The 57,671-nt window shown below is 60.5% G+C and carries 41 protein-coding genes (1 of these 41 running past the window's edge); 16 read left to right on the top strand and 25 right to left on the bottom strand.

The genetic code is table 11. The features are described 5' to 3' along the window. A protein-coding gene (locus VFU66_RS09755; protein WP_326446054.1) for a nucleotidyltransferase domain-containing protein crosses the window boundary here: on the bottom strand, positions 1 to 384 show its 5' portion. Its footprint begins 291 nt before the window's first position; 384 of the gene's 675 nt are visible here — the first part of the coding sequence; the start codon lies at positions 382 to 384; its stop codon lies beyond the left edge, outside the window. Between the two features lie 473 nt (positions 385 to 857). Between VFU66_RS09755 and VFU66_RS09750 the strand changes: the two genes are divergently transcribed. The 7 genes from VFU66_RS09750 (at position 858) to VFU66_RS09720 (ending at position 11,926) form a co-directional block, all read left to right on the top strand. Beyond that, a complete protein-coding gene (locus VFU66_RS09750) occupies positions 858 to 1,307 on the top strand; it encodes an integrase core domain-containing protein (RefSeq protein ID WP_326446056.1) in 450 nt (149 codons plus the stop codon). A 242-nt stretch (positions 1,308 to 1,549) separates the two neighbouring features. Further along, entirely contained in the window at positions 1,550 to 3,730 is a 2,181-nt protein-coding gene (locus VFU66_RS09745) for a glycoside hydrolase family 31 protein (protein ID WP_326446053.1), read from the top strand. A gap of 359 nt (positions 3,731 to 4,089) precedes the next feature. Beyond that, on the top strand, positions 4,090 to 4,995 hold the full coding sequence (locus VFU66_RS09740) for a carboxypeptidase-like regulatory domain-containing protein (RefSeq protein WP_326446052.1): 906 nt from the start codon (positions 4,090 to 4,092) through the stop codon (positions 4,993 to 4,995). Continuing rightward, the gene (locus tag VFU66_RS09735) at positions 4,896 to 7,667 is read left to right on the top strand and encodes an outer membrane beta-barrel protein (RefSeq protein ID WP_524536966.1); all 2,772 of its coding nucleotides are present in this window, start codon (positions 4,896 to 4,898) and stop codon (positions 7,665 to 7,667) included. Before VFU66_RS09740 ends, VFU66_RS09735 begins: the two co-directional genes overlap by 100 nt. Positions 7,668 to 7,775: 108 nt before the next feature. Then, a complete protein-coding gene (locus tag VFU66_RS09730; protein WP_326446050.1) occupies positions 7,776 to 9,293 on the top strand; it encodes a GH39 family glycosyl hydrolase in 1,518 nt (505 codons plus the stop codon). 131 nt (positions 9,294 to 9,424) lie between these two features. Next, on the top strand, positions 9,425 to 10,519 hold the full coding sequence (locus tag VFU66_RS09725) for a LacI family DNA-binding transcriptional regulator (RefSeq protein ID WP_326446049.1): 1,095 nt from the start codon (positions 9,425 to 9,427) through the stop codon (positions 10,517 to 10,519). Positions 10,520 to 10,573: 54 nt separating this feature from the next. Then, positions 10,574 to 11,926, top strand: coding sequence for a glucoamylase family protein (locus VFU66_RS09720; RefSeq protein ID WP_326446048.1), 1,353 nt, complete (start codon positions 10,574 to 10,576; stop codon positions 11,924 to 11,926). Here the strand turns inward: VFU66_RS09720 and VFU66_RS09715 are convergent, their stop codons facing one another. Continuing rightward, positions 11,927 to 12,715 (bottom strand): ABC transporter ATP-binding protein, encoded by a 789-nt coding sequence (locus tag VFU66_RS09715; protein WP_326446047.1) that lies wholly within the window; start codon positions 12,713 to 12,715, stop codon positions 11,927 to 11,929. 110 nt (positions 12,716 to 12,825) lie between these two features. On the opposite strand from VFU66_RS09715, the gene VFU66_RS09710 reads away from it, so the two are divergent. Then, entirely contained in the window at positions 12,826 to 13,590 is a 765-nt protein-coding gene (locus VFU66_RS09710; protein WP_326446046.1) for a bestrophin-like domain, read from the top strand. Positions 13,591 to 13,606: 16 nt separating this feature from the next. Here VFU66_RS09710 and VFU66_RS09705 read toward each other — a convergent pair whose 3' ends face one another. Further along, positions 13,607 to 14,362, bottom strand: a complete 756-nt coding sequence (locus tag VFU66_RS09705; RefSeq protein ID WP_326446045.1) for a TIGR00266 family protein — start codon at positions 14,360 to 14,362, stop codon at positions 13,607 to 13,609. Positions 14,363 to 14,637: 275 nt separating this feature from the next. Here VFU66_RS09705 and VFU66_RS09700 point away from each other — a divergent pair, with 275 nt between their 5' ends. Beyond that, complete coding sequence (locus VFU66_RS09700; RefSeq protein WP_326446044.1) at positions 14,638 to 14,808, top strand: hypothetical protein; 171 nt, start codon at positions 14,638 to 14,640, stop codon at positions 14,806 to 14,808. A 298-nt stretch (positions 14,809 to 15,106) separates the two neighbouring features. On the opposite strand, the gene VFU66_RS09695 is transcribed toward VFU66_RS09700, so the two are convergent. Continuing rightward, positions 15,107 to 15,457 (bottom strand): outer membrane beta-barrel protein, encoded by a 351-nt coding sequence (locus VFU66_RS09695; RefSeq protein WP_524536965.1) that lies wholly within the window; start codon positions 15,455 to 15,457, stop codon positions 15,107 to 15,109. Between the two features lie 59 nt (positions 15,458 to 15,516). On the opposite strand from VFU66_RS09695, the gene VFU66_RS09690 reads away from it, so the two are divergent. After that, complete coding sequence (locus VFU66_RS09690; protein WP_326446042.1) at positions 15,517 to 17,658, top strand: polysaccharide lyase family protein; 2,142 nt, start codon at positions 15,517 to 15,519, stop codon at positions 17,656 to 17,658. Between the two features lie 105 nt (positions 17,659 to 17,763). Here VFU66_RS09690 and VFU66_RS09685 read toward each other — a convergent pair whose 3' ends face one another. Further along, positions 17,764 to 20,103: a glycoside hydrolase family 31 protein gene (locus VFU66_RS09685; RefSeq protein ID WP_414649404.1), complete on the bottom strand. Its 2,340-nt coding sequence runs from the start codon at positions 20,101 to 20,103 to the stop codon at positions 17,764 to 17,766. A 444-nt stretch (positions 20,104 to 20,547) separates the two neighbouring features. Here VFU66_RS09685 and VFU66_RS09680 point away from each other — a divergent pair, with 444 nt between their 5' ends. The 3 genes from VFU66_RS09680 to VFU66_RS09670 are packed head-to-tail and all read left to right on the top strand — an operon-like array spanning position 20,548 to position 27,067. Then, positions 20,548 to 21,501: a YncE family protein gene (locus tag VFU66_RS09680; RefSeq protein WP_326446040.1), complete on the top strand. Its 954-nt coding sequence runs from the start codon at positions 20,548 to 20,550 to the stop codon at positions 21,499 to 21,501. Continuing rightward, positions 21,498 to 26,417 (top strand): FG-GAP-like repeat-containing protein, encoded by a 4,920-nt coding sequence (locus VFU66_RS09675; RefSeq protein WP_326446039.1) that lies wholly within the window; start codon positions 21,498 to 21,500, stop codon positions 26,415 to 26,417. Before VFU66_RS09680 ends, VFU66_RS09675 begins: the two co-directional genes overlap by 4 nt. Beyond that, positions 26,414 to 27,067 carry a hypothetical protein gene (locus VFU66_RS09670; RefSeq protein ID WP_326446038.1) on the top strand — a complete coding sequence of 218 codons (654 nt, stop codon included), beginning with the start codon at positions 26,414 to 26,416 and terminating at the stop codon, positions 27,065 to 27,067. Before VFU66_RS09675 ends, VFU66_RS09670 begins: the two co-directional genes overlap by 4 nt. A 27-nt stretch (positions 27,068 to 27,094) precedes the next feature. Here the strand turns inward: VFU66_RS09670 and VFU66_RS09665 are convergent, their stop codons facing one another. From VFU66_RS09665 to tssB, 17 genes are all read right to left on the bottom strand, one after another. Next, positions 27,095 to 29,230, bottom strand: coding sequence for a tetratricopeptide repeat protein (locus VFU66_RS09665; protein WP_326446037.1), 2,136 nt, complete (start codon positions 29,228 to 29,230; stop codon positions 27,095 to 27,097). A 3-nt stretch (positions 29,231 to 29,233) separates the two neighbouring features. Then, a complete protein-coding gene (locus tag VFU66_RS09660) occupies positions 29,234 to 29,917 on the bottom strand; it encodes a DUF4384 domain-containing protein (protein ID WP_326446036.1) in 684 nt (227 codons plus the stop codon). Between the two features lie 20 nt (positions 29,918 to 29,937). Then, the gene (locus VFU66_RS09655) at positions 29,938 to 30,942 is read right to left on the bottom strand and encodes a DUF4384 domain-containing protein (RefSeq protein ID WP_326446035.1); all 1,005 of its coding nucleotides are present in this window, start codon (positions 30,940 to 30,942) and stop codon (positions 29,938 to 29,940) included. Positions 30,943 to 30,954: 12 nt separating this feature from the next. Continuing rightward, a complete protein-coding gene (locus VFU66_RS09650) occupies positions 30,955 to 32,796 on the bottom strand; it encodes a bifunctional serine/threonine-protein kinase/formylglycine-generating enzyme family protein (protein WP_326446034.1) in 1,842 nt (613 codons plus the stop codon). A 62-nt stretch (positions 32,797 to 32,858) separates the two neighbouring features. Further along, on the bottom strand, positions 32,859 to 33,341 hold the full coding sequence (locus tag VFU66_RS09645; RefSeq protein ID WP_326446033.1) for a hypothetical protein: 483 nt from the start codon (positions 33,339 to 33,341) through the stop codon (positions 32,859 to 32,861). A 16-nt stretch (positions 33,342 to 33,357) separates the two neighbouring features. After that, positions 33,358 to 33,729: a hypothetical protein gene (locus VFU66_RS09640; RefSeq protein WP_326446032.1), complete on the bottom strand. Its 372-nt coding sequence runs from the start codon at positions 33,727 to 33,729 to the stop codon at positions 33,358 to 33,360. A 2-nt stretch (positions 33,730 to 33,731) separates the two neighbouring features. Beyond that, a complete protein-coding gene (locus VFU66_RS09635; RefSeq protein ID WP_326446031.1) occupies positions 33,732 to 34,910 on the bottom strand; it encodes a PAAR domain-containing contractile injection system baseplate protein in 1,179 nt (392 codons plus the stop codon). 51 nt (positions 34,911 to 34,961) lie between these two features. Beyond that, positions 34,962 to 38,006, bottom strand: a complete 3,045-nt coding sequence (gene tssI, locus VFU66_RS09630; protein ID WP_326446030.1) for a type VI secretion system Vgr family protein — start codon at positions 38,004 to 38,006, stop codon at positions 34,962 to 34,964. Positions 38,007 to 38,077: 71 nt separating this feature from the next. Continuing rightward, positions 38,078 to 40,753 carry a type VI secretion system ATPase TssH gene (tssH, locus tag VFU66_RS09625; RefSeq protein ID WP_326446029.1) on the bottom strand — a complete coding sequence of 892 codons (2,676 nt, stop codon included), beginning with the start codon at positions 40,751 to 40,753 and terminating at the stop codon, positions 38,078 to 38,080. A 30-nt stretch (positions 40,754 to 40,783) separates the two neighbouring features. Next, positions 40,784 to 41,827, bottom strand: coding sequence for a type VI secretion system baseplate subunit TssG (gene tssG, locus VFU66_RS09620; RefSeq protein WP_326446028.1), 1,044 nt, complete (start codon positions 41,825 to 41,827; stop codon positions 40,784 to 40,786). Beyond that, entirely contained in the window at positions 41,791 to 43,632 is a 1,842-nt protein-coding gene (tssF, locus tag VFU66_RS09615) for a type VI secretion system baseplate subunit TssF (RefSeq protein ID WP_326446027.1), read from the bottom strand. Before tssF ends, tssG begins: the two co-directional genes overlap by 37 nt. A gap of 4 nt (positions 43,633 to 43,636) precedes the next feature. Then, a complete protein-coding gene (gene tssE, locus VFU66_RS09610) occupies positions 43,637 to 44,101 on the bottom strand; it encodes a type VI secretion system baseplate subunit TssE (protein ID WP_326446026.1) in 465 nt (154 codons plus the stop codon). A gap of 30 nt (positions 44,102 to 44,131) precedes the next feature. Next, a complete protein-coding gene (tssA, locus tag VFU66_RS09605) occupies positions 44,132 to 45,967 on the bottom strand; it encodes a type VI secretion system protein TssA (RefSeq protein ID WP_326446025.1) in 1,836 nt (611 codons plus the stop codon). Continuing rightward, on the bottom strand, positions 45,954 to 46,682 hold the full coding sequence (locus tag VFU66_RS09600) for a type VI secretion system accessory protein TagJ (protein WP_326446024.1): 729 nt from the start codon (positions 46,680 to 46,682) through the stop codon (positions 45,954 to 45,956). The genes tssA and VFU66_RS09600 overlap by 14 nt, the downstream gene beginning before the upstream one ends. A gap of 151 nt (positions 46,683 to 46,833) precedes the next feature. Then, on the bottom strand, positions 46,834 to 47,307 hold the full coding sequence (locus tag VFU66_RS09595) for an Hcp family type VI secretion system effector (protein WP_326446023.1): 474 nt from the start codon (positions 47,305 to 47,307) through the stop codon (positions 46,834 to 46,836). Between the two features lie 67 nt (positions 47,308 to 47,374). Then, positions 47,375 to 48,868, bottom strand: a complete 1,494-nt coding sequence (tssC, locus tag VFU66_RS09590) for a type VI secretion system contractile sheath large subunit (RefSeq protein ID WP_326446022.1) — start codon at positions 48,866 to 48,868, stop codon at positions 47,375 to 47,377. Continuing rightward, positions 48,865 to 49,383: a type VI secretion system contractile sheath small subunit gene (gene tssB / locus VFU66_RS09585; RefSeq protein WP_326446021.1), complete on the bottom strand. Its 519-nt coding sequence runs from the start codon at positions 49,381 to 49,383 to the stop codon at positions 48,865 to 48,867. The genes tssC and tssB overlap by 4 nt, the downstream gene beginning before the upstream one ends. Positions 49,384 to 49,709: 326 nt before the next feature. Between tssB and tssK the strand changes: the two genes are divergently transcribed. The 3 genes from tssK (at position 49,710) to VFU66_RS09570 (ending at position 55,484) form a co-directional block, all read left to right on the top strand. Next, positions 49,710 to 51,065: a type VI secretion system baseplate subunit TssK gene (tssK, locus tag VFU66_RS09580; protein ID WP_326446020.1), complete on the top strand. Its 1,356-nt coding sequence runs from the start codon at positions 49,710 to 49,712 to the stop codon at positions 51,063 to 51,065. Between the two features lie 372 nt (positions 51,066 to 51,437). Continuing rightward, positions 51,438 to 54,356, top strand: a complete 2,919-nt coding sequence (locus VFU66_RS09575; RefSeq protein ID WP_326446019.1) for a glycosyl hydrolase — start codon at positions 51,438 to 51,440, stop codon at positions 54,354 to 54,356. A gap of 372 nt (positions 54,357 to 54,728) precedes the next feature. Continuing rightward, on the top strand, positions 54,729 to 55,484 hold the full coding sequence (locus VFU66_RS09570; RefSeq protein ID WP_326446018.1) for a class I SAM-dependent methyltransferase: 756 nt from the start codon (positions 54,729 to 54,731) through the stop codon (positions 55,482 to 55,484). 309 nt (positions 55,485 to 55,793) lie between these two features. Here VFU66_RS09570 and VFU66_RS09565 read toward each other — a convergent pair whose 3' ends face one another. The 3 genes from VFU66_RS09565 to VFU66_RS09555 form a co-directional block, all read right to left on the bottom strand. After that, on the bottom strand, positions 55,794 to 56,405 hold the full coding sequence (locus VFU66_RS09565) for an SDR family oxidoreductase (protein WP_326446017.1): 612 nt from the start codon (positions 56,403 to 56,405) through the stop codon (positions 55,794 to 55,796). A 38-nt stretch (positions 56,406 to 56,443) separates the two neighbouring features. Continuing rightward, positions 56,444 to 56,557 (bottom strand): NAD-dependent epimerase/dehydratase family protein, encoded by a 114-nt coding sequence (locus VFU66_RS09560; RefSeq protein ID WP_326446016.1) that lies wholly within the window; start codon positions 56,555 to 56,557, stop codon positions 56,444 to 56,446. A gap of 159 nt (positions 56,558 to 56,716) precedes the next feature. Continuing rightward, entirely contained in the window at positions 56,717 to 57,625 is a 909-nt protein-coding gene (locus VFU66_RS09555; protein WP_326446015.1) for a sigma-70 family RNA polymerase sigma factor, read from the bottom strand. Between the last annotated feature and the right edge of the window lie 46 nt (positions 57,626 to 57,671).

Raw genomic sequence — 57,671 nt, 5'->3', positions numbered from 1 at the left:
GGGGGCCAGAGCGGAACGAAGCTGATGAAAGATGCCTGAAGTCTTTGCGATCAACGAACGAACGTCTGCAAATGCCGGGTGGTAACTATTTGCCTGATAGAAGACCTGTCGCCCTATAGTTGTCCGATTGAGCAATCCGACTTCCGACAAGGTTTCCAATTCTCGCTGGACGCTGCCGACGCTTGTTCCGATCTCCCTTGCTATCTGGCGAACAAAGAAAGTCTGGTCTGACTTACCATAAAGCAACGCGAGAACACGGCCTCGGGTCTGCCCAAAAAGCAGATCGCCAAGCGAGTTTGGGCCCGTTCTCATAACGAGAGCAATTGTACTCTTTTTGAGAACAAGTAACCATAGAGGATTTGGGAGGGCAATGAGCCGACCCAACTAAGAGCGCCTCATAAATTTCGCTATCCTCAAGCCCACAGTCACCCCACGATAAGTATGCTCTGCTGCTCCAATACGCTCTTTTTGACTGCCAGCCACTCTGAGCGATGTCTTTTAGTATCAATCAGTTGACACCTCATAACCCAAAGGTCGTAGGTTCAAATCCTACCCCCGCAACCAATCAAATCAGTGGTTTACGAAGAGAATTCGAGTGTCCCTTCCGCCAGATTCACTCCCACTGACTCCCATTCGCAAAAATCATGGTTTTAGGCGCTCGCTTTCACTGGCTTGAGCACTATCTCCACGACCTTGCCGTTTGCTTCTCGCTTGGATGAGGTCATGGCCTGTCCGTAAACCTTCGCCATGTACGCCGGAATCGTTATCTGCCTAGGAGGGCTCATCTTTAACAGGAATCCGGATGATGAGCGGGCGGTTCCAAGACGCTATTCCCGGCCTTTTCGGCGCTCTTTTTGGTGCTGGAGTCCTGGGATGGGGTGCGGGCTGGATCGGAGTTGCCCCCAGACCAACAGGAAGTCGCGCTCAAGGCATGTTTCAAGGAGGTATACAACAACGGAGCGTCGAAGCCAGCGCGTATCCTGCTGGCCGTCCGCTCAGTACCGCCTACGGTGGACAGAAAGAAGGGCAAGGAAGCCGAGATCTCAGAGCAGGCCTACTACCGGTGGCGCAAGGAGTATGGAGGGTTGCAGGTGGACCAGGCACGGCTGTTGAAGGAGTTGGAGTCAGAGAACGCGAAGCTGCGCGACGAGTTCCTCAACGGCGAAATTTTCTACTCGATCCAGGAGATGCGGGTGCTGGCTGAGCGTTGGCGTGTCCACTACGACACTATCCGGCCGCACTCCTCGCTGAGCTATTGCCCATCGGAGCCGGAGACCTGGGTGGCAACTATCTGGACTCAGAGATAGCTGCGCTACACTAACAAGCAATCTGGTTCAATAGATCGGGCAGATCAAGTCGAAGAATGAAGGTAGAGATGTCCCTCCGATATTCGTGTGTTCCAGTATTTTGTATCGCGGCTCTAATTGCGACTGTTCCTCAGGTAAGTTCCGCGCAGATGCCCGGCCAATCGGGCCCGGAGTCGCCAGCAATCATAGTCGCGCAAGCTCCGCGCGGATTGCGCGCGACCGTTGGCCATGAGTCGGTTGACGTGACTGTTTGCACGGATACGGTGATCCACGTCGTGACGACACCTGAAGAACAGGTGGACAATTCTTCGAAGCCCTGGATGCTCGCGCCGTCAGAGTCCTGTCCCGGGGCGGAGTTTCACTACGCGGACGACGGGAAAAGTGCGACGCTGACCACCGCGAAGGTCCGCGTTGTTTTCTCACTAACAGCCGGTAATCTCGTCTTCGAGCGGACCGACGGCAGCTCGCTTCTGCGCGAGGGCGATGCAGTTCCGCGGACCTACGTGCCGGAAATGATCAACGGCGAACGCCTCTATCACGTCACCGACCGTTTCACTCCCGACGCGACCGAGGCTATGTATGGCCTGGGCCAGCACCAGAGCGGTCTTTTCAACTATCGGGGCGCCACGGTCGAGCTTGGCCAGAACAATACCGACGTTGCAATTCCGCTGCTGCTATCAACTAAGGGCTACGCCATTCTCTGGAATACGGCGTCGCTGACATACGTGGACAACCGTTTTCCCCTGCTGCTGTCTTTCCGCTCGCTCGCTGGACGTTCGATTGACTACTACTTCATCTATGGCCCGGAGTTCGACGGCATCCTGCATCAGTACCGCACGATGACTGGCCACACTCCCATGCTTCCGGAATGGGCTTACGGTTATTTTCAATCGAAAGACCGCTACACGTCGCTCGATCAGATTCTTCAAATTGCGGGAAGGTACCACGCCGAGAATATCCCCTTGGACACGATGGTTCAGGACTGGTTTTGGTGGAAACATGAGGGCGATCCCGTTTTCAACTCGAACTACCACGATGTGCCGGGTGACCTTACAAAACTGCATGATGAACACGTTCACGCCATGATTTCCGTCTGGGGTCTCATGGATCCTGTGTCGGAAAACTACAAAATCATGGTCGCGCATCACTGGGATATTCCCGGGACGCATGTCTACGATCCCACCAATCCCGCGGCTCGCGACTTCTACTGGAACAACCTGGTCAAGCCGCTCTTCAAGCAGGGATGGGACGCCTTCTGGCTCGACAGTGCCGAACCGGAGGAGTACTGGCCGCACATGGGCGATGCCATTCTCAAGGACAAGCAACTAACCATCGGAAGCGGCGCCGAGTACACCAACATTTTTCCTTTCGAGCACACGCTTGGCGTCCAACAGCATTGGAAAGCAACAACCGATCGGAAGCGCGTCTTTCTGCTCACCCGCTCGGCTTTCCTTGGTCAGCAGCGCGTCGGCGCCACCGTCTGGTCAGGCGATGTCTACAGCACCTGGTGGGGCCTCAGGCATCAGGTTGCGGCGGGTCTGAACTTTGCTCTCTCCGGTTATCCCTACTGGACAACCGACATCGGCGGCTACTGGCCGGCAGTCGATGGACATATTCAAGAGCCGGATTATCAGGAACTTTACGCGCGCTGGTTTGAGTACGGCGCCTTCTGCCCCATCTTCCGCAGCCACGGTCATCGCCCTGAGAACGAGTTCTGGAGCTACCCGCAGGTCGAACCGATCCTCATCGAATACGACAAGCTCCGCTACCGTCTGATGCCATACCTCTACTCACTCGCCTGGAAGGTGACCAGCGATGACTACACAATCATGCGCCCGCTGGTGATGGACTTCCGCTCCGATCCAAACACCTGGAATCTCGGAGACCAGTTTATGTTTGGCCCAGCGATTCTGGTCAGCCCAGTACTCAAATCCGGTGCGACGAGTCGCAGTGTCTATCTCCCCGGCGCGACCACATGGTATGACTTCTGGACTGGCACTTCCGCGCATGGTGATCAGACAATTCAAACAGACGCGCCCCTCGAACGCCTCCCTCTTTATGTCCGCGCCGGGTCAATCCTACCCATGGGCCCAGAGATCGAATACGCCGAGCAGAGTCCCGAGGGTCCCATCGAACTCCGCGTCTACCGAGGGGCAGACGGCAGCTTCAATATGTATCAGGACTCCGGCGACAGCTACGATTACATGAAGGGTCAGCACACCGTTATCCCGATCCACTGGGACGACAAAGCCAGCGTACTCACCTTTGGTGCACGCCAAGGATCGTACACCGGCATGCAGACGACGATACGTTTCCATATCGTGCTCGTCGGGAAGGCCCATGGCGTAGGCGAGGCCGTCACCTCAACCGTCGATAGCGACTTCAGCTACAGCGGTAGCAAAGCAACTGTAAAGTTGCCATGAGAAGCACTCGTCACGTGATGCACAAAGGGACGACGAAGCACAGTCCCTCTGTGCACATATTGCTAGAGCCCGTAATGACTTTAATTCCGTTCTGTAAGCACTGCGCTGTTTTCTTGTTGAGGTCGCGCAGCATGGAGGGATGGGGAACAAGGGGCAGGTTGGCTATCCGAGTGATGTGAGTGACGATGAGTGGCGGTTTGTGGCGCCCTATCTGGCGTTGTGCCGCTGGGTTTCTGCTTTTATTGACAGCTTTGTGGGCGAAGGAGTACAAATCCACCCGTGAATGCGCAATCGATTGTGCACGAGCAGTCAATGTACTCATAACGCTTTTTATCCACTTTCTTTCCGGAGGCATTTCTATGGACTCAACCCATCCTCTTCCCCTCGTTACTCATACAACCAGAGCCTTTACCCGGGCAGGTTTCGTCAGCATTCTGGCCGTCCTCTGGGCGGTTTTGCTGTTTGTGCCAGCGGCGCAGGCACAGTTTCGCGCATCGATCCAGGGCACGGTCACGGACCCGGATGGCGCTGTCATCCCCGACGCTACCCTCACGCTCAAAAACAACGAGACTGGCAGCTTGTTGACCGCGACCTCAAACGCCGCCGGGGTTTACAACTTCGGTGCTCTGCCGCCGGCACACTTCACCCTCACCGCCTCAGCGACCGGCTTCAAGCAGAAGGTCCTGAATGACCTGTCGATCATTCCCGAGCAGGCTAACGCGGTAAACGTCCAGCTTGAACTGGGCGACACATCCACGATTGTGAATGTATCCGCAGATACCGCCTCTGCGATTGATACGCAGACCTCCAACATCGGCGGAACGGTGACAAGCAATGAAATCCAGCACCTTCCTTCCTTCAATCGGGACGTCTTCACACTGACGCAGTTGGCGCCCGGTGCAGTCAGCGACAACGGTCAGAACGCGGGCGGAGGGGTGCGTTCCAATCCCGGAACCCAGGGTCCCGGCGGCTCAGGGAACGGCGGCCCCGCGCCCACTGAAAACGGTCCTCAGGCCAACGCGAACGGTGGGCAGTATGAGACCAATGGCATCTCCATCGACGGCATCAGCACGGTCAGCGCGGTCTGGGGTGGGACGACCATCATCACACCAACCGAGGACTCCATTGACAACGTGCGTATCCTCACCAACAACTACGACGCCGAATATGGCCGCTTCAGCGGAGCCCAGACGTTGGTCACGTCCAAGAGCGGAACAAACCAGATTCATGGCAGCGCCTTTATCGCGGTCCATCGGCCCGGCTGAACGCTTACAACCGCAGACCTCGGCTCGCGGACGGCACTCCCGTTGGCGCTGCGCTGCGCGACTCACAGCGTTATAACCAGTACGGCGGAAGCCTGGGTGGCCCTCTCTGGAAAAACCGCATCTTCGCCTTCTTCGCCTACGAGTCCACACCGAACAGTTCCACGACCCAGAGCACCGGCTGGTACGAAACCTCTTCGCTGCGTAGCTCGGCTTCCTCATCGAGCATCGCCTCCAAGTTCCTCAACTTCGCTGGCAGCGCCCCCGTTGGAACCATTGTCACTTCCGGTGAAACCTGTACCACGGTTGGCCTGCAGGAGGGCGTCAACTGCCACACCATTGCCGGCCAGGGCCTCGACATCGGCTCGCCTCTAACCAACGGTCTCGGCAAACAGGACCCGACGGAAACGGGAACTGCTGCCAATCCTGGAGTGGGCAATGGCCTGGACGGTATCGCAGATGTTGGGTTCTATCTCACCAGCGTGCCGACCACCCAGTTTTACCGTCAGTACAACGGGCGGCTCGACGCCGACGTTACGAACAAAGACCACGTAGCATTCGCTATCTACTGGGTGCCACAAGGCCGCACCAGCTATAACGGTGGCGCGCGCGCCTACAACCTCTTTCACCACGACCAGATCAACGAGGCTATGTCGGTCATCTGGAATCACACCATCTCGCCGACGTTTCTGAACGAGGCGCGCGCAAACGCAGCGGGTTGGCGCTGGAACGAGATATCCTCGAACCCGCATCAGCCGGTTGGGTTGCCTCAAGACAATGTAACGTTCGCTCCAAGCGCTTCACTGAATCAGTTTGGCACCTCGCTGGGAAGTGATCTCAATCAGTGGACCTACAGTTATAAGGATGTTGCCACCAAGGTACTTGGCGCGCACACAGTCAAGTTCGGCGCGGAGTTTACGCAGCTCCACTACCTCAACAACCCCATCGGCCGGCCCACCTATGGGTTCTATAACATCTGGACATTTCTCAACGACGCACCCTACCAGGAGCAGGGCAACTTCAACACTGTCACTGGCCTGCCTGGCGGAACCCGCAACGACGAACGCGGGAAATTCTTCGGCGCTTTCGTTCAGGACGACTGGAAAACGACTCCCACTCTGACTCTGCACGCCGGATTGCGATACTCCTACTTCGGAGCACTCTATGCGAAACAAAACAATCTGCCGCGCGTTGTCCTGGGCAGCGGAACCTCGTCTTACACCGGCCTCAGCATCGAGGTCGGCGGAGGCGCGTGGAACCCGCAAAAGGCTAATTTCGGACCGCAGGTAGGCTTCAACTGGGCGCCTGTCCAGTTCAACAACAAACTGGTAGTACGTGGCGGATTTGGTCTCGACTTCAACCAGGAAGAGATCGCGATTACAGCGAACACCGGCTTCAACCCGCCTACGGCGGGATTCTATAACTTCCAGTTCGGCAGCCCCACGAATCCCGGCCCGGGTGGTGCCGCCATTATCTATGGCATCTCCAGCACTCCGAATTCTCTGTCCGGATTCGCGTCGAACCCGAACACCATCACCAGCTACAACTCCGCCGGCTTGCCGGTGAAGGGCAACGCGAACATCATTATCCTGGGCGATGGTCACGGCAATCTGCCCACCACCTACATCGAACACTTTTCTCTGGACACTCAATATCAGATCAATCGCCAGCTTGTTGCCTCTGTTGGATACCAGGGCAGCATCGGGCATCATCTCATCAATCACCAGACGCCCAATGCTCCGGCTGTGGTCGCCGGATATACTCTCAACCCGCTCGTCACCAGCGGCGATTTCTGGATTAACGGCGGAAGCTCGAACAACAATGCCCTGCTCGTCGAACTCAAGCACCCCATGGTGCACCACCTGCAATTCGACGCGCAGTTTATGTGGTCCAAGAGCCTCGACACCAACGGCTCCGGCCCTTACTACGAAGACCCCTACTTCCCGCTCCACCCGTCCTACTCCTATGGTCCATCGGACTTTAACGTCGGCAAGTCGTTCAAGCTCTTCGGCCTGTGGCAGCCAGTGATCTTCCACGGCAACAATTTTGCTGAGAAGATCGTCGGCGGCTGGTCACTCAGCGGCATCTGGAACGTTCACACAGGCTTCCCGTTTTCACCCACCTACGGGATCCCGTCGTCCTTATACTGCACGCAATGCGGCTACTTCAACATCCGTCCGCATTACCTCGGAGGCGCCGGCAACGACCACAGCAACAAGGCATTCATCAACGGAAGCAACTTCGCCGGCTTGACCGCCGGAGCTACAACACAAACGGCGACGGTGAACGGGAAAGCAGGAACCACCGTCCAGTACACCAACAAGTACTTCTCCACGCCGAACTACTACACCGCAATTCAGTCGGCCAGCGGCACCGGATTCCCCAGCCCGAACCTCTCTTCGCCGCCGCCGCCCGGACTGGTTCGCAATGCCTTCGTCGGTCCTGGCTATCGAGACGTTGACGCCTCCCTGACCAAAGGCTTCGGCCTCCCGAACAACCGCATCACCGGCGAGAGCGGAACGATCGAGATCCGCGCCGACGTCTTCAATCTCTTCAACATCCTGAACCTCAATCCCGGAAGCGTCAGCAGTAACGTCGCCTCCTCTAACTTCAGCCAGGACACAAGTGCGTTGGGAGGCCGCACTGTTACCCTCCAGGCCCGGTTCAGCTTCTAAGTCCAGTGCCCCACAAAACCAAAGAGGGCGCTCCACACGGTGCGCCCTCTTTCAGCCAGACAAGATTCTCTTGACCGATTTCACCGACAAATCCAGGCCACGAAAACGATGAAAATCTTCGCGAGGGCTATCCTCTTCGCCGCAGCAATCCTTCTCCCCGCCGGCATCCTCTACGCACAGGCTCAAACAGAACAGATCACCATCGACGTCAGCGCGCCCGCGACTCCCTTCCCTCACTTCTGGGAGGAGATGTTCGGCTCCGGCCGTGCCATCCTGACACTCCGCGAGAGCTACCGCAACGACCTTCGCGCCGTAAAGAACGTGACCGACTTCCAGTACGTCCGCTTCCATGCCATCCTGCACGACGAACTCGGCGTCTACAACGAAGACGAACACGGCAACCCCGTCTACAACTTCGACTACATCGACCAGGTCTACGACGGCCTGCTCGCCAACGGCGTCCGGCCCGTAGTCGAGATCAGCTTCATGCCCAAAAAACTCGCCTTCAACCCCGACGACCTGCATCCCTTCTGGTACAAACCCAACGTCTCACCGCCCAAAAGCATGGAGAGGTGGGACGACCTCATGCGCCACCTCGCGCAGCACCTCGTCGATCGCTACGGAATCGATGAAGTATCGAAGTGGTATTTCGAGGTGTGGAACGAACCGAACATCGACTTCTGGGGCGGCATCCCGCGCAAGGAGTCATACTTCAACCTCTATGCCCACACGGCGCGTGATCTGAAGTCCGTCAGCCCTCGCCTGCGAGTCGGGGGCCCGGCGACCGCCGCAGCCGCATGGATTCCCGACTTCCTGCAATTCGCCGCCGAGAACCACGTGCCGGTCGATTTCGTCTCCACTCACGCCTACGCCGACGAGCCGGTGAAGCGGCTGCTCGGTACCGATGAAGCCATCCCGACCGAAGACCGTATGGGCGCGGTTGTGGCCAAGGTGCGAAAACAAATCGACGAATCGCCTCTGCCTCATCTGCCGCTGCTCTGGACCGAGTGGAACGTCACAGCGAAAGACAATGCGAGAGAGACGCCATACGTCGGCCCTGCCGTAGCCAACGTTATCCGCGAGTGCGACGGCGAGGTAGATTACATGTCTTTCTGGACCTTCTCTGAAGTCTTTGAAGAAGGCGGTCCCGCGCACGCACCGTTTCAGCACTTCGGTCTGCGCGCCATGGGCGGCATTAACAAACCCGCCTTTTACGATTTCGCCCTGCTCCACAAACTAGGCAACGAGCGGCTCGCCAACAGTTCGCGCAACACGCTCGTCACCCGCTTGCCGAACGGCTCGCTCTCCATCGCGCTCTGGAACCTGGTCGATCCCGGCGACACACCGCACAACAAAACAATCTCGCTGCATGTCTCTGGCGTTCCAGACGATGCCGCAGTCTCCATTGAGCGCGTAGACGAGACACACGGCAACGTCATGCCCTTCTACAAAGCGATGGGCAGCCCCGACAGCCCAACGGCAAAGCAAGTCGAAGAACTAAACCATGACACCGCCTTCGGCCCACCCGAGCAGAAAAAACTCATCGGCGGCGCGATCACACTCACCCTGGGCGCCAATGCACTCTATCTTCTTCACCTCCCGGCGGATGCCCAACCCAAACAATAAAAACGCAGTGCATCTCCACTCCGACGGGGTACAGCTAAAATGATTGAGGACCATCGGGCCCTCATATGGTGGCAACTCCGTCTTTCATTCTCAGTCCACGCAAAGCATCTTCCTTCGATAAGCGAGACAGCATGACCATCGAGAATCCCGATACGCCAGTTCACGAACCATCTCCCAGATCCAGCCTGAAGGATCTCGCCCTGCATCTGGGCCTCTCACAGACAACCGTCTCCCGAGTCATGAATAACTCGGCCGAGGCTTACCGTATCTCAGCCGATACGAAGGCGCGTGTCCTTGCCGCCGCAGCGAAGGTGAACTACAAGGCCAACCATTTCGCGCGCGGCCTGCGCAACAAACGCAGCCAGACCGTCGGCGTCATCGTGCCCGAGATCAGCGACGGCTACTCGACCTCCGTGCTCGGCGGCATCGAAGACGTGCTGCTGCTGGGCGGCTACTTCTACTTCGTCGTCAGCCACCGTCACCGCGCTGAGCTGCTGCGCGAATACCCTTCCCTGCTCCTCTCACGCGCCGTCGAAGGCATCATCGCCGTAGACTCGGCCATCGACGGAAACCTCCCTGTGCCTGTCGTCGCCGTCTCAGGCCATCTCCACGGACGCTTCACCGTCAATATCGAATTGGACCATCTACTCGCCGCACGCTACGCGCTCGAACACCTGCATCGCCTTGGCCACACCAAAATCGCCTTCATCAAAGGCCAGAGCTTCAGCTCCGACACGCGCGCTCGCTGGCGCGCCATCTGCAAGGTTGCCGACGATCTCGGCATCGCCATCAACCCGCGCCTCACCGTGCAGCTTGAAGGCACGGCGCTGGGCCACGATCCCGGCAGAGTAGCTGCTGTCCGCCTGCTCGAAAGCGGCCAGCCCTTCACTGCAATTTTCGCCTTCAACGACCTCTCAGCCATGGGCGCAATCGTCGCACTGCGCGAAGCCGGAATCCACGTCCCGTCCGATGTCTCCGTCGTCGGCTTCGACGACATTCCGAGCGCCGCCACCAACAATCCTCCACTGACAACCGTGCGCCAACCCTTGCAGGAAATGGGGCGCGTAGCGGCAACCATGCTGCTGGAGCGGATTCGCAGCGAAGAAGCGCGACAGCAGAACCGGCCAACGCTCATTCTGCCTACCTTCATCGAACGGCAGACCACCGCCCGCGCCGCAGGCCTGCGCAAAGCAACCGAACCTGTCCTCCTGCGCACAACCCGCTGACGAGCCTCCTGCAACGTGTACCGGCAGATCATCTAACTGAATCAAGAGATGCCCATGGACAGACACCTCGACTTCGACCACGCAACCAACAGCGTGAACCGCAGACTATTTCTACAGACACTCACCGGCAGCGTGCTCGCAGCAACGTACTCTTCGCCACTGCGTGCCTTCAGCATCGAACCGCAGACTATAGATCCTGGAGTCGCCTACAAACTCCGCCCTGAAGAAGAAGCATTCCTCGACCAGCTCGAACGGCGAGGCTGTTCGTTCTTCTGGGAGCACGGCAGTGCCATCTCCGGCCAGGTGCTCGACCGTGCCCACGCCGCTGGCCCGGAGACCCGGCGCCTCGCCAGCATCGCAGCAACTGGCTTTGGCCTGACTGCGCTCTGCATCGCCGATTGGCGGCACTATCTTCCGCACAACGAAATCCTCAAGCGCGTGCGCACCACCATGCGCTTCCACTGGGAAAAGCTGCCGCACAATCACGGCTTCTTCTACCACTTCTCCGACATCGACACCGGCGTACCCGCCAACCGTACCGAGCTGTCGCCCATCGACACGTCACTGCTGCTCTGCGGCATTCTCACCTGTCGCGCGTACTTCAAGGACGCGGAGATCCACGACCTCGCCAACAAAATCTACGAGCGAGTGGATTGGCCGTGGATGCTCAACGGCGGCAAGACCTTCGCCATGGCCTGGCGCAGAGACCAGGGCTTCGAGACGCATCGCTGGGACACCTACTCCGAAGAGATGATGATGTACCTGCTGGCCATCGGCTCTCCAACGCATCCCATCGATCCGAACTGCTGGGACGCCTTCGCGCGGCCGCAGGTGGACTACGAAGGTCTTCATTACATCAGCAACGCCGCGCCCCTCTTCACACACCAGTACTCGCAAGCCTGGTACGACTTCCGTCACAAGCGCGACGCCTATGCCGACTATTTCGCCAACTCAGTCATCGCAACGCTGGCGCACAAGCGATTCTGCCTGTCCATGCCGAACTACTACAGCGAAGATTACTGGGGCATCACAGCCTCGGACTGGATCGGCAGAGATGGCGCGGGACACGGCTACACCGCGTGGGGTGGTCCGCCCGCGCGTGGACCGATTGACGGCACTGTTGTCCCCGCGGCTGCGGCGGGGTCTCTTCCCTTCCTGCCGAAGGACTGTCTGCATGTACTGATGGCGATGAAGGCGAAGTACGCAGACAAGGCGTGGAGCCGCTACGGCTTCGTGGATGCCTTCAATCCGCGTCTGCCCTGGTACGACACCGACGTGCTCGGCATCGATCAGGGCATCAGCGTCATCATGGCGGAGAACCTGCGCTCGGGCAAAGTATGGAGCATCTTCATGCAGAACCCTGAAGCGCAGGCCGCGATGCAACGCTGCGGCTTCATTGCGGTCTGATTACCAGGCGTGATAAAAGCCGTCGCGTTCGGTGATCTCGACGTTGGTTCTGAAGAGGTCGCTGAGGCGCGCGGCCGTCAGCAACTCCGTCTTCGGGCCGTCGGCGATGATGCGTCCGTCCTTCATCATCAGGATGCGGTCGATCTCGGGCAGAATATCGGCGATGTGGTGAGTGATCAGCAGAATGCCGGTTCCCTGCTGCGCGAGCTTGCGAAGCAGATGGCGCAGCTCAACCTGCGCGGCGAGGTCGAGCGCGTTCGAGGGCTCGTCGAGCAAAAGCATCTGCGACGACGCAACCAGCGCGCGGCCAATCATGATGCGGCGCTGCTGACCGGCGGACATCTCACCAACCAGCTTCGCGGCCAGCGGTACGGCGTCGATCTGCTGCATCACCTGGTCGGCGCGCTCGCGCATGGCGTCCGTCACGGTCAGGTTCGGCCAGAGCGTGCTGCTGGAGAAGAATCCGGTCAGCACCGCGTCGCGTCCCGTCGTCGTGAGCGTGGGTCGGCCAGGCAACTCGGTCGAGACGACGCCGAGGCGCTTCTTCAGCTCGGTCAGGTCCCATCGCTGGCGGCCGAAGATGCTGACCTTCGTCTCGGGCTCGCCTTCGATCGCAACCAGCGGATAGCACTCGCAGGTGATGGTCTTAATCAGCGTGGACTTTCCGCAGCCGTTGGGGCCGAGGATGGCGATGTGCTCGCCTGTGTTGACGGTGAGGTTGACGTCATGCAGGACAACATTGTCGCCGCGGGCCACATTCACATGGGTCAGTTCGAGAAAGGATGGCATGTTGTTTTCTAGGATAGATGCTCGCGCCCAGAAACCGATGCAACCTGCCGGGACAAAAGGTGTTAGAGTTTTGTCGTTCCTTCCATCCAGATCCGACAGGATGCTCCGCGATGCTTGGTGTGCTTGCAGATGTGCTCCTCATTCTTGTAACGGTTGCCTGCTCGCTGGCGACGATGGTGCTGCTGAACCGTTTCTGGCCGTACGAGAAACGGAAGGCTCACAACGACCTCATCGGCTGGCATCTGGGCGTATTGGGCACGACTTACGCGGTGATCCTGGGCTTCATGCTCTACACCGTGTGGACCAACTTTGGCGCTGCGAGCGTGAACTCCGAGGCGGAGGCGAATGCTCTGGTGAACATTCACCGTCTCGCCCGCGGCCTGCCCGACGTTCAGCGGGCACAGATGCGCGAGCTTGCGGTTGAATATGCGGACTCGGTGATCGAACGAGGTTGGCCGGCGATGGCGCGGGGCCAGATCAATCCGGAGAGCAACCAGATCAGCAGGAAGATGTGGCAGACGCTGATGTCGATCCAGTCGCCTTCGTGGACCGAGATCACCGCGGAAGACCACGCGCTCTATGAACTGAGCACGCTGACCGAGCACCGACAGGTTCGGCAACTGGAGGTCACGTCACGGCTGCCCAGCGTGCTGTGGTGCGTGTTGCTGATCGGCGGCGTGCTGACCATCTTCTCCGCGTGCCTCTTCGGGCAGGAGAATGCACTCATCCACGGCATTCAGGTGTTTTCGTTCGCGTTCCTGATTGCGCTGGTGCTGGTTGCGATTGCGGACATCGACCGGCCCTTCCAGGGCTCCGTGCATGTCGACGACTCAGCGTTCACGCGCGCGCAGATCAACATGCAGGGCGAGCCGTAACGGCCAGCCCTCCTGTCTACATTCCTTTGAGCACGGAGCCGATGATGCCGCCGAGTGCGCCGGCCTCCGTGGTCTCGACCGCGCGCTCCTTGGGCAGGTACTCCTGAATCTGGTGCGCGAGTTTGGAGATGGGCAGCGTCTGCAGCCAGACGCGGCCCGGGCCGGTAAGCGCGGCGAGGAAGATGCCGTCTCCTCCGAAGATCATGTTGCGGATGCCAGGCACGCGCTGAATCTGGAAGGCGACGCTGCCCTGAAACGCGCCGACGTGGCCGGGGTGGACGAGGATGGTCTGATTGGGCGCGAGGTCTTTGATGACCAGCTCACCCGAGAGTTCGAGCCAGGCGATTCCCTGCCCGGAGATCTTCTGCAACAGGAAGCCGTCGCCGCCGAAGATGCCTGCGCCGAGCGACTGCTGGAAGCCGACGCCGAGTTCGATGGCAGACGTGGCGCAGAGGAATCCGTGGCGATGGACCATGTACGGCATCCCCTGCGTGACCTCGACCGGGACGATGTGGCCGGGGACGCGCGTCGCAAAGGCGACCTCGCCGACACCCCCGACGGCGCGGTACTCGGTCATAAAGAGCGAGCCGCCCCCCGCAACGCGCTTGATGGCGCCGAAGATGCCGCCGCCGCCGCCGTGCTGGGTGTGGGTTGTCATCTGGACGTTGGCGGACATCCAGGAGAGTTCGCCTGCCTCGGAGATGATGGCATCGTTGGGATCGAGGGCGAACTCGAGGACGGGCATGGTCGTGCCGAGAATGCGATTCTGCATGGCTGCTCCCTGTGCTGCTTGCCGTGACTGGGGAAGTATACCCCTCCCGTATTAAAGTATCCAAAGTCCTTCAAACAAAGGATTTAGGTCCGGACTACCCGCGCACGTTCATGGCCAAAGTAAAAGGCCCGGACGGTGCCCGGGCCTCTTTCTCTTCTGACTTAATGGTAGCAGCCGTGTCAAGCGGTCGAGGTGTGGAAATCGTTGCACTTCATTCGCTGAGACGAGTCGAGACGGATGTATGATGGCTCCCCGGCAGTCGGAAAGGAGCAGCTATGTCGGTTTCCAAACATGATCGTGATGAATACGAAGAGGGTTTAAGCGACCGCAGCAAAGGCGTGTTCGATCAATTCATTAATGACATATCCGGCAATCATCCGGACTCAGGTGCTTACTACAAGGGTCGTCAAGGCGAGCAACTGGACGAAGACAAGGATGACGACTGACGTAGTCGGTGGAAAGAGTGTGTGCATTCCCACCCTTCGCGATAAAACCGCGAAGGATTGGGCATCCGGAGGTTCGTTCGTTGACGATAAAAGCAGAAGCAGATTCCTTCGCTTCGCTACGGAATGGAAATGCAAAAGGGTGACATTTGCACCCAGTTAGAAGCTGACCTTGGCCGACAAGGTGAGCTGGCGGTTGTTATTGGACGTTCCCGAGATGATGCCGAAGCCGTTGAGCGAGGTCTGCGTCACCGACGAGACGTTCGCGCTCGGGTTGCTGAACGAAGGCGTGTTGGTGAGGTTAAAGAAGCCCGGAGCGCGACCAGGTGTAGTTGGCGCCCACGCTTCCGCCGTTCGAGAAGCGGCGTTTCGTCTGAATCTGGAGCGCGTTGTAGTGGCCTGTGCCAAGGGGAATCTCCGACGTAATGCCCGCCGAGATGCCTAGCGACTTATTCAGCGGCTCGCCCGCGACGCCGGGAGGCACTGCATTGATGTTGATGCCGGGAACTTCCCGGATGATCAGGTTGCCAACGTAAGTTGCCTGCACGGTGACGCCGGGAAGCACTTCTCCGTCTCCAGTAAGGCGGACATCGCGATGATGTCTATTGGAAATAATTTCTGTATTGACTGTCGTTATGTTGTGGTCTAGCATTTCGCCCGTACCTCAAACTGCGGTCAGACCACCGCTCTCTTTCTCTGGAGGCACTTCCCATGAACAAGCTACTTCTCTGGGCAATGGCATTTGTGCTGTTGCAAACGGCTGCATCAGCACGGGCGCAGATCACCATCGACACCAGCAATGCGAAGGACTGGAAGGTATCGAACGGCGTCGTTTCGGTGGATTGGCTGCCAGGCAACGGGCGCATCTTCGGCATGCATTGGTCGGCATTTCCGAACGAGCAGATCATCGACCAGACCAACAAAGACCATAACGGCCCCAAGGGCTTCTATATGGACAATGTCGGCCCCGGCAGTGGAACTCCGACTAACGGCTATTTTCTCGATCCGAACGGAAAATACATCGATTGGTGGGTCCAATTCCCTGCCGGCGCGACCAACGCCTTCACCTGGTCGCAGCACGATATTCTCTTCGCGGGCGACCCGGGCATCCATATCTATTTCGTGCTCGACCACGGCCCGGGAGACATTGCAGGCGGCATTGGGCAGATCCAGTGGGTGCTGCGCAGCGACCTGAGCCAGTTCACGAATACCTATTCGGTGAACACGGGGCTCAACAACCTGGGCGCGACGACCGTCCCGATGCCCGATTCTGTTCTGTTCGGCACCGGCATCACCTCGGGGCGCAACGTGCAGGATGCGACGAGCGACCTGCATGGGCTGCCGCTTCCTGCTGGCTTCCGGCGCGGGTTTTATACCAAGTATGACTATTCGAGCTACGAGTATCTGCACAAGGCCGAAGGCGTCTACGGCAACTCGATGGCCGCATGGATGGTAGTGCCGAGTTCGGAGTCGCTGACAGGAGGGCCAACGAAGCAGGACCTGATCTTCACCGGAAATCTGCTGATTATGGAAGCGTACTCCAACCATCTGGACAACCAGATGAACTTCAGCGTGCCGCAGGATGCGGTGATGCACCGCCTGTATGGACCGTTCTATCTGCACTTCAACGCATTCAGCACAACGACTCCGACGGCTGCATCGCTTTATCAGGAGGCGCTGGCAGCCTCAGCGGCAATCGCTCCGGCTTACGATGGCGAGGCCCAGTTGCTGAGCAATGGCTATGTGCCTTCGACCGGTCGCGGCGAGGTTCATGCCGCACTGAAGAGCGCGAAGGGGCTTGCTTTGAATCAGGCATGGGCCGTGCTGAGCGACAACCAGACCAACATGCAGTATTCACACGCAGGCAACGAGTACTGGATGAACGTGAATCCGGGCGGCATCGCCAATTTCCACGGCGTCGCGCCGGGCACGTATCGGCTTTCGGTGTACGCGCTGGGCAAGTGGGGAGAACTGCGGCAGGACAACGTCGTCGTCAGCGCCAACCAGACAACGAATACTTCGGCAAACTTTGTTGACGAACACTTCGGAACGGATGCACCCATCTGGACGATTGGCACGGCAGACCGCTCCTCGCACGAATTCCTGCACGGACAGATTGCCAACCCGGTTGATCTGGACGGCAACTATACGGACTCGTACACGGCACGGCTGGGCAACTCCGTCCAGGATGACCGCGAGTTCTGGGGTAACTGGAACTACTGGGCAGACTTTGCAGCCAACAGCGGCGCGGTGGTTTACTACGCCACACCGGTCGGCACGACTCCCGCGACCAATGATGTGACGAAGTGGAACTACAACCAGTGGCACAGCTTCAATCCGAAGCTGTATGCGGGCGTCTACAACCCCGCAGACGCCACGACGGACGGCTACAAATACATCTGCCCGACCTACGTTGGCAACTGCGCGACAGCAACGATTCCCGACTGGCAGGTCCACTTCACCACCACGGCCGACCAGCAGGCGCAGGGACAATATTTTGTTCTCTCCCTCGCGCTGGCCGCAACGGAGGATAGCCCGACCTTCTCGCTGAACGGGCATCCGCTGACGTGGCACGGCTTCAACCTGAAGAACTCCGATGCGGGCGTGCGCAGCGGGTTTTCGGGTACGACGCAGTGGGTTGTGTTGCAGTGGGATACGAGTATGCTCAATCCTCCGGGGCAGGACAACATCATCACCTTCCACGTAGGACGCACGCAGGGCATCATGTACGACGCGCAGCGCGCGGAGATTACCAATACCTCGGCCGACCACACGGTCACGGGCTGGAACGACTATGAGTTCGTCTACGGGAGCACTTACGAACCGGCGAACGATGCGGTTGCGAACCAGTGAAGTCTTAACACCGGTCGCACTGATTAAGGACGACCGCGGAGTGCGCGGATGACACGGATTAAAATCCGCGCTGATCCGTATCATCCGCGGTCGTTCCTTTTGTATTTATCTGCCGATGACGTGGACGATCTCGCTGTCTGATTTCGTCCAGGGCCTGGGGCCGGTGGTGGTGAGTTTGCCGGTCTCGTCGTTCCAGTGAAGATGGGTAAGTTCGAACTTGCCCTGTTCGTAGTCGTAGGTGGACCCGTCATCTTGATAGATGGTGGCGTCGCCGTCGGAGCCGCTGTAGACGCGGAGTTCGGCGATGCTCTGCTTGTCGTTCGTGCTTTCGACCGGCGTGCCCAGCGGCAGGATCGATCCCGCGCGAACAAAGAGCGGGATGGTGTCGATGGGCGCGGCGACGGTGATGCGCTGGCCGCCGTGGACGCGCTCGTTGGTCCAGTAGTTGTACCAGTCGGCACCTGCCGGCAAGTAGATCGAGCGTGAGGTTGCACCCTGGTCGGTGACCGGAGCGACGAGCAGCGCGGGGCCGAACATATACTCGTCTCCGATGTTGGCTACGTTTGGGTCATTCGGAAAATCCATGAAGAGGCCGCGCATGAAGGGCGCACCGGTCTGGTGTGCGTCGTAGCCCAGCGTGTAGATGTACGGCATGAGCTGGTAGCGCAGGCGGAGAAACTTTTCGAGGATCGGCTCTGCCTGCTTACCGTAAGACCAGACCTCGTTGTGTTTGCGGCTGCCGTGCGAGCGGAAGTTGGGCTGGAAGGTTCCATACTCGAACCAACGGACGTAGAGTTCGGGATAGTCGTCGTAATGGCCGACGTTGTCGCGCGCGTCGGAGGGGTCGAGCAGCGGCGTGTGTTCGGGCTTGTGATAGCCGGGCAGATACTGCCAGCCTCCGATGTCGGTGCTCCAGTACGGCATTCCGGAGGCGACAAAGTTGATGCCGGTGGGCACCTGGCGCTTAAGCGTGTCCCAGTTGGGCGAGATGTCGGACGACCAGAAGATGGCTCCATTGTGCTGCGCGCCGGTGTAGGCGTCGCGCGCAAGGACGAGGGCGCGCGTCTTGAGGTCGTGGCGGTATCCGTTGTAGAGCGCGGCGGTGTGGAAGAGCGGATAGACGTTGAAGTACTCGGTGCCGGGGCCGATGTGGAAGTAACTGCCGTTAGGAGGCAGGTCGGGCTCGGTCTCGTCGGCCCAGAGCGCGTCGAAACCTTTGGAGAGGATGTTGTCGCGGATGGTATCCCAGTACCACTTCGCGGCTGCGGGGTTGGTCGTGTCGATGTCGGAGCCGGCGCGGTCGTAGGGCAGGCCGTTAGTGGGTGTGCCGTCGGCCAGATGCATGAACCAGCCATTATGCAGCAACGTGTCGTAGTAGCGCGAGCCGGGGACAAAGCGCGGCCACACGCTGATCATGGTGTGGAAGCCCATCTCGTGAAGCTGCCTGTTCATGGCGACGGGATCAGGCCACTTCGCCGGGTCCATGTCCATCTGTCCCATCTTCGTGTAGTAGAACCAATCGACGACAAGCACGTCGGCGGGCAGATGGCGGTCGCGGTAGCCCTTTGCCACATCGAGCAGCTCCTCCTGCGAGCTATATCGCTGCTTGCACTGGATGTAGCCGTAGGCCGATTTGGGCAGCATGGGCACGCTGCCCGTGAGCAGACGGTAGCCTTCGTAGATTTCGTCGTAGGTCTTACCCGCGATGACGAAGAACGAAACGCGCTGGCCGACCTGCGAGGTCCAGCGCGTCTGATCGTTGAAGCCGAAGGCGACGGTGGTTTTGGAGGGGTTGTCCCATAGCAGGCCGTAGCCATAGTTGGTGACGACGAAGGGAACGCAGACGCTCTGGCCGGAGGGCGCGTTGTAGTCGTGCTCGCAACGGATCACGTGATTGCGACGATCGAGAAAGCCCTGCTGGTTTTGTCCGAGGCCGTAGTAGTGCTCGTCCTTGGGCGAAGAGAACGACGCGCCCACTTCAAAGAACGGATCGTCGGTGGGTCGGCGGTCGTAGAGCACACCGGCGTTGCCGTCCTTGTGGTTGGGCACAGACATCTGCCAGCCCTGCATGTTGAGCAGATCTTTGCCCTCGGGCGTCTTGAACGAGATGCCGACGCCTGGCGTGGAACCTGAAAAGAACCTGGCAATGTCGGCGGCAGTGCCGGTGGGCGTCCACTGGTGGCTTGCGCCGACGGTGACGACGATGCGCGAGGAGCGGTAGGTGTCGCCCTGGTCGCTGCTTTCGTGCGTCCAGCCTGTTGCAGAAGGCTGCGCCGTAATGCCGTAGCCGGGGGCCGAGGTCGCGTCTGCCTTGTTCAGGCTGAGCGTGACGCGGAGGATGTTCGGCGCATAGGGCTCGAGCATGACGGTCGCGTTCTGGCGCGTGAGGACAACCGCGTTCTGATTGTTCTGCGCATGCGAGGGAGCTGCTGCGAGCATCGTCATCGCCGCGAGGCAGAGCATCAGGCGAACGATGCAAGACGACTGCTGCTGAATTTTCTGGACGGTAACACTGGGCACATGGCTCGGCAAGGACTGCATCTTGATCGGACCTCTCCTTCGGGCGATTCGTGGAACGGACGGCTGCGGTCCGCGTAAAGCTATAAAGTGAATCGTTTTAGTTTAATCACATCTCCCATGCCCGATACCAGTAAAATGCTCGTCATCGGCAAGATAGCGGCTGCGCGGGGACACTGCGCGGCGGCAAAAACTGCTTGAGTTCGGGCTTCGCGCGATGTAGGATTTTTGTTCTGTCTTCCCCAGGCCCCAAGTGTTAGAAAGCGTGTGATTACGATGCATGGTTCTCGATGGAATGGGTCGTGTATGCAGGGCGGATTGTGCCTTTTAACAGCATTCGCGCTGGCGTGCACCGCAGGGTGCGGAACGCATGTGGCCAGTACACCTTCGGTGGGTGGCGGTGGCGGGCTGGCCCAACCGCTCGTCGTATCGGCTCCGGTGCTCGGCTTCGCGTGGGACTCGAAGGCCGGCACGCTGCGGCAGATTGACGGCGTTCCGGGCGCTGCGCACGTGGACGCCTCGGCCAACACGGGCGACGGTTTTGCGCTGGCGGTGGCAGCGGACAGCCACGACTACGCCCTGCTGCTCGACGCGAAAGGCGCGCTCTATCTGGCGACGCTCGCGGGCGGCGTTCCGCAACAGATCTCGACGGGACCGTGGAGCGGCGTGGCCATCAGCGCCTCAGGCAGCTACGCCGTTGCGTATGCAAATACAGGAACGGCGCCGCAGCTCATCAGCGGTCTGCCACAGCAGCCCGCGTTTCACACCATGGACGCACAGGGAATGCATATTTCCTCAGCGGCGGTGGGCGACGATGGCACCGCTCTGCTGGCAGCCGGCGTGAGCAGCGGCGGGACCGCGGTGCTTGCCGTGCCGATGGGCGCGAGCGCGGTACGCGCGTTGACGGTGGGCGCCGTGGGAGGCATGGCGTTCGTACCCCGCACAGACCGTGCACTGGTGGCCGATGCTGCCAGCGGAGCGATGACGCAACTCACACGTGTGAACACTGAGCCGTCGGCAGCGGCAGTGAACGGCGCAAAGCTCGCGCAGCCTGTGGGTCTGGATGTAAGCGCGGACGGTCGCTGGGCGCTGGTGGCAAACGCGGCGGGCATGGTGACACGGATTGACCTGAGCGGTCAGACGCAACCGGCAACGGCAAAGTGCGGCTGTTCGCCAACCACCGTCGCCACCCTGAGCGGCGCAGCATTCCGGCTGACCGAGGCAGGCACAGCAACCGGCTGGATCGTCGATGCAGGCGGCGCAGCGCCTCGCGTGCTGTTCGTTCCCGCCCTGCCTGGGCAAACGAAAGCGGAGGGCGGGCAATGACGCGCACAGGCCTCGGTCAGATTCGGAAACAGGGAAAGTTGATGCCGCTTGCCTTTACGTTGCCGGCCGCGCTGCTGGTCGCGCTGCTGTTTGGCGTCTCGAACACAGCCGACGCGCAGGCGGTCCTGCAGATCACCCCCGGCAGCCTCTCCGTGTTTGCGGCCGGCTCTGGCACGTGCCCGTCGCCGGTCAGTTATCTGCGAGGAGGGCATGTGCAGGCCCAGATACGCAAAGGTGGAGTCAAGCCGCTTGCCCAGGGCGACGGCTGCCAGGCGTCGCTCTACGCCAATCTCCAGACGGTGTATGACGTGACCACCGATACAACAGGGAACGCCTACATGGTGGACTACCCGAACAACGTGGTGCGCATTGTCCACTCAAACGGCAACATCTTCACCTTTGCCGGAGGCGGCACCGGCTGTCCCGGACAGACGGACGCCATCGGCGACGGGTGCCTTGCCACGCAGGCAGTATTGAACGGACCTTCCGCCATTGCATTTGATGCCAGCGGCAATGCTTACATCGCGGAGTACGGATTCGTCGGCAACATTACGCCGCGTGTGCGCAAGGTGAACACCAGCGGCATCATTACGCTGTTTGCCGGAAACGGCACCAATGCCTATACCGGTGATAACGGCCCCGCGACCAGCGCGTCGATGGAAGAGCCGACCGGACTGGCAACGGACGCAGCGGGCGATGTGTTTATCGTTGACCTCGCCGCAAACGTCGTGCGCATGGTGGACACCACTGGCACCATTACAACCTTCGTCGGCGGCGGCACCGGATGCTCTGGGCAGACGGACTCGATTGGCGATGGGTGCCTGGCGACTCAGGCAACATTGAATGGACCATTCGGAATCACCGTCGATTCCACAGGGAATCTGTACATCGCGGACACGAACAACAACCGAATACGCGAGGTAAGCAAAAGCGGTGGCGGCATCTTTCTCAAGCACATCATCAATACCATCGCCGGAACGGGCGCGTCGGGATCAAGCGGCGACAACAGCCCCGCAACTGCGGCTGAGTTCAATGGACCTGAGCGTGTGGAGCTGGATCAGGCAGGCAATCTCTATATCTCCGACAGCCTCAACCAGCGCATCCGTAAAATCGACACCACAGGAACTATCACCACCGTCGCAGGCGGCGGCTCCGGCTGCACCTCGACGCCGTGCTCGGCCATCGAGGACACTGGAAATAACGGCTCGGGCAATCTGGTTGGACTGGCTCTCGATACCTCGGGCAACCTCTATCTCGGCGCAGGCGATCAGGTTGAAAAGGCCGGGCCGCAGGGAGCCATGGCCTTCCCAAACACCATCGTCGGCCAAAGCGTGGTCGAGACCTTCATCTTCACCAACCTGGGAACAGCAGCGGACACGCTGCCCAGCACCGCGACCGGCTACAGTATTACCGGCAATGGCGACTACACGATCACCGGTGGCACCTGCCTGACGAACAATGTTCTCGCGGTACACGCATCCTGCACATTGCAGGCAACCTTTACGCCGGTGGCCACGGGCGAGCGGCTGGGGCTGGTCTCTTTCACGGACACCTCCGACGGAAGCCCGCACTCGCTCAACCTCTACGGGCAAGGCTACATCGTGCAGTCGCAGACCATCACTTTCCCCGCCATCTCGAACACCACCTACGGCGCCGCGCCCGAGACGCTGAACGCAACTGCCAGCTCGGGATTGCCCGTGACCTACAGCATCGTCAGCGGTCCGGGCACGATTGTGGGTAACACAGTGCACATCAACGGAGCGGGAACCATCGTCGTGCAGGCAGACCAGGCGGGCAACGCGGCCTATACCGCTGCCGCTCCTGTGCAGCAGTCGTTTACAGTGGCCAAGGCCATCCTCACCGTCCGGGCGAATCAACTGGAGCGATATACGGACCAGACCAATCCGCCGCTGCTGACTTACACGATGACCGGCTTTATGTTCCCCAACGATTCGCAGGTGAACTCCACCACCGGCCAGCCCTCGCTGACGACCAATGCGCCATCGAACCCACCATCTGGCGTCTACAACATCACTATCACGCAAGGCACGCTCGCCTCAGCCAACTACACGTTCAGCTTTGTCAACTCGTTTCTGATCATCAGCACTCCCTCCTCGACGACCACAACGCTCGCCCTCTCGACGCCAACCGCCACCACCAGTCAGATGGTGACACTGACCGCGACCGTGACGACCATCGAGCCGCTGGTTCCGGGGCGCGTCACCTTCGTCGATTCCAACGGTGGCGTCATCGGGCACGCGCAGATCGCAGGGCAGTATCCCGGCCCTGGATACACCACCAGCAATGCAGCCATTACGCGCGCCTTTCCTCCGGGAGTTCACGTCATCACGGCCAACTACGATGGCACGGGCGGCTACACGGCCAGTTCGTCTGCCCCGCAGACCCTGACCGTGACGGGAACGCTTCCCTCCTACACCACGCTGACTGCGGTGCAGAACGCGACGAACCCGGCCAACAGCGACCTGACGGCGGTGGTCCTCGGCTCGGGCACGCAGACGCCCGCAGGCACGGTGAACTTCAACGACCTCGCCACCGCCGCGACGCTCGGCTCGGTCACGCCAACCGCGGCAGGCAGCAGCTTCCGCTTGAACCAGCTCCCCACCGGCGTTACCGCCAGCCACATCGCGGTCACTGATCTGGATGGTGACGGCAATCTCGACATTATCGCCACGGATCATGGAAATATCGACATCTTCTGGGGACAGCCGGACGGCACCTACAGCTCGCCTGAGGTGCATACCGTGGGCACGAGCCTTCAATCCATCGCCCTCGGCGACTTCGATCAGGGCGGAGACACCGACGTTGCGGCTATCGATTCCGCCACAGGATCGGTCGTCGTTCTCTTCGCTGACCAGGGCTATTCCACGACGTTGCAAATTCCCTCGCCCAGCGTTCCCGTCGGCCTGGTCGCGGCGGACTTCAACGGCGACGGCGTTCCCGATCTGGCCGTCGTGCAAAACAACGGGCAGAACCTCGTCACCGTTCTGATGAACGATGGCACCGGCAATTTCTTATACCCGCAGAACTACGGTACAGGCAGCGGGGAAGACATGACCGCAGGCGACTTCAACGGCGACGGCAACCAGGACCTCGCCGTCTCCACCGGCTCCAATGTCGAGATACTGCTGGGCCGAGGCGATGGCACCTTCCAACCGCAGATCGCCTCAGCAGCCAGCGGCTCCGCCATCACCACAGCCGACCTCAACGGCGACGGCAAGCTCGACGTGGCGCTGGCAAACTCCACGTCCGTCACCATCGCGCTGGGCAAAGGCGACGGCACGTTCAATGCGCCTGCCACTGTCCCCGTTGCAACGGTTGCCTCGTCCATCGCCAGTGCGGACTTCAATCAGGACGGGCACGCCGACATCGTCACCAGCAACGCCGGGCTCGGCAACCACACCACCAGCGTGCTGCTGGGCAAAGGCGACGGAACCTTCCAGACGCCTGCAACCTACAACGCGGGCGGTGCGCCGGGGGCCGTCTCAGTGGCCGACCTCAACGGCGACAACATGCCGGACATCGTAATGCTCGACCCGTCCGTCAACGAGTTCACTACGCTCACCGGCGGCACGCAGAGCACGGCGGCGCTCGCAAATATTTCCATCATCGGCACCGGCATCCATCCCGTGGCAGCCACCTACGTGCCGGGTGCGGGATCGAACTACGCAGGCAGCACATCGAACAGCGTCAACATCAACGCGCAGCCGCCCACGCTCACCGGCATTCTGCCGCTGGAGATAGCCGCGGGAACCAACGGCCTGACGATCACCGTCAACGGCGCAAACTTCAGCCCGTATGCTCTCGTGCTAGCCAACGGTGCGCAACTCGCCACCATTTACGTCAGCGCATCGCAACTCACCGCAACAGTTCCCGCGGCACTGCTCGTGCAGCCAACGGCCATCCAGATTCAGGTGCTCGATCAGGACCTGTTGACGAGCGCGGCCACCCTGACGGTCGTTCCCGACGTCGTGCTCACCTCGCTCAAGCCCGCACTGGCCGTAGCCCAGAGCGGCTCGACCACGATCACAGCAACCGGAGCAAACTTCACCGCGACCACCGTGCTGCGCTTCAGCGGAGCCGCGTTGCAAACAACGTTCACCAGCGCCACGCAACTGAGCGCGACAATTCCTGCCGCCAATCTATCCTCGGCCCAGACGGCGCAGATCACCGCATTCGACCCGGCCTCCGGATCGCTATCGGCGGCAGCTCCCTTTACCGTTCTGCCCAGCCCGTCGGTCGTCTTCAGCGGGCCGCCGACGTCTCCTCCCGCAACGCAACCCGCGCTGACCTTCCAGCTTTCGCAGCCGTATCCCATTGCGCTCGCCGGAACCATGACGCTGACGTTTGCACCAAGCCAGGGTGAGCCGGACGACCCGTCCATCCAGTTCGCAACCGGCGGTCGCACGTTCAACTTCACGCTGCCCGCCAACAGCAGCACTACGCCTGCCGTGCAGATTCAGTCGGGCACGGTTGCAGGCAACATCACCGTCACGCTGACGCTCACCGCCAGCGGAGTCAACGTAACGCCCTCCAACATCGCGCCCGTCGTCATCAGCGTTCCGAAGAGCTCGCCCGTCATCACTGCTCAGCACATCGTCCGCAACGGAACCACGATCACGATCTACGTCACGGGCTACTCCACGTCCCGCGACATGACCAATGCATACTTTGACTTCACTCCGGCGACAGGATCCAAACTCGGCCTATCGAACTTCACCGTGCCGGTCGGGACTCTGTTCACCGGCTGGTTCACTTCAGCGGCATCGAACCAGTACGGAAGCGCGTTTACGTACTTCCAGTCGTTCACGCTCAACAACGACGCGGCCAGCATCGGGTCCGTCACCGTCACACTTGAAAACTCTCAAGGCAAGTCCGAGCAGGAGGTAGTGCAATGAACCTACACCGGGTCAATACAACAAATCTGTACGAGCGATGGGCCTGGTTGCTCGTGATCGTGCTGCTCACCGCACAGACCGCAATCGTCCGCGCGCAGAATGCTCCTCCCATGCAGTTGCGGATTACCATCCTCGACGGCGAAGGCTCGCTCAACAACATCAGCGAACGCACCGCGCGCGAGCCGATTGTGCAGGTGGAAGACCAGAACCACAAACCCGTCGCTGGCGCGCTCGTCCTGTTCACTATCCACGGACAGGGCGATGCTGGCGCAACGTTTAGCAATGGCTTGACGACCTTCCAGACCACGACCGACGCGGTGGGCAAGGCGGTGGCCAAGGGCCTCACTCCCAATGCACACGCAGGATCATTCACCATCAGCGTAACGGCAACGATGGGCGCAGTCACAGCCGAGACCGTCATTCATCAACAGAATATTGAGCCGAGTGTCCCGGTCAGCAAAATCGTCAAGCCGCATCGCGCCCTGGTGACTGCGGGCAACATCGCCTTCGTCGGGGTCGTTGCGGCCATCGGCGCAGTGATCGGCTGGAGCGCCGCTAACGCCAACTCCGGCCCGGGCACCACAACCATTCAACCGGGCACAGGCGGTGTCAGTGCGCCGACAGGCGCCGCGCAGACTGGCCGCAGATAGCTCTCGCTCAGGGCTGTCTCTGCCTGCTCAAGGCTGCTTCACATTTGCCTGCGCAAGTACCGCATCGATGTTGGCCAGATACTTCCGCGAGCGCGCGGCCTCGTCCGTCTGCGGGTTGATTGTGATGACCGCGTTGAAGTACTTGCGCGCATCTTCAAGCAGACCCAGACCGCCGGCCTGGTTGTACTGCTCCGCCATCACCAGCCCCAGCCTGTAGTTCGCGTAGAGATCAGTCGGCGTAATCGCCAGCGCCTTCTGGCAATAGCTTGCCGCGTTGTCATAGTCCTTCTGCATCCAGTCACAGTCGCAGATGCCGACGTATGCCTGCGCGCGCAGTTCGCGCCAGATGTCCTGCTGGGTCGCGCGCTTCTTCGTGCCCATGCCAATCAGGCTGCCCAGCAGATAGTAGTTGAGCTTCCCCGCCAGCGCACTATTGAAGTTGCTGAGCGAAAGATACTGCTCATACTGTGCCTTTGCTTCGGCGCACTGCTGCTTTTTTCTCAGCGCCTCGCCCAGCCACAGATGCGCCTCCGCATTTGCAGGCGCATATTTCACAGCCTGCTCACCCGAATCCACCGCCTGCGCGTAACTGCCCTTGCGCACAAATGCCTGCGACTCCAGATACCACGCCATGCCATTCGACGCATCGCGCTTCGTCACCGAATCCAGTTGGCGAACTGCTTCGTCCAGGTCGCCCGTGTCGAGCAGCACCGCCGCATAGCTCAGGCGTGCCTCCAGATACTCAGGGTCAATCGCAATGGCCTGCTTGAATGCCGTGATGGCGTTGTCATCGTCATACAGCGCGTGATACGCGCGCCCCAGATACAGCGCGGCCTGGCTGTAGGTGGGGTCGATGGTCAACGCCTTCTGAAAATCCGCAACTGCCTGCTTGTAGTTTGACTCGAAGCCTTTGTTGTAATGTTCGAGTCCCTGATCGAAGACATCGACGGCGGCATGGTTCCTCTGGCGCGCAATCAGAATGCGGATGTTCACCGTCGTGTCCTGGCCGGGATAGATTTGCATCTCGCGCGGGCCGTCCGGTGCATAGCCCGCGTGTGCACCCCGAATCGTATGCGGGCCAGGCATGATGCCCGGGAAGCGTTGCGCCACTCCCTTCTTGAAGACGCCGAGGCTCTTGCCGTCGAGCCACACTTCGGTATCGTCCATGTTGGTGTCAATCACGAACGTGCCATAGCGCAGCGTCCCCGCGCACGCGGGTCCCGTGCATTTCGTCGAGCTGCCCGGGTTGTACGCCAGCACCATGTTCGGATCGAAACTGCCGCGCTCCGAGGTCGGGTTCTGCCGCGCGTGCGTGGCCAGGCGGACGTTCTCATGTACGTACTCGGCAAGCTCGTCGGCTGTGACGATACCGTCGCCCGAGGTGTCGGCCTCGCCCTCAAGTCCCTTGATGACGTAGTACGTAAAGATGCCGTGGCCGCCGCCCCACTGCGAGCTTTCAAAGCTCTGCTCGCGGTCGCGGCTTGCAGTCAGTGAAAAGATGGACGTGTTCAGATTGAGCAGGCTATGGTTCACCTGCGCCGTGTCGTCTTCTGGCGTGATCGCGCCGCTGTGACAGGCATCGGTCAACAGCACCTTCCACTTGCCGTGAATGCGCCCGCCGATGAGCTTGCCGAGTTCCTCCATCGGAAACGCGGTGGCAGAGATGTTCGTCGGGTCAATATCGTAGGGCGCGATGTACGCCTTGCCTCCCGAGATAAAGCCATGTCCCGCAAAGTAGATGACGACACGATCATCGGGACCAGTGACGTTCGGCAGCCAGTCTTCAAGCTCGTGTTTCAGGTTCGCCAGAGTGGCCTGATCGTCGATGAGCTTATGCACATTCTCCGGTGGAAACTGCCCGGCAGTCGCGCTGATGAGCGTCGTGTACATATCGGCAGCATCGCGGTCCGGATACTGAAGCTGCGCCTTCGCAGGCAGGTTCTTGTAGTGCGAAATGCCGACCACCAGCGCGTAGCTGCGCGGAATCGTCACCGGTGCGGGAGCGATGGACTGGCCCGAGGTCTTGTCCTTTGCAATAACAAGATCGCGCTGGGTTGCGTCGGCAGCGGGAGCGGTCTGCGCGGGCGCAGGTGCGGACGCCTGTGCGACGAGGCCGATGGGAAAGAATAAGCACAGCGCGAGAGTAACGAGAAGTGAGCGCATAGATTAATGATGGGCGATGCGGAACTGGTAGATGATCGGAGCGTCGCCGTCCGATGCGGGAGCGATGACCGACGAGTCCGTTTTGCGAATGACGACAATCTCGCGCGGCATCAGCTTCGCCGGGCCGGGATCACTCGGCGAGACGGCGCTTGCACCAGCTTTGTCGTCCAGACACTCACCGCGCGCGCGAAAGATGCCGTCATCGCAACGCGGCAGCATCTCAGCAGGCAATGGCTCAGATGGAGGCGGCGCAAGCACAGGCGGAGGAGGCGTCGACTTCTCGCCCACACGCGCGGGCGTGACCGTAAAGAAAACCGTCTCGTATCCTGCTGGTTTGTCGATGCGGAACCACGAGCCGCTTGTGGCAGGAATGATGTATTCGCGTCCGCGCACGATGCGGTTGTCCGCGCCAGCCCTCGCTCCGGGAAAGAGCTTCAGATATTTTCCCGACGACGCCTGATCGGTCACATAAAGATACCCATCGAAGTTGGAGCGAAAGCGAAACCGCACCAGGTCGCCGGTCTTGAAAACATGCTGCGGGTTAACGACGCGCGCCGTCTTGCCCACCTGCTGCTCCAGCACGACCTCCATCTTCTGCGACTGCGTCGCGGAATCTGCGCCGAACTGCTGCGCCATGCAGGCAAAGGCGGACAACCCAATCATCAGCGTGCATCGGAGAACGAACATAGGGCCTCGTCGCGCTGCGGTTATTCGTGGTCCAGAATCAGGCTGGCGAAGACGCGGGAGGCCGCGTCCTTGCCGTGGTTCACAACATAGATCGCCTTCTCTCCATACTGCTCGTCGCTGGTCTCCTGCTGAGACGTGTCCTTGACCAGCGTGAGGTCGCGGCTCTGTAGCTTCTCAACCAGCGCATCGGTAATGCGATTGTCCGCCACTATCAGAGGCGCGGCATGCGGAGGCGTGGGAGCAGTGCTCGTGGGAGCCGGAGCAGATGCTGGCGCGGACGACTTGCGCTGCAAGCCGAAGATGACCTGGTCGAGATCGGCAATCGGCTCGCGGCTGAGCAGGATGAACAGATGCTCCTTGCCCGGCTGCTGATTGAACTGGAACGACTCGTCGCTCGCGCTGGGCACCAGATACACGCGCCCCGCCTCCACATGGTTCGACTCAGGAGCAGCGTTCTGCGCGGGAAACAGCGGAATCCAACTGCCGCTCGAACCCTGCTCGATGATGTAGAGATAACCGGGCTGGTTGGCCATCACGCTCAGCTTTACTTTGTCGCCCGAGTGAAAGACCGTCTCGGGAAATACCTCGCTGTAGCCGCCATCGCTCTGCCGCGCGAGCAGCGTGTAGCGCAAGCCAAACGGCTGCGCGGACATCTTCGCCGAAACGCGCACCAGGTGCGGCTGCGCACCGTAGCCGCTCGCCGTCACCAACTGCGGATCAATTTGTGAGCCCGCGTGATGCCGCTCGGCCATCTCGGTGCCCGCGGTGTCTGGAGTGCTATCGATCTCCTTCGGCGACGCTTTGTGTTTTGCAATGTGGACCTTCGCAGTCTTCTTCGCGGATTTGCTCGTTGCAGACGCGGCGGAAGCAGCCGCCGTCTTAGCCGCAGGATTCGGGGCCACGCTGACCAGGTCGCTCGCCGACCAGAACGCATCGCGCGCAGTCAAACCATCATCTGCCGTCTGTGCTTGCGCGCACACGATGCAGAATCCAAATAAGAGTGAGAGTACAAGTAGCTTCTTCATTGAGCGTCATCCTTACCGTGGAAGCAGTGATTGCAGCCTGAGCCAGAAGGACGGCAGCGCCACGTTCCGCACGCACCGAAAACCGATGACCGCCGAATGCTGGTCCACCGGAAATCCTCTCCTCATAAAGGCGCGAAAGAAGATGTCGCCATGGGGAGAGAAACTACCGCCCTTGATAATACACCAGCGTCTGGAGAAGGAATTTGTGCCCAGCACCTTCTGCATGTCCGCATATTCGGCCTCGCCTGCGGGAAACGCAGAGGATGTCCACTCGAACGCGTTACCCGCCATATTGAGCGCGCCATACGGGCTGCGGCGATCAGGAAACGAATCGACCGGCTGCAATGCATCCGGAACGCCGGCGGTCCACGCATCCTGCCCCCATGGATACGGGCGGCCATCGGTGCCGCGCGCCGCCTTCTCCCACTCTTGCTCGGTGGGCAGCCGCTTCCCTGCCCACGCCGCATAGGCCTTCGCGTCTTCAAGCGACACATCCACCACCGGGTCGTCGGGCTTTGTCGCAAAATCAGAAGAGTTTGGCGGAGCGTGACCTGTGGCATCGCAGAACCGCTTGTACTCCGCGTTCGAGACCTCGGTCCTATCTATATAGAAGCTGCCGAGCGAGAGCGTCTGGCGCGGGTTCGGCGAATCGGCTGAGTTGTCACCGAAGATGAAGCTTCCGCTCGGAACCAGCAGCATCATTCCATGATCGTCGGCGATCTGCCGCGCGGGTCGCGTGAGCAAGAGTGCCGCCACGAGCCCCACCAGCACGATCAAGATCGTGCTGACGGCAACCGCCGCAAGTTTGCCGCGCATTCCAGACGCCGTACGCGCCGTCATTCCCGCCTGCTCTATAGCCGCAGGCGGCGTAGGCATTGCGCTCTTCGCCGGCGGTGGAGTCGCCGTAGGAGTAGCAACCACAGTGTGTCTGACGGTCGAAGGCGACTTCGCCGGCTCTGTCTCCGGCATCGGAGCAATCATCGGCCGCAACTGGCTTGGGCCGGAGTTCACACCCAACGTCGTCAGCGTCTGCAATAACTCTGCCGCGCTCTGAAAGCGATCTTCGCGGCGCTTCTGTAGCAGCTTCTGAATTACTGCGTCGCACGAGGCCGGAATCGCCTGATCGTACTGAACGACGGAAGGCGGCGGCGTAGAGAGATGCGCCATCTGAATCGCCGTCGCGCTCTCGCCCTCGAAGGGGTGCCGCGCCGTCAGCAACTCGAAGAAGACGACACCCAACGCATAAAGATCGCTGCGCGCGTCGCACACCTCGCCGCGAATCTGCTCGGGACACATATAGAACGGCGTGCCCAGACTCTCGCCCATGCGCGTCAGGCCATCGGGCAGGTCCGCAGTTTTTGCAATGCCGAAGTCGAGCAGCAGAGCGCGCCCCATACCATCGAGCCGGATGTTCGCCGGCTTCAGGTCGCGGTGGACAACGTGCTTCGACTCCGCCCACACCATCCCCTCGGCCACCTGCGCCAGAATGTTGGCCGCGTCGTAGGGCGAAAGTTTTCCCTCGCGCCGAATGAACTGCGCCATGTCCTCGCCCGGAACATACTGCATGATGATGTAATGCAGCCCGTTGCCGTGGCCGATGTCGAAGATCGGGACGATGTTCGGGTGGCCCGAAAGCGACGCGGCAATGCGCGCTTCCTGCTCGAAGCGCGCCACCACAGCCTCGTCCTGCGCGAGATATTCAGCCAGCACCTTAATAGCGACCCAGCCGCCATGAAAGCGATGCCGCGCAAGAAACACCTGCGCCATGCCTCCGCCGCCGATGCGCTCGACCACCTCGTATTTTTCGCCCACCAGAGCTTCCAGCTCCGCGCGCTGACGTTCAAAAGGATTCATGCTGGCCCAAATTGTACGATGCTCTCCCGCATCCTTCGCCGGTTTTACTCACGCCGCGTTCCTCATGCAACACCTGCCTCCGGCAGAATCACGAGCGCCTTCGAGAACCGCTCAAAATCAGGCCGCACCTTCAGCAGTTCCTGCTCCAGCGTCGTCAGCGTAATCACGCCGATCCACTTCGCCGCTCGCACATACGTCTGCACCTGCACCACCGTCATCCCGTTCAACGGACGATGCTTCACCATCAGCAGCATCGCCTCGTCTGCGCCCGCAAATTCAGCGGGCATCGGCCCGGCAATCGCAGGGTCCTGAAACGTGTTCCGCATCATCGTGAGTTGCGCGTCGAGATACAGCGAGAGTTTGTCGCCGGCCAGCAGCGTGTCCTGCCCTACCGTCACGTTACTCGGCACCACACCTTCCTCTGCCTTGCGAATGCCGAAGTCAGGCACATACACCCAGCCGTGCGGAACCAGACGCACCTCCCACCGCCCGATGCACAGAGTCATCGCGTTCGGTCCCGCCTGTGTCTGTACCCAGTCCGCCATCAATCCCCTTCAACCCTTACGCATGGTTTGCGCTCACAACCTGCCACGCAGCCATGACGACGAACCGAAGTTTCTCTTCAAGCTGCCGCGCCGTCTCCTCGCCTGCAAAGCTCAGAGAAAAACCGTCCAGATCCTTCGCCAGCGACAGCGCCGATGAAGCCGCCTGCACAAGTGGACCCGCATCGCCCGCCGCGTAACTCTTCGCCGCCGCGTTCACGCGATCCAGATCGCGGTTGAGCAACGGGAGCGCCTTCTTCTGCCACCGCGAAACCTCGGCGTGCTCCTCAGGCGCCAGCGCAAGCGCCGTCCGCAGAGTCGTGACGAACTCATCGAACGTGTGTGCGAAGCGGTCCACTGCCTGTGGTGGAATGGTCGAGACCTGTGCCATCGTTACAGCCCACCCGGCCTGGCGAATTTCTGGACAGACTGCGCCGCGGCATTTCCCTGAGAGGTCCACACCTGCAACTTGCCTGAAGCATCCTTCGCTGCCTGTTGCGCAGCCTGCTGTGCCTGCTGCACATTTTGCTGGGCCTGCTCGACGGCCTGATTCGCCTGCTGCTGCGCTTGCTGCGCCGCTCCCTGCGCGGCCTGTTGCGCTTGTTGTAATTGCTGCTGCGCCTGTTGTACGTTTTGCTGCGCCTGCTCGACATCCTGTTGAGCCTGTTGCTGAGCCTGCTGTGCTGCTGCCTGGGCTGCCTGCTGCGCCTGTTGTAATTGTTGCTGAGCCTGTTGCACGGCCTGCTGCGCCTGTGCAACTGCCTGGTTCGCCGCCTGCTGGGCCTGTTGCGCCGCCGTCTGCGCAGCCTGTTGCGCCTGCTGCAACTGCTGCTGCGCCTGCTGGACAGTTTGCGGTGCCTGGTCAGCGGCCTTGCCAACCCATGCTTTCATGCCCGCGGGATCAGTCACCTGAAGCGCGGCAATGGCGTCCTTCGTGCTCATATACTGACTCTGAACAGCGGCAAGAGGCGTGGTCGCCCAAAAGTTGCCCGGCACGCTCTGCTCCGCGCCGCACGCCGAATAGAGCGTTGTGCCCTGCGGAATCGTCGCCGGCTGCACGCTCTCAAACGTCGCCGTCACCTCAGGCGGAAGCTCGGGAAATCCCGGCTGTTGCAACGGAATCGGCGGCAGGCTCGTGCCGGGAGCCGCCGTCGTCGCCACCACTCCGTCCGGCTGCATCGTGGACTGCACCGCGTTGGCTGCGGGTGAAGGCGGCTGCATCGGAACCGGCACACCCATCGACTGCAACCCCGCCGACATGCTGACTACGCCGGCCGCGCCCGCCATGCCCACCAGCACAGTCTCCGCGCCCATCACCGCAATGTCCGGCGGCCCTACGCAAACCAACTGGTCGGTCACGCGCGACTGCGGCATCATGCTGACCAGCACCGTCGGCGAGCCCAGAATGAACGGCCCGCCCACATGCGGCACCACACCCGTCACCATGGGGCAGACGTGCAGATCGCCGATCCGCGACGCTGGCATGAAGTTGATCAGGACCGTCGGACACCCGACCGTCACGATGCCGCCATGTGCCGTCTGCGAGGTAATCGTGCAGGCTGGCATTCCCATCTACGTTCTCCTTCTGCGCGTCTTTGTCAGAGGCGCGCGCCGTTTCCTGCGCTAGAACATTCCGCCAGCCTGCTTCATGGCCTGCTGTGCAGACTGCTGCGCAGCCTGCGATGCCTGTTGCGCCTGGTTCGCCGCCTGCTGCGATGCCTGCTGCACCTGCTGTGTGGCCTGCTGGGCTTGTTGTTGCGTCTGCGATGCAGCCTGCTGGGCCTGCTGCTGTGCTTGTTGCGCGGCCTGCTGGGCCTGCGACGCCGCCTGTTGCGCCTGGTTCGCTGCCTGATTCGCCGCGCTCTGTGCCTGATTCGCGGCCGCCTGCGCAGCCTGCTGCGCCTGGTTAGCGGCATTCTGGGCCTGCTGTTGCGCCTGCTGCACTGCCTGCTGTGTCTGTTGCTGGACCTGCTGCGCCTGCTGTTGAGCTTGTTGCGCCGCCTGCTGTGCGGCTTGCTGAGCCTGTTGAGCCGCTTTCTGCGCAGCCTGTTGTGCCTGCTGCACCTGCTGCTGCGCCTGCTGAAGCGACTGTTGGGCCTGTTGCTGAGCCTGCTGCGCCGCCTGCTGAACCGCCTGTTCGGCCTGTTGCACTTTTTGCTGAGCCTGCTGCACGGCCTGTTGCGCTTGCTGCTGAACCTGTTGCGCCGCCTGTTGCGCCTGTTGCGCAATTTGCTGCGCCTGTTGCGCCGCTTTCTGCGCCACCTGTTGCGCGGCTTGTTCCGCCTGCTGCACCGCCTGTTGCGCCTGCTGGGCTGCCTTTTGTGCTACCTGCGCTGCCTGCTGCGCGGTCTGCTCTACCTGCTGAACCGCCTGCTGTGTCTGGCTCTCCGCCGACTGCACCGCCGCTGGAACCGCAGGCGCCGCCGGAGGCGTGGGCGCAGATGCCGCTGCTGGAGCCTTTGGCGTCGCCGGAGCCGCTGCCGCTGCCTGCGTTCCGCCGGCATTGCCCGAAGAGTCGTCGCCCGGCCACGTCGGGGCCGTCGGAGCGTCGGGCGCGCCAGGGTCCTTCGGGTTCTGCACCTGCGCGGGCGAACCCTGCAACTGTGCGCCGCCGCTATTAATCTTCACCAGCATTCCCTGAATCGTCACGCCGCTCGGGTCAATCGAAACAAACCCTCCCGGCCCAGTCAGGCACACACCCAGTCCGCCTTCGATCACGACATTCATCCCGCCCTTGATGTGGACCTCCTGCCCGGAGTCCACCACATACACCATGCCCACCTTGTTGTAGTGGTTCATGCCCACATGCGACGAGTAGTTCTGCCCAATCTTGTCGTTGAAGTTCTGCCCTACGCTGCGGCCCGCGTCCTGCCCCACCTTCTCAATCTGGTTGCCCTTCACGTTCTGCTGCTGGTCGCCGTCAATCTCCTTCACCTGCTTGCCCTTGATCTTCAGATGAACGTCATCGTCCATCTCTTCTACAAACTTCTTCGCCACCTTCAGGTGCGATTCGCCGTCAATCTCGACATACTGATTGGCCGTCACCTTCGCATGATGTTCGTTTCCGATCAGCGTGTGCGCATCGTGCTCCACATGCACGTCGTAGTCCTTCTGCGCATTGATGAAGATCTGTTCCTTGTCCTTCTGGTCTTCAAAGCGAAGCTCATTCGCGGTCGAAGCATCGCCGCCCTTCGAGCTGCGCGTCAGGATTCCTGCGCGCGTATACTGCCCTGCCGGATCGTACTTCGGCATATTCACGCTGTTGTAGACCGACCCCACCACAATGGGATGGTCCGGATCGCCCTCCATAAAATCGATCAGCACCTCATCGCCCACGCGCGGCCAGAAGTACGTGCCCCAGCCCTTGCCCGCCCACTGTTGCGCCACGCGCAGCCAGGTATTGTCCGGCGTATTCGCCTTGCGCTGCCGGTCCCACCAGAACTGCACATTCACGCGGCCATACTTGTCCATGTGCGATTCTTCGCCCGACGGCACGATGACCTCGCCGGTATGCATCCCGTTCACGCGCGGCTTCGGCGTCTTGCGCTCCGTCCTGTACACAATCGACGAAGGCACCGCGGCAAACCGCACCCGGTACGGCTCCGTCCGCGCTTTCGTGGTGCGGAATGCCGGCAACTGTTCCACACTATGCGTCACGCGGGTCAGCAGATACTTCGTATTCAGGTCGTCCTGCGGATACTCCTTCAGCACGAACGTAAATCCGCTCTGCATCACGATCGCATTCGATTGCCCGTTCACCTCGACGGTCGAGATGTCCTCGATCTCCTGACGGACCTGTTGAAACTGGTTCTTCACCGCCGTGATATTTCCATCACCCGTGTCTGTCTTCGCATACGCGCTGGCGCTGTCGGCGAAGTCGTAGTTCTCGTATGCATTGTCGCCAAGCGGTCCTGCTGTCTCCGTGCCCGCGCCGCCCACCTCCTGATACGGCTTCCAGCGGTAATCCCACAGGCTCGTTTTGCCTGTCACCAGCGTGGCCTTCGAGATGAACTCCTGAATCACGAAGTCGTAAAACCCCTCGCGGTCGTCCGGCTCCGGCGCATAGCGAAACGTGCTCTGCGTCTCGCACGCCGCCAACTGCTTCGAGTTGTCGTGCAGCGTAAAGGTGTGGTCGTTCTCCGTGTGCGTGAAATAGTAGAAGATGCCGTGCTGCTCCATCAGGCGCGAGATGAACGCAAAGTCCGTCTCCCGATACTGCGTACAGTACTCCATTTCCTTGTAGGTGGCCTGCGTCTTGTCCGCCAGCGTAATGGTGTACGGCGCAAGCACCGCCTTAATCACGTCCGTCACGGTCTTGTTCTGAAACACGCGCGTGTTCATGTTCTTCGTCAGCAGCCACAGACGCGGAACAATATAGACGCGATAGACATTGAACTCCTCATCCGCTCCGAGAAACTCAAAGCTGTTCACGAATCCGTTCAGGTGGCGGACGGTTTCGTCATCGCTTGCCCGAATGTCGATCGCCACCTTCTTGCCGACAATGGTCTTGGCTGCAATCTGCTTGCTTCTCTCCGAGAGCAGCACGACCTCGAACGCAAACAGCTCCGAGATGCCTTCCGTACCCTCCAGCGACTCGGCCAGCAACACGTCCGCGCCCAGCGGACTGGTAAAGTTCAGCAGGCGGTCTTTTTGTGTAAGGCTCGGCATAGCTGGTCAGAATACTCCATCAAGCAACGTTGAGACAGGCGGCCGCTCACTCAGCAGCCGCCCGTCGATCACTACCACGTATACGTAAAGCGTCCTTCCGGCGAGACGCCGACCAGTACCTTCTGCGTCAGCGACTCCTCTGCCATCCTGCCCAGCACCTGCCGCGAGATCTCCGGCAGCATCGTGTTCGAGAGAATGTTGTCCACATTGCGAGCGCCGCTTTCGACCTCCGTGCAACGCTTCGCAATCTCTTCCAGCATCGCGTCGTCATACACCAGCGTCACCTTGTGGTTCTCCAGCAGCCGTCGCTGAATCTTGCGCAGCTTCAGCCGGATAATCTGCTTGAGCGCCTCGTCACGCACCGGGAAGTACGGCACCACCATCATGCGGCCCAGAAACGCCGGCTTGAAGATCTTGTTCAACTCAGGCTTGATGGCCAGCGCCAACCCTTCGCTGTCCGGCATCGTCTCCTTGTCCGCCGTCAGCTTCATCAACGTATCAGTCGCGGCATTGCTGGTCAGGATGATGATCGTGTTCTTGAAGTCGATCGAGCGTCCCTCGCCGTCCTCCATGTTCCCCTTGTCGAAGACCTGATAGAACATCTCCAGCACATCGGGGTGTGCCTTCTCGACTTCATCCAGCAGCACGACCGAATACGGCCTGCGCCGCACAGCCTCCGTCAGCACGCCGCCCTCGCCGTAGCCGACGTATCCCGGAGGCGAACCCTTCAGCGTCGAGACCGTATGCGCCTCCTGAAACTCCGACATATTAATCGTGATCAGATTTCGCTCGCCGCCGTAGAGCAGGTCTGAGAGCGCCAGCGCCGTCTCCGTCTTGCCTACGCCACTCGGCCCGACCAGCATAAACACGCCGACCGGCTTGCCCGGATCGTCCAGGCTGGCGCGCGAAGTAATAATTCTCTGTGCGATGGACGAGAGCGCATGGTCCTGCCCGATGACGCGCTTCTTCAGCACGTCATCCAACTCCAGCACCGCCGCAATCTCATCCTTCACCATCTTACCCAGCGGGATGCCTGTCCATGCAGAGACAACTTCGCTGACGATGTGCTCATCGACACACACGCGCATCAGCGGCGCTTCGCCCTGCACCTTCTCCAACTCCTTCTCCGCCGCCACCAACTCATCGAGCGTCGGTTTCTTCGCAGGAGCAGTCTCCTTCGCCTCGCCATCCTTCGCGGCCTCATGCCTGGAAGTATCGCCACCTTCAAGCGCCTCGCGCATCGAGCGAATGCGCTGAACCAACTCAAGCTCCTTCGTCCACTGCTCCTTCAGCTTCTCCAGATTCGCTTCCGTAGCCGCCAACTGCTCGTCGATGTTGGCCAGCCGCTCCTTGTGGTCCGCGCCAACCGTCGTCTCGCGTTCGAGAATCTGCTTCTGCACGCGCAGGTCGTCGATCCTGCGGTTGGCATCTTCAATCGCGGGCGGCGTCGCATTCTGTCCCAGCGCCAGCCGCGCGCACGCCGTATCAAGCACGCTCACTGCCTTGTCAGGAAGCTGCCGTCCCACCAGATAGCGATGCGTCAGCTTCACCGTCGTCGAAACTGCTTCATCCAGAATGCGCAGGTTGTGATGCTTCTCGAGCGACGCTACAATCCCGCGCAGCATCGTGCAGCACTGCTCCTCTGAAGGCTCCTCGACCTTGACCACCTGGAACCGCCGTGCCAGCGCAGCATCCTTCTCGAAATACTTCTTGTACTCCGACCACGTCGTCGCGGCAATCGTGCGCAACTCTCCGCGAGCCAGCGCAGGCTTCAGCAGATTGGCAGCATCGTTCTGCCCCGCCTGCCCGCCTGCGCCAATCATCGTATGCGCTTCGTCAATGAACAAAATGATCGGGTGCGGCGAAGACTTCACCTCATTAATCAAGCCCTTCAACCGGTTCTCGAACTCTCCCTTCACCCCAGCGCCCGCCTGCAACAGAGCCAGATCGAGACTGTGCAGTTGAATGTTCTTGAGCGGCGGAGGCACATCGCCATCCGCGACGCGCAGCGCAAATCCCTCCACGACCGCCGTCTTGCCAACACCCGCCTCGCCGGTCAGAATCGGATTGTTCTGCCGACGCCGCATCAGGATGTCGATCACCTGGCGAATCTCATGGTCGCGCCCCAGCACCGGATCAATCTTCCCTGCCTTCGCATTCGCCGTCAGGTTCACCGTGTACTGATTCAGGTGCTCCGTCTTCGCTGGCCCACGCGGCCTCGCAGCAGCCTCTTCGCCCTCGGCAGAAGGCGCGGCCGACGTCGCAGTCTGCTCCTCCTTCGAGTTCGTAACGATCGTATAAAAATCCTTGCGCAGCGTCTCCACCGGAATCAGTTGCAGTTCCTTGCTGATGTCGCGCGTCACGCGGGCAAGCTCGTCGCCTGTCAGCAGAGCCAGCAGCGTGAAGCCCGTGCGAATCTCGCCCGCATCGTACTCAATCGTGGCCAGCGTCCACGCCTCGGTAAACATCTTCACCAGCAGCGGACTGAACGCCGGACTGCGCGCATTGCCTTTCTTCAACCGGTCCAGACTGCGCTGCAACTCCGCCGTCAGCCGGGAGCGGTCCACGCCATACTGCTTCAGGATGTAGGCAATATCATTGTCCGAGCTGTCCAACGCCTTCAGCAGATAGTGTTCAATCTCGATGTCGTAGTGCGTGCGCGCCAGACAAAGGCCCGCCGCCGCTTCCATGGCCGTGCGGCTCGCGTCGTTCAGTTTGCCAATCAGTGCTTTCAGATTCAGGTTCATCACATCACTCCAGTTTTAACCATCGAAATACTAGTCCATCCGGTAGGTCGCCTCATCCGGATCGCGGTCCATTGGGCGGTTCTTAATCCAACTCACCAGCCCCAGCCGCGGAGCAAATTGGTCCACGCCGCCCAGCACAGCGCCCGGCGTCTCCTCTCGTTCCAGCACCAGTTGCACAATCGACTCGAACTCGCGGTTCGTATAAAACCGCAGCCACGCGCGCAGTTCGCGGTGCGCTGTGCCACCCGGCAGAAACTGTTGATACCGGTCAAATTTCATCGGTCCCAGCCGAATCGTAATTGCGCCATGCTGGTCCCACACCTCGTCGCCGACAATCGTGCCCATGCCCAGCCGTTCGGAGAACGTGCCGGTCTCACACAAAAATGTCAGGTTCGCGGGTGGCAGCCTGTTCCACAGCCCCGTAAACTCCTCGATGCTCACCGGCACCGCGAAGTAGTCTTCGAGCAGCCGACGAAGCCCCTGCGAAGTCCGCGTCGTGTGCGACAAAATGCCCGCGTAGTACAGGCACGCATCGTCGGCAATCTCCATCCGCTTGCGCAGGCCCTTGGTGCCAAGCCCAATCAGCCGATACAGCGTCGATGTCACCGCATCATCGCCCGCACCGCCGCGCTCATACGCCACATAAAATCTGTACTTCTGCCACGCGCGATAGAACAGAGAGATCACGCGATGGTTGAACAGGTCGAAGAAATCCTCCGGGCCACGGTCCCTGGCACGCGCACGCTCCAGCAGAAACTCCGTATAGGCGTGCGGCAGCGCACCCACAGCCGCCGAGAGCCCCATGAAGTTGACCACGAGTTCGCCCGGCCCTTCGCCGCTCGGCTCATAGGACTGAATCTCGCTCGCAGGAAACGCAAACGTCGGCAGCGAAGCAAACCGCACCACCTCGGAATCCGGCGTGACAAACAACCCCACAGGATTGCGCTCCGGATAGAGCCGCTCCAACAGACGCACGGCCTGAAAGAAGCGCACGCTGCACGGATCGCCTTCCAGCATCTCGCGCACTGCATCCAGATTTAGATCAGCACCTTGCTGCCTGCTCGTGGTGGCCATTCGCCCAGCATCTCCTTTCTCTGGTTGGTGCGCGCCGCCAACTGGCAAAAGCTGTTGATCGTCGTATAGCAACCCAGAAATCGCTCGAGCACCTGTGCAAACAGATACACGCCGCCGCCCACAAACTGCCGCTCGTCGAACTCCACCTCCACCCGCGTGCCGCGCGCGGGAATACTGCCGTACCCCGAAGCCATGAGCGCAAAATGCGGGCGCGTCGAAAGCGACGTGACCCCGGCAATCTGGTTCTCCAGATACGACGAGTCCGTGAAGTTATGCAGCCGCAGAATCTCGCGCAGCGCCGCAACGCCGTCTTCCGTCAACGAAAGATAGTTCAGCGAAAGCTGCGAGATCATACGCCACAACTGCCCTTTGCCCTCGGGCGGATCGTAGCTCTGCGTCGGCCTGCGCAGCGCCGTAATGATCTTGACCGCAGGCACGTCCTCCGCAATGAAGTCGCCCGACTCCGCGCCGAACGGCAGCCGCGACGGCAGATCGTGGTTCGAGCAGGTACACCGCACCGTCAGCACCTCAGCGTCCGGCTCCGCAAGCTGTCCATTAATATCGACCAGCGAGAGCGCCATCGTCGAAGGCTCGCGCTCGCCCAACCCGTTCTGCCTGCGCACCGTATGCCAGAAGACCAGCTTGTTCTGCTCGCGCGTGTGGTAACGGTAGGAGTACAGCGGCTCTAGCGCCACGATGTTTCGCTTCGTCGGATTCGTCGCCAGCACCTCGTCGATAGAAAAAATCTCCGTCGTCTCCTGACGGCGAACATCAGGAATGACACGATACTCATGCTGCGTCTGCGTCAGCAGAATCGGCTCCGCCGTTTGCTCGAAGAGGTTGATCACCGGCGTGCAGCCCAGCCGGAACGTGCTGGCCGAAACCCCCACTTCAAGCGCCTGCTGTCGCTCCGGCCTGTCCGAACGCGAGAACAAGAACAGAATCTCCGCCTCATCGCTGCATCCTGCCTCGACCAACGCCTCCAGCCCCTTCAGCTCAAAGAACAGAAATTTCTCCGGGAACGTGAAGTACTCCTGCAGCAGGCGATAGCCGTCGAACGACCTTCTGGGAAACGGCAGCAAACTCTCGTCCTCTTCAAATCCCATCGGGCGAAGCTGGTCACACGGAATAACCGCTGTCCTCGCACCAGGCTGCTTCGGGTCGCGTACCGTGATGCCGATGCAGTTGTTGCACAGCATCTCGTACAACGTGTGGACAACGTTCGTCTCCCCGCTCAGATAAAACCGCAGCGACCCGATATTCAGCTTGTCGAACGCGACGTCCTTGCCGCACTGGAGCTTGAGCCGCACCACGCCTGTCGCGCCCGGCATCCGCACCGGCGCCTGCAAACGCTCCGGCTGCCGCCACTCGCACTCCGTCACGCTCACCGGCCACAGCTCCACCGGATAGCTTGTGCGAAAACGACACGGCGCGCCATCCACCGTGCGCGTCGTCGTCAGCACCGTGTCTTTGGGCATCACCACAGCAGAGCTTTGCTTGCCCTGCTCCGGATCGAGTTGGCACTCCACCACCGACATCGACGGAATGGGCCGCAGATAATGCGGAAACACAATACTCAACAGGGCCGAGGTGACTTCCGGGAAATCGTCGTCGATGCGCAGATGAATGCGCGCGGCCATGAAGGCGAAGCCCTCCAGCAACCGCTCCACGTGCGGGTCTTCGCAGCGGTCCGGCTCCAGCAGCAGGCGGCTCGCCACACGCGGGTATTTCTGCGCGAACTGCGCGCCAAGCTGGCGCATATAGGCAAGCTCGCGCTCATAGTATTCCAGCAGGTCTTCGCGCATACGTTTACTTCATCCTGTATTCGCCGCTGGTCAGCTCCAGCACCGTGTCAAACGAGATCTCTTCAGGAGCAGGATCGAGCTTCATCTGTCCTTCAATATGAAAGCGCAGCTTGCGGTCCGCGATGTCGGCGCTTTCAATCGTCACATCGACGTTCATCAGCCTGGGTTCAAAATTCTTCAGACAGGCCAGAATCGCCTGCCTCAGCCGCTTGTGGTCCGACGACGACGCCAGTCCCATCGCGCTGATGTCCGGCAGCCCATAGTTCACCATCGACGCATTCGCCAGCGGATAGCCCTCCAACTCGCGCATCCCCGGCTGCCGTGTATTCAGGAGCCATTCGAGGTCGCGCTTGATCGCGTCGCGGAAGTACTGCACCGACTGCGACCGCGTCGCCGGCCAGTCCTCCAGCGTCATCAGCCGATCCAGCACAGACTGCGTCACGATAGTCTCAACGGTCGAGCGCGCCACGTTCCTGCTCCTGTTCAGTACTGCGGAATGCTAGCGCGACAGATGGATCGCCGCGGCAGGGTTAATATGGCAAAGCCTGGCGAAGATAGCCGCCCTGTCCGCCGTGCCATTCGAGGTCTTCTCCATGCACTTCAATAGCAGCGCCAGCGGCTGCGCCAAAATCTCACCAGCCTCCCACTCTTCCAGTTTGCGCTGCTCCATCTCGCGCGCCAGTTGTTCCAGCATTGGGTGCGCAACTTCTCCAAGCCCGGCCGCCATGCAAAGCTGCGCCACCTGCATCCTCCGCTGGAACCGCATCCGTCCGCTCGGCTGTTGCGCCGCGTCGCGCGCGAGCAACTGAATCGCCGACTCCACCTGCCCCTGCCGCATAAATTGTTCGGCCAGCTCATACGCGTCCGGCACGTGCGCCTCACCCTCCTCGGACGTAGGCGTATCCATGCTGAAGCCGGACTCGGTTTCGACCGGCTCCAACGCAGCCTCCGGCGCGGCTTCGACGGGAACGATCTCCGCCGCCTTCAGCACCACCATCTCATCGAGCCACGCCTGCGTCTCCGGATTCGCCGTCGGCGTGTCATCGTCCAGCGTCCAGTTCCGCATCTCGGGAAAGTCCCGCAGCAGCGACCGCAGCGAAGCCGCCACCGTCTCCGCCAGCATCGAGTAGCCGCCGTTGTAGCTCGCCGTCCAAAGATACCTCTGCACATCGAGCCACGCCCGCCCGCACGGAGCGCCCGCCGCCGCCAGCGCCGCCGTCAACAGTTCCTCCCAGTTCGACTCCGCCGCCAACCGCTTCAGCGTCTGCCGCACCGCAGTTGAAGGCGCCACCAGAAAATCATACGAAGGCGAACTTCCCTGCTCGCGCAACTCACCCCACCGCACCGCCATCTGCAGCAGATACGGCACCGGGCTATACGCATTCTGCGTGCGCATAAACGCGGCGCAGACGTTGACCCGCGCCACCGCATCGTCCCAGTCCGCAGGCTCCGCAGCAAGCGACTTGCCTTTCTTCGGAGCAGCCTGTGTAGCCGCCGCCGCCCCCTCTTCGGTGACAGTCTCCTCCGCCGCTTCTTCCTCGACGACTTCAGCGCCTTCATCCGGCTCGGTCTTGCGCTTCTCATTCAGCAGCGCGCCAACCACCTGCCGCACCTCTTCAATCGCCGACCGCAGCTTGCTGAAGCTCGGTCCATCGTCACCGTACTTCCCCTCGCAGAACTGCTGCAGAGCCTCCACCGACTCCAGCGAGCTGTCGAGCGAGCCTTCCAGTCCCACATAAAACGACTTCGGCGTCGCCACCACCGCCGTGTCGAAATCCTCGCCCGTCACCTTGCCGTCGGCAATCGCCAGCTCGCGCGCCGCAGCCTTCGTCTCGCTGTTCGCCGCGTCTGCCTCGTACCCAACCGAACGCGACTCCTTATACTCAAAAAAATTCAGCTTCGATGACGTCAGAGGAGCTTCGCGCAGCAGTGCAGCCACGCGGTTCGCCGTCCACTCCACCGGCACGGCCCGCAGCCCCACATCGCCGTCTTCAATCTCGGGATACAGCGTCTCCCAGAACTCCTGCTGCATCTTCAAAAACATCTGCAGGCAAGGGTCCAGCAGCGCGATGCCTTCGCGCTTCAGGTGCGCTTCCGTCAGCCACGCCAGCAGTTGCAGGTCTTTGCTTTTGGTAGCGAGCGCCTCGCCCGCCAGCTTGATCACCAGCGCAAAGTCGGCCTTCTTGGCCTGACGCTGCCAGTCACCCGAAGGAATGCTCTCGTCGTCTTCCGTGCGCGCTTCTTTGATCTGGTCGTAGACGCGCTCATAGCGCAGACTCTTCCCCGAAGGGTTGTCGCCGTCAATCGGATTGAGCAGGTCATCACGCAGTGGCACTTTGGCCCGTCTCCACGGAAGAATTAAACTTCAGGCTTCTCAGCTCCAGCAGCGAGAACTCCTCATCGCCGCTCACAAACATCTTCTGCCCCAGCGGGACAGCCTCCCACTTTGCATCCTCTTCCCACACTGTCGTCCGCCCCAGTCGCACAGCGTCGTCGGCCGAGCGCCACGAGAGCGGCGAGAGCACCGGCAGCAGCACCTCGCCGATGTCCTGCAACCGGAACGACGACGTCGGATGCAGAATCGCCGTGGCCCACATCAGGTCGCGCAACTTCGTCGGCGCGCTTACTTCCACCGACTCGATATACGCAAACGGCACCCACGTGTAGCTACCCGCGATAAAGACCTCCAGGTTCGCTCCGATGCGCGAATCCGCATCGGCAAGCCCCTCAAATCCGCTGCCGTTCCACTCGCCCGCGGGCGAAGGATGCGCCGACTGCATCGGCAGTTCGCCGCGCGCGAACATCTCCTGCCGCGTCCGCTCCGCGTGGAGCGCCGACCGGTAGACCAGCGATCCGGCGGCCGCCTCCTTGCTCGCATCGGCAAGGATGTCCAACTGCTTCTCCGCGCGGTCGTACTCGCCGGCGAAGCAAAGCAGTTCAAACAGAAAAGTGCGGCGCCTGGTGTCCAGGGGCTGCTTGCGCAACTCCTGGCCAAGCGCCTCGATGGCTGGCTGCAACTCTCCAGCACGATAAAGCGACAGGGCATCCATGTCTGTAACCTGCTAGTGTCCCGAGTCTGAAGTTCACAACATAAATAACCTTGTCATCCTGAGCGGAGTTTGCCGGTTTTTTCGGCAAACGCAATCGAAGGACCTGCGGTTCGAAATCTCCGCTGATGGAAACAACTTCGGACTCAGGGCACTAGGTGAGTTTGGACTCCTTCAGGTTCCAGGTGACTGGTCCCGTGCTGGTCAGGTTGCCCTTTTCGTCCTGCGTGCTGTAGTCGATCTTGATCTCGTTGTAGGTAAACGAAACGCTGACGCTCGGAATCTCGCTCGACGCCGAGATCTGCAGCGACGTCACAAACAGCTCCTTCAGGTCCACCTTCAGATACGGCTTCTCTGCTCCCGCCTTGGTCGCCGTCAGCGTACCCGTCGGAATATGAGTGCCCTTGCAGATGCTCTTGAAAAACTTCGGCGTCGACTTGTCGAAATAGATCATCGCGCTCAAGTCAGAGAGGTCTACTTTGCCCGCGCCCGAACCGCCCGTACCCGCCACCGAGGACACATTCGACGCGCCCCACGAAAAGCTCAGTAGCTGGATCTCATTCTTATGGTTCGACTCCTGGGACTCGCCCTGAATGCCGTCAAGCTTAAGAAAATAATCAACTGCCATCGGAGTTGCTCCTTTCAATACGTACAGCCAGTGGTTATTAATTCGTTCATCCGTTCAATCCGGACGACTATTTCCTCGCGGAGGCCGGGAGATCAGCAACCAGACGCAGCGATACCGAAAGCTCGTCCAGTTGGAAGTGCGGTTTCAAAAACGCGACCGCCCGATAGGCCCCGGGCTTTCCAGGAATCTCCGACACCTGGATCGCGGCTTCTCTCAGTGGAAGCTTTGCCTTCGCTGCCTGCGAGGCGTTGTCGTCGTTGCAGACATAGTTTGAAATCCATTGATTGAGGAACTTCTCGCAGTCCTGCCGCGTCATGAAGCTCCCGATCTTGTCGCGCATCATCGCCTTCAGATAGTGCGCAAACCGCGACATCGCCAGAATGTACGGCAACTGGGCCGAGAGACGCGCATTCGCGTTCGCCGCCTCCTTGTCGTACAGCTTCGGCTTGTTCACCGTCTGCACGCTGAAGAACGCCGCATAGTCGGTACCTTTGCAGTGAACCAGCGGAACCAGGCCCTGATCGGCAAGCTCTTTTTCGCGCCGGTCGGTCACGCCCACTTCCGTGGGACACTTCAGCGCCACGTCGCCCTCGTCCGTGCGGAACGTGTGCGCCGGCAGACCTTCCACCAGTCCGCCGCCTTCCACGCCGCGGATCGACGCGCACCAGCCGTATTTAGCGAACGAGTTTGTCAACCGCGCGCCCAGCGCGTAGGCCGCATTGCCCCACAGATACTTCGAGTGGTCGCTGCCATCCACGCCTTCCTCATAGTCGAACGCATCCACCTGCTTGGTGTCCTTGCCGTAGGGCAGACGCGCCAGAATGTGCGGCAACGTCAGCGCCACATAGCGCGAGTCGTCCGACTGCCGGAACGACTTCCACTTCGCATACTCGGTCGAGTCGAAGATCTTGCCGATGTCGCGCGGCGAGCCCAACTGCGTATAGCTCGACAGGTTCAGCAGGTCCGACGTAGCCGACGACAGGAACGGAGCGTGCGCCGACGAGGCCACCTGCGACACCCTCTCCAGCAGCTCAATGTCCTCCGGCCCCTTGCCGAACTCGTAGTCGCCCACCAGCGCCGCAAACGGCGCGCCGCCAAAGACGCCGAACTCTTCTTCGTACACCTTCTTGAACAGGGCGCTCTGGTCGAACTCCGGCGCGCGCTGCAAATCTTTCAGCAGGTCGCGCTTCGAGACGTTCAGCACCTTGATCTTCAGCATCTCGCTGGTCTCGCTCTGGTCCATCAGGTACTTGATGCCGCGCCACGTGCCTTCCAGCTTCTGGAACGCCGGGTAGTGCAGGACCTCGTTCAACTGGAGCGAGATCAGTTTGTCGATCTGCGCAATCCTCGCCTGAATCGACGCCTCCGCATCGCGGCTCAGCGTCATCTGTCCGTCGAGCACCTGCGCGACGAACTCCTTCACCATGTCGCGTCCACGCTCCATCGTGCTCGCGTCGCGGTTGAAGCGCCCCTGGGCCACAATCTGGTCCAGCAGCGACTGTTCTGATGTCTGCTCCGTTGTCTGACCCGCCGCCTGTGTAGCGGCCTTCGCTGCGCTCATTTCTCACCCCCGGTTTTCCCCAGCTCCGCGCGCAGCTTCTCGCGCGACTGCGTGTTCGACACCGCCTCAAACAGGGCGTCATCCAGCTTGTCATTCCCCTGCAGGCTGCCGCGCAGGTCCGAAAGCCGCGTCCGCAGATCAAGCAGTTCCTTCAACGGCCCAACCTGCTTGGCCACATTCTCCGGCGAAAAGTCGTCCAGGCTCTCGAACTTCAGGTTCACCGCCACCTGCCCCGCGTTCGGATCGTCCGACAGCTTGTTCTCTACCGAGAACGCCAGATGCGGCTGCATCCCCTTCAGTACCGAGTCGAAGTTGTCCGGATTGATCTCGACGAACTTCCTGTCCTTCAGCGCGGCCAGCGGCTGTTCCGGCTGCCCTGTCAGGTCGCCCAGCACGCCCATCACAAAGGGCAGTTCCTTCATCTCAATCGCGTCGCCGATCTCGACATCGTAGGTGATGTGAACGCGCGGCGACCGCACTCTGTCAAGTTTGTGTTGCGTACTTTCTTTTGCCATAGCCTTGGCTCCTTACGGGCAGAATGAACTCACCGATCCGAGGAGAACGGACGAGTTGGGGGAGAAAACCTTTTGGGTACAACATTCCCAGGGGCAACAGTTGAGTGAGATAAAAATCTACACCCAAGTCGTCAAGGAATACTACACGACAAAGCCGCTTCTCTGTGCAAAAAATCAAAGCCCCTCATCACACTTTGGAATTACGCGGCAAAATCCCGCCTCCACGCTAAAATCTTTCCGCTGAACCCTATGTCGTTTGGCACGCGCCTTTGGACAACGCTATACTCCCGGCATCACTCCCGGCACAAAACGAAGGATCGGCCGCAATGCGTCAGCTTCAACCCGTCATCTGGTCCAAGGGCGTCTTCCTCTCGCCGCAGCACCTCCAGGCGCAGGACCGCTTCTTCGAGGAGACCCTCCGCTTCCACGTCGAGGCGCTCGCCTTCCGCCACTGGGGATACAACCAGCTCCAGCTCGACGCCGCCGCCCTCAGCGAAGGCTCCCTCTCCATCACCGCCGCCACCGGCATCTTCCCCGACGGCCTCCTCTTCGACATCCCCGCCTCCGACCCCGCCCCCCGCGCCCGCATCCTCGACGAGTGTTTCCGCGACGGACGCACCCGCTGCATCTTCTATCTAGCCCTGCCCCAGCAGCGCCCCGGCGGCCTCAACGTCGCGCTCCACCGCGGCGGAGCCAGCACCCGCTTCTACTCCGAGCTGCAAATGCTCCGCGACGAAAACTCCATTGCCAGCGAAAAGCCCGTCTCGCTCGCCCGCAAGAACCTGCAAATCCTCGCCGACGGCGAAAACCTCGAAGGCTCCTCCCTGCTTCCACTCGCCGCCATCGAAAAGACCGAGGCCGGAACCTACCGCTTCGACCCCCGCTACGTCCCACCCATGGTCAACCTCAAGGGCAGCGACTACCTCACCGGCATCCTCCGCGGCCAGCTTGAGCTGCTCGTCGCCCGCAGCAGCCAGCTCGCCGGAGCCCGCCGCCAGCGCAACCAGTCCCTCGCCGACTTCAGCGCCTCCGACATCGCCAACTTCTGGCTCCTCTACACGCTCAACACCCAGGTCCCCGCCCTACGCCACTTCTTCGAGTCGTCCACCGTCCACCCCGAAGCTCTGTTTATGCAGATGCTCGAACTCGCCGGCTCACTCGCCACCTTCTCGCCCAAAGTCGAACCCCGTGACCTGCCCAGCTACGACCACGAGCAGCTCGGCCAGTGCTTCGGCCTGCTCGACGCCCTCCTCCGCGAGCTGCTCGAAACCGTCATCCCCAGCAACTTCGTCGCTCTGCCGCTCAAGCCGCTGCGCGAGTCCATCTACGCCACCGCCATCGACAAAGACTCGTACTTCGAGAACACGCGCTTCTACCTCGCCATCTCGGCCGACATGCCCCAGCCCGACCTCATCACCCGCGTGCCCCAGCTCGCCAAGATCTGCTCGGCCACCCACATCGAGCAGCTCATCCGCCAGGCGCTCTCCGGCCTCCGAGCCACGCACGTCCCCGTCCCGCCGCGAGCCATCCCGGTCAAGCTCAAATACCAGTACTTCAGCCTCGAACGCTCCGGCCCCGTCTGGGAGTCCATCGTCCGCTCGCGCAACTTCGCCGTCTACGCCCCAGCCGACATCCCCAACCCCAACATGGAACTCATCATCCTGCTCCCCTCCGCCGAGTAGCCTGTACGACAGCACAGGACAGTTGTCATTCCCCTTTTGTTGTTGCCGTTCCCCCTTTTGTTTGTCATTCCCGAAGGGAATCCGCGTTTCGCTTTGGCCCGCGTCGGGCTGCGCCGATATGAGCACGTCATCTCGACCGGAGGCGGCGCTCTTTGCCGCCCAGTGGAGAGACCGCGCATTTCTCCCACCCACCCAAAAGCCCCGCCCCAAGCCCATACATCCGCACCCCAAATCCGCGATCATCCGCGCAAATCCGTGGCCGCTTTTAAATCGGGGCCATCGGCGCAAATCGGCGCTAGGCCTCCCACTCGAAATCCCCCCTTGAAACATTCTCCCAAATGAACTAACGTGGCACGGTCAGGAGTCCCGCTCATGCTACGTTCTCTCCGCCAGCAGTGCCGCCCAACTGCCTCCGGCGCACTGCTGGTATTTTTCCTGCTCATCCAAGCAGCAACTATCTCTCCTGCACAAACTTCCGTCAAAACCATCGAGCAAAACTTCCAGAATCCGCCCGCCGCGTCCCGCCCCATGGTTCGCTGGTGGTGGTTCGGCCTTGCCGTCCAGAAGCCCGAGATCCTCCGCGAACTCCAGCAAATGAAAGCCGACGGCATCCAGGGCGCCGAGCTCGCCTTCGAGTACCCGCAGGTCCTCGACGACCCCGCGAAGCACCTCAAAAATCTCCCCTTCCTCTCCCTTGAATTCCTCGACGACGTTCGCTACGCGCAGGAGGAAGGCCGCAAGCTCGGTCTCCGCATCGACGTCACGCTCGGCAGCGGCTGGCCCTACGGCGGCCCCAACACCACCCTCGCCGAAGCCGCCGGACGCCTCCGCATCGCCGAAGTCCAAGTCCCCGCAAGCACAACCTCAGCCGCCGAACCGCAGCTCGGAGAAGGCGAATCCTTCATCTCAGCCGCCATCGCCAACGCCAAACTCCTGCCGCCCGAAACCCACCCTCGCGGCCGAGGCCACCTTAGCCAACCCCGCCCAGCCGACTTCGATCCCACCAGCGCAAAGCCGCTCACCATCGCCGATCACACAGCGACCTTCCCCGCATCCGACCACCCCCGCGTAGCCCTCTTCTTCATCGCCAGCCACACCCGCCAGCAGGTCAAACGAGCCGCCGTCGGAGCCGAGGGCTACGTCCTCGATCCCTTCAGCCACCAGGCCGTCGCCACCCATCTCGAAAAAGTAGGCGAGCCACTCGTCCGCGCCTTCGGCAACACCCCACCCTACGCCATCTTCTCCGACTCACTCGAAGCCTACGGGGCCGACTGGACCCCCAACCTCCCCGCCGAGTTCCTCAAGCAGAACGGCTATGACCTCATTCCCCATCTCCCCGAACTCGTCGCCGGAGGAACTCCCGAAGCCGAGCGCGTTCGTCACGACTGGGGCAAGACGCTGACCAAACTCATCAACGAAAACTACCTGACTCAAATCAATAACTGGGCCATCGAGCACAACACAAAGTTTCGCTCGCAAACGTATGGTGAACCAGCAGTTAGCTTTTCAAGCCAAAACCTCGTCGCGCTCGCCGAAGGCGAAGGCCCGCAATGGCGCCAGTTTTCCACACTCCGCTGGGCCACCTCTGCAAATCACGTCTTCAACCACACCGTCACCTCGGGCGAGACCTTCACCTGGCTCCACTCGCCCGTCTTCCGCGCCACCCCGCTCGACATGAAGACCGAAGCCGACACCGACTTCCTCATGGGCGAAAACCAGATCATGTGCCACGGCTGGCCCTACTCTCCGCCAGACAACGAAGTCCCCGAACCCGGCTGGTCGCTTTACGCCGCCGCCGCCCTCAACGACCACAACCCCTGGCATCCGGTCATGCCCGACGTCACCAGCTACATTGGCAGAATCAGCTACTTGCTGCGACAAGGTAAACCAGCAAATCAAGTTGCTGTCCTGCTCCCTACCGACGACGCATGGGCCGGCTTCTCCCCCGGCCACGTCACCGTCACCGGAGCCATGCAGCGCCTCATCCCCCCGCCGATGATCTCCGCCATCCTCTCCGCAGGCTATAACTACGACTTCATCGACGCCGACGCCATCGACTCCGTCGGCCTCGGCACCCACCAAATCCTCGTCCTGCCCCCAACCGACCGCATCCCCGTCGAAACTCTCCACAAGATTTCCACATGGGTCCAAGCCGGAGGCAAAGTCATCTCCCTCGGCCACACCCCCACCCTCGACCCCGAAGGCAAACCGCTCACCCAATCCGCGACCGCCTTCATCCCCACTGTCCCGGACGCCACCAACCTCGGCAAAGCCCTCGCAGACCTCGCCCCACCCGACTTCAAACTGAATTCCCCAGACGAGCACATCAAAGAAGTCGCTGGCTTCATCCGCCGCAAACTCCCCGACGCCGACATCTACTTCGTCGCCAACACCGGCAACATACCCGTCACCTTCAACGCCACCTTCGCCACCACCTACAAATTCGTCAGCCGGTGGAACCCCGATAATGGCACAGTCACATCGCCAACCAGCGTGAGCGACAGCAGGAGCAGCATCACCAGCCTCGCCCCCTATGGCTCCGCCATCTTCATCTTCTCCGACGAGCCCATAGCGACGACCAACAAGGGCCAACGGCCCGACACATACCAGCCTGGGCCGAAGGCCCAGGTAACAACCACACAAAGATCAAAGAGGGCTGAAAGCCCGACACATAACGTCGGAGCGACCCCAGACTCCTCCATCGACCTCACCACCAACTGGCGCGTCAACTTCACCAGCCTTCACCAAACCCAAACCGAACCCACCCTCACCGACTGGACCGCCTCGCCCGCCACCCTTTACTACTCCGGCGAAGCCATCTACTCCCGCGACGTCACCCTCGCCGCCGACCAAACCCACGCCACGCTCGAAATCGACGGCGGCAAACCCCTTCCCGGTGCACCCAACTCCGCGCCTGAACACCCGGCTCTGCTACCCAACGGCCTGCCCAACCCGCTCATCACCCGCCCCGGCCCGGGCATGCACGCCTACTACGACCCACCCATCCACGAAGCGGCCATCGTCTACATCAACGGCCAGCGAGCAGGCGCACTCTGGCACCCGCCCTACAGCCTTGACGTATCGAAATTCCTCAAGCCCGGCAAAAACCACATCGAGATCCACGTCTACAACACGGCCCTCAACGCCTGGTTCGCGCTCCCGCCTCACGACTACAAACCCCTCATCGCCAAATACGGCGACCGCTTCCAGATGCAGGACCTCGACAAGGTCAAACCCATCCCCTCAGGCATCCTCGGCACCATCCGCCTCATGACCGGAGGATCGAAATAGACCATCTGCTAACCAACAGTTGTCATCCTTCGCCGAAGGCGGAGAACCCGCTTTTGTCTTAAATAGCTATTAGCTATAAAGCTAAATAACTATTAGCCATCTCCTCTGAGGCATAGCCCCCTTTGTTTGTCATTCCCGAAGGGAATCTGCGTTTTGCTCAAATGGCCCAAACCACATCTGGCGGAGGATCGCTTTAAATTTGCTCTGGCGCGATTCCACCATTGCAGTTCTGGAAACGTGCCTTGCCCTGAAATACGCAGTTGAAGTTGAAGGCGAAGCTCATTGGATCACCCTAATTCGAGAGCCAGCAGCGTTCAACGCAGAAGGCCATATCCCCATGTTCTTGCATAACCAATTGATACAATTGCACCTGTGAGCGACGTTCAAGACCATTACAGCAATCTTCTCGCAAAGCAATACACATGGATGTTTGGCATGTCATTCTCGGCAAAAGTAGCCGAGCAAAAGGCCATTCTGGCAGATGCGCTCCAGCCAGCGACCGACGATTCTGGGCTCGGATTAGCAGTAGATCTAGGCAGTGGCCCAGGATTCCAGACGATTGCGCTCTCCGAGATGGGATGTTCTCCCGTGCTTGCCTTAGACACCAGCGAATCTCTTCTCAAGGAGCTTCAACTTCACCAGAAAGAGCTACCCGTCCAAACGATTTGTGCTGATTTATTGCAGTTGGGCCAGTTTGTATCTCCAGCATCTGCGAATGCCATCGTCTGTATGGGGGACACGATCACTCACCTTGGGACCAGGGACGCTGTCGAAGGTCTTCTTGGCTCGGTCTTTGACGCCCTCGTTCCCGGTGGAAGATTTGTAATCAGCTACCGAGATCTTAGCGCCGAGGCTACCGGGCTCGATCGTTTCATTCCCGTCTATGCGGATGAAGATAAAGTCATGACCTGCTTTCTGGAATTCGACAGGACAGATACGGTCATGGTTCATGATCTGGTCTACAGCCGCGTCAATCACCAATGGCTACTTGAAAAGAGCAACTACCGTAAGCTGCGCCTGCCTATCGATTGGCTGAACGATGCGATGGTGCGGGTTGGCTTCATCGTCCACAAGGGGCAAGCGGGGAGACTTCTTCGCCTCGTTGGACAGAAACCGCAACCTCGATAAGCGCCTTTCCTGTGGCTGTGGCTCCGCAGAGGCATCGGTGGCTGCGAGGTTCAACGAGTGCATCATCACCGAGCCACTCAGTGAAACGTGGCAACGGTATTCCGGGCTCTCGATGAATGCCTCGACCTGTTATCGACAGTTGCGTTGATGATTAGTCAACATAAGCCGACTAACCAGGACTAGTCGTCAAAGAGGGCGCGCCTTTGCCGCTAATACCGGGTTTGCGGCAAAGGCTGACCGTTGATGGTTTGACTTTTTCTGAGATCTTCAGATCGCCACAACTCGCCTGAGAATGTGGAAGAAAAGATTTCAGCGCTTCTGCACAACTTCGGCCTGCGAGTCGGCCAGCCAATCGGAGAAACGCGTTGTCACAAGCAGCGCGTCGTTGTCAGGTACGAGGGCATTCTCAGGCACCTGTCCCCCGAAATAGCCAAGGCTCGGGTCGGTCACGACCTGACGCGGATCATGCTTCGCCTTCAGAAGTTCTCTTGCCAGATCATCCAACTGGCGACGTTCCGGTCCGGCGACATTAATATGACCATTCCTTGGAGCCTGCAGTGCGATCCTGGCTATGGCCTTGGCTATATCGTCCGCTGCGAGCGGCTGCATGAGTACGTTCGAGAGGCGAACGGTTTGACCATCGGTTGCAGCGTCAGCCAGGCTGCCGATGAACTCGAAAAATTGTGTTGCTCGCACGATTGTGTATGGAACGCCCGCAGCCTCGATAGCCTTTTCCTGCATGACCTTGGCTCGCATGTAACCCAGGTTCACCATGCGGTCAGCACCTACTATCGAGAGCGCGACATGATGCTGAACCCCCGCTGCCGCTTCAGCCGGAAGCAGATGATGCGCGGAGGTCTGAAAGAAGTTCATCACCGCGGAGTCTTCAAACGACGGAGAATTGGTGAGATCGACGACCACCTGCGCACCTTGCAGAGCTTCCGGTATCCCTCTGCCCGTCAGCACTCAACCGTGCTGGTAGAGGCCGCAAGTACCTCTTGATGCTGTTCTTTAAGAAGCCGGACCACTTTGCTTCCGATGAGACCGCTTCCGCCCAATACGACTATCTTCATGGCATGTCCTTTCGTCATTCGCTCTTGCGAATCGTCCCGGTCGCGTCCCCTGAGGTGACGTCAACCGCGTGTACTAGCAAGGACAAGATGGGAACACGATCTGTGACACGGTGATGTTCCTTTATTTAGAGACGGCCGATACCGGGAACTCTTTGAGCGTTACATCGAGGTTGCGATCGAGGCCGAGATCGAGGTGAGCTTGGCGGGATTCATGATCCACAGAATTCGATCAATCTCCTCACTTGACGCATCGATCGAAACAAGTGCATAGGCATGCCCATCACGGGAAAGCAGTGCGGCCAAACCGCTGTTCGCCTCGACCCAGGTGACGCTGGCACCCGTCCAAAAGTGCGATGCAAACGATGTAATGAACTTCGCCACTCGCTCACGACCGCGGATAGGCGCCAACGCTGCACGTACGACTCCGCCGCCATCGGAGTACGACGCGGCATCCGCGCCGAGGAGCCTTTCCAAATCAGCTAATTCTCCTCGCTGCGCCGCCGTGATGAATGCGCGAAGCAGGCGCTCCCGCTCCACTTTTCCGGCGGGCGCTCTACGTTCGCCAGCGATGTGCTTACGAGCACGGGTCAGGATCTGGCGGGCATTGGGTTCCGTCATTCCGAGCACCGCGGCAACCTGACGGTGCGAATACTCGAACGCCTCACGCAGCACATAGGCAGCCCGCTCTACAGGAGCAAGCTTTTCCAGCAGGAGCATGACAGCGAGTTCAAGAGCTTCCCCGCGCTCCGCTCCAAGTGTTGGGTCGGACTTGGTGTCCACCGGCTCGGGCAGCCAGGGCCCAATGTATGTCTCACGACGGGAACGAGCTGATTGCGAGATGTTGATCGCAATCCGGGTCGTCACGGAGACGGGATACGCCACAGGTTCGAGCACAGCCCTGCGATCAGCGTTCTGCCACCGCAACCACGCCTCCTGCACAACATCTTCGGCTTCTGCCACAGCGCCGAGCATTCGATAGGCAATGCCGAACAATCTAGAACGGGAATCGAGGAAGATCGCTGTAGCGCTCTCAAGGCTGCTGGCATCGAGGCTGGGCGCTTGCGGCATGCAAATATTTTAGATGATTCTGCAATCCGACATTGCCATAGAGTTG

The organism is Edaphobacter sp. (assembly GCF_035763405.1).
Lineage (GTDB): Bacteria > Acidobacteriota > Terriglobia > Terriglobales > Acidobacteriaceae > Edaphobacter.
Note: the sequence above shows the minus strand (reverse complement) of the source record. Positions and strands in the feature narration are given on the sequence as shown.

What these genes read in the sequence shown, in the direction of transcription:
- VFU66_RS09560 (WP_326446016.1), bottom strand. Translation starts at nt 56,557, where the DNA reads ATGAAGATAGTCGTATTGGGCGGAAGCGGTCTCATCGGAAGCAAAGTG.
- VFU66_RS09695 (WP_524536965.1), bottom strand. Translation starts at nt 15,457, where the DNA reads ATGCTAGACCACAACATAACGACAGTCAATACAGAAATTATTTCCAAT.
- VFU66_RS09705 (WP_326446045.1), bottom strand. Translation starts at nt 14,362, where the DNA reads ATGCAGAATCGCATTCTCGGCACGACCATGCCCGTCCTCGAGTTCGCC.
- VFU66_RS09635 (WP_326446031.1), bottom strand. Translation starts at nt 34,910, where the DNA reads ATGGGAATGCCAGCCTGCACGATTACCTCGCAGACGGCACATGGCGGC.
- VFU66_RS09595 (WP_326446023.1), bottom strand. Translation starts at nt 47,307, where the DNA reads ATGGCAGTTGATTATTTTCTTAAGCTTGACGGCATTCAGGGCGAGTCC.
- VFU66_RS09665 (WP_326446037.1), bottom strand. Translation starts at nt 29,230, where the DNA reads ATGCGCTCACTTCTCGTTACTCTCGCGCTGTGCTTATTCTTTCCCATC.
- VFU66_RS09655 (WP_326446035.1), bottom strand. Translation starts at nt 30,942, where the DNA reads ATGAAGAAGCTACTTGTACTCTCACTCTTATTTGGATTCTGCATCGTG.
- tssB (WP_326446021.1), bottom strand. Translation starts at nt 49,383, where the DNA reads ATGGCAAAAGAAAGTACGCAACACAAACTTGACAGAGTGCGGTCGCCG.
- tssG (WP_326446028.1), bottom strand. Translation starts at nt 41,827, where the DNA reads ATGGCCACCACGAGCAGGCAGCAAGGTGCTGATCTAAATCTGGATGCA.
- VFU66_RS09600 (WP_326446024.1), bottom strand. Translation starts at nt 46,682, where the DNA reads ATGGATGCCCTGTCGCTTTATCGTGCTGGAGAGTTGCAGCCAGCCATC.
- VFU66_RS09720 (WP_326446048.1), top strand. Translation starts at nt 10,574, where the DNA reads ATGGACAGACACCTCGACTTCGACCACGCAACCAACAGCGTGAACCGC.
- VFU66_RS09685 (WP_414649404.1), bottom strand. Translation starts at nt 20,103, where the DNA reads ATGACGATGCTCGCAGCAGCTCCCTCGCATGCGCAGAACAATCAGAAC.
- tssK (WP_326446020.1), top strand. Translation starts at nt 49,710, where the DNA reads ATGCGTCAGCTTCAACCCGTCATCTGGTCCAAGGGCGTCTTCCTCTCG.
- VFU66_RS09730 (WP_326446050.1), top strand. Translation starts at nt 7,776, where the DNA reads ATGAAAATCTTCGCGAGGGCTATCCTCTTCGCCGCAGCAATCCTTCTC.
- VFU66_RS09650 (WP_326446034.1), bottom strand. Translation starts at nt 32,796, where the DNA reads ATGAATCCTTTTGAACGTCAGCGCGCGGAGCTGGAAGCTCTGGTGGGC.
- VFU66_RS09725 (WP_326446049.1), top strand. Translation starts at nt 9,425, where the DNA reads ATGACCATCGAGAATCCCGATACGCCAGTTCACGAACCATCTCCCAGA.
- VFU66_RS09700 (WP_326446044.1), top strand. Translation starts at nt 14,638, where the DNA reads ATGTCGGTTTCCAAACATGATCGTGATGAATACGAAGAGGGTTTAAGC.
- VFU66_RS09645 (WP_326446033.1), bottom strand. Translation starts at nt 33,341, where the DNA reads ATGGCGGACTGGGTACAGACACAGGCGGGACCGAACGCGATGACTCTG.
- VFU66_RS09575 (WP_326446019.1), top strand. Translation starts at nt 51,438, where the DNA reads ATGCTACGTTCTCTCCGCCAGCAGTGCCGCCCAACTGCCTCCGGCGCA.
- VFU66_RS09555 (WP_326446015.1), bottom strand. Translation starts at nt 57,625, where the DNA reads ATGCCGCAAGCGCCCAGCCTCGATGCCAGCAGCCTTGAGAGCGCTACA.
- VFU66_RS09715 (WP_326446047.1), bottom strand. Translation starts at nt 12,715, where the DNA reads ATGCCATCCTTTCTCGAACTGACCCATGTGAATGTGGCCCGCGGCGAC.
- tssC (WP_326446022.1), bottom strand. Translation starts at nt 48,868, where the DNA reads ATGAGCGCAGCGAAGGCCGCTACACAGGCGGCGGGTCAGACAACGGAG.
- VFU66_RS09710 (WP_326446046.1), top strand. Translation starts at nt 12,826, where the DNA reads ATGCTTGGTGTGCTTGCAGATGTGCTCCTCATTCTTGTAACGGTTGCC.
- VFU66_RS09690 (WP_326446042.1), top strand. Translation starts at nt 15,517, where the DNA reads ATGAACAAGCTACTTCTCTGGGCAATGGCATTTGTGCTGTTGCAAACG.
- VFU66_RS09675 (WP_326446039.1), top strand. Translation starts at nt 21,498, where the DNA reads ATGACGCGCACAGGCCTCGGTCAGATTCGGAAACAGGGAAAGTTGATG.
- VFU66_RS09670 (WP_326446038.1), top strand. Translation starts at nt 26,414, where the DNA reads ATGAACCTACACCGGGTCAATACAACAAATCTGTACGAGCGATGGGCC.
- VFU66_RS09660 (WP_326446036.1), bottom strand. Translation starts at nt 29,917, where the DNA reads ATGTTCGTTCTCCGATGCACGCTGATGATTGGGTTGTCCGCCTTTGCC.
- tssF (WP_326446027.1), bottom strand. Translation starts at nt 43,632, where the DNA reads ATGCGCGAAGACCTGCTGGAATACTATGAGCGCGAGCTTGCCTATATG.
- tssH (WP_326446029.1), bottom strand. Translation starts at nt 40,753, where the DNA reads ATGAACCTGAATCTGAAAGCACTGATTGGCAAACTGAACGACGCGAGC.
- tssI (WP_326446030.1), bottom strand. Translation starts at nt 38,006, where the DNA reads ATGCCGAGCCTTACACAAAAAGACCGCCTGCTGAACTTTACCAGTCCG.
- VFU66_RS09740 (WP_326446052.1), top strand. Translation starts at nt 4,090, where the DNA reads ATGGACTCAACCCATCCTCTTCCCCTCGTTACTCATACAACCAGAGCC.
- VFU66_RS09640 (WP_326446032.1), bottom strand. Translation starts at nt 33,729, where the DNA reads ATGGCACAGGTCTCGACCATTCCACCACAGGCAGTGGACCGCTTCGCA.